Source organism: Microbacterium sp. 1.5R, assembly GCF_007667425.1.
Lineage (GTDB): Bacteria > Actinomycetota > Actinomycetes > Actinomycetales > Microbacteriaceae > Microbacterium.
On record NZ_VDRC01000002.1, the window covers coordinates 112,059 to 169,449 of the forward strand.

Genomic DNA, 57,391 nt, shown 5'->3' on the forward strand with positions numbered 1-57,391 from the left:
CTGGAACGCCTCATGACGACGCCCCTCGCCAAGGCCGACTTCATCCTCGGCTACGCGCTCGCGTTCGGGGTTCTTGCGGTGCTGCAGGCGGTGATCACGGTGTCGTTCGCCGTCGGTGTCTGCGGGCTCGAGGTGCAGGGCGAGCTGTGGCAGCTCGGCCTCGTGGCGGTCGTCGACGCCCTGCTCGGCACAGCGCTCGGATTGCTCGCGAGCGCGTTCGCGCAGACGGAGTTCCAGGCGGTGCAATTCATGCCCCTGCTCGTCTTCCCGCAGATCATCCTCGGCGGGCTGTTCATGCCGCGCGACCGCATGCCCGACGTTCTGCACGCGATCTCGGACTGGCTGCCCCTCAGCTACGCGATCGACACGATCAACGCGGTCGCCGCGGGCGATGGCGGATGGGACGTGTACCGTCCGCTGCTCGTCGTCGTCGCCTTCGGCGTCGGGGCGCTGGTGCTCGCGTCTCTCACCCTCCGTCGCCGCACCCGCTAGGGCTGGTCACCCCGCCTGTCCGGCGTTGCCCCGTCGCTGCTTCAGCCCGCTGCCCCGTTTCCCCGCCGCCCCTCGCGGGTCGTCGAGCGGAGCGAGACGACACGTCCTACCCGGACTCGCGCGCCGCGCGGTTCTTCGTCCAGCGGGTCGGCGCCGCGGCCCATGGGTCCTCCGGCCACGGATGCTTCGGATACCGGCCACGCATCTCGGCACGCACCTGCGCGTACGGGCCCGACCAGAAGGAGGCGAGGTCGTCGGTCACGGCGAGCGGACGACCGGCGGGGGAGAGCAGATGGAACAGCACCGGCACACGGCCGTCGACGAGTCGAGGGGTGTCGGCCCACCCGAAGCACTCCTGCAGCTTCACGGCCACCACGGGCCGGGCGGTGTCGTCGCCGACGGTGGGATAGTCGATCCGGACCCGCGATCCGCTCGGAACCTCCAACCTCTCCGGCGCGAGCTCGTCGAAACGGCTCGCCTCCGGCCAGGGCAGCAGGCGGCGTACGGCGGTGGCGAGGTCGATCCGGCCCACCGGGGTGCCGCCGGCCAGGGTGTCGAGCTCGGACGCGAGCCAGGTATCGAGAGACGCCAGCAGCCCGGCATCCGTCACATCCGGCCATGGCGCGCCGAGCTCCCGGCGCAGCAGAGCCAGTCGACGGCGCAGCGCGTCGGCCGCCTCCGACCAGGCGAACACCGCGAGGCCGTCGCGGCGGAGCGCCCGCCGCACGGCATCCCGTCCTTCCTCGATGGTCGGACGCACCGGCGCCGACGATCGCAGGATCGCCCCGATACGCCGCTCGCGTCGGGCCTGCACGCGACCGCCGACGAACTCCGCCTCGACGCGATCCGTCGCGAGGTGGCTCGCGGCGAGCTCGCGCTGCGTCTCGGTGAGGGCGGCCGCAGCATGGACGACCGCGCCGGATCCGGCTGATGCCCGCCCGCCCGCGCGGGCGACGTCGGCGACGGCGATCCACTCCGTCGACGCCAGCGCGCCGCGCACCCCGGCGCGGGTGCCGGAGGCGAGGAGGAACGTCGCGCCGTCGGCCGAGCGCTCGACACGCTGAGCGATGCGCTCGGGGAAGGCGAGCGCGATCACCAGCCCGATGCCGTCGAGGTCGGAGCGGATGCCGGGCGTCGGCGGTACCAGTCGTTCGAGACGATCCGCGTCGCGGCGCCAGCGACGGGCGTCCGGAGTGCGCCCACCCCGCAGGCCGATCAGCGCCTGGGCGACGTCGGTGTCGGCGGCGCGCAGGTCGCCGCCCAGCACGGCGACGACCTCGGCAGCGAGCCGAGCGCCGACCACCGGGCTGCCGTCGCGCAGGGCGCGGGCGAGACGCGGGTCGGTGGGGATGCGCGCCAGCGCCCGGCCCTCGGCGGTGGCGCGACCGTCGTCCTCGACGGCGCCGAGACCCTGCAGCACGGCGACCGCATCGGCGAGGTTGCCGGCGGGCGGCTGGTCGATCATCCGCAGACCCGCCCCGCCTGGTGCGCCCCAGCAGGCGAGCAGGAGGGCGGCGTCGGCGAGGTCGGCGACGGCGATCTCGGGGACGGAGCGGACCGGCGCCGCCGCGTACGTGCGTTCGTCGACGCAGCGGATCACCGTTCCTGGGCCCTGACGCGTGGCGCGACCCGCACGCTGCACGCACGACGAGCGGGGCGCGGCGGTCGTCACGAGGCCGGTCATGCCGCGAGCGGCGTCGCGCTGCGGGTGCCGCGCGAGACAGCTGTCGACGACGAGCCGCACACCCGGCACGGTGAGCGAGGATTCGGCGAGCGAGGTCGACACGATGATGCGCGGCGGTCGGTCGGGTGCGCGGCCGCGGACCACGGCATCCTGCTCTGCCGCGGGGACTCGGCCATGCAGTTCTCGCACGTCGAAACCGTCGGCGGCGGCGCTGATCCGACGTGCGATCTCGCTCACCTCTCGCGCCCCTGGCGCGAAGACGAGCACGTCGGCCGCGGGGTCATCGCGGCGGAGGTCGCGTGCGGCGAATGCGGCGGTCTGGGCGACGTGATCGAGGAAGGCCCGGGTGACGCCGCGCTCGTCGAGGCGCGGTGCGGCGCTCGGCGTCCATCGTTCGGTGAGCGGGAACGCCGGCACACGGTGGTCGACGATCGGAGCGGGCGCGCCGTCTGCACCGAGCACGGCGGCGAAGCGTTCGGCGTCGAGGGTGGCCGACATCGCCACGATCGAGAGGTCGTCGCGGAGTTCTCGCACCTCCGACAGGAGCCCGATCAGCAGGTCGGTCTCGAGGGCGCGCTCGTGCACCTCGTCGAGGATCACAGCGTCCACTCCGTCGAGCCCCGGGTCGTCGAGCATCCGTCGCAGGAGCACACCCGCGGTGACGAACTCGATCCGGGTCGAGGGGCCGACCACTCGCTCTCCTCGGACGGTGAACCCCACCCGGTCGCCCAGGGCCGAACCGTCGAGGTGGGCGAGCCGGCGGGCTGCCGCGCGGGCGGCGACACGGCGCGGCTGCGTGACGATGACGCGTCCGCGCGAGCGGGAGGCCGACAGCGGGGGCACGAGCGTCGTCTTGCCCGTTCCGGGAGGGGCGCTGACGACGACGGCCGCGCTCCGGTCGAGCGCAGCGGAGAGGTCGTCGACGGCCGCCGCGAACGAGAGTCCTGCGCCGATGGCGGCGAGGTCGAAGGCGGCGGTCACCCGTCCAGTCTGCCGCGTCGCGGTGCGGGCGGATCGCGCGGGCACCCCGCGCGCGACACGTCGGGGGCCGACACGCCACATGTCGGACGATTCCGGCGGACGAAGCCGTCATCTGTGTTCCCGGCCCCCGAAGCGTCGCACCGGCACCACACGACACAGCGGATGCCGCGACCTATCCGGCCGCGGCATCCGCTGTGCTCGTGCTGCTACTCCGCGGCGGAGGCCGGCGGAGCGGGCGGCGGAGGCGTGGTGGGCTTCGGCTCGCGCGTCGCGGCGGGCGCGGATGCCGCGGCCACCCCCTCGCCGATGCCGCGGCCGACCGCCTGGCCCTGGATGATCGACGCGAGGTCAAGCCCGGTGGCGGAGCTGACGCTGTCGAACACCGACTTCAACGCCTTGGCGCTGTCGGCGCCGACGAGGTCGGACGCACCGTCGCCGGAGCCGCCGATGATCGAGACGCTGCCGATCGTCGAGTAGCCCTTGGCGAACTCGGCCATGATCGACGGCAGGGTCTCGAGCACGCGCTGCGACAGGAACGCGTCCTGGTTCGAGGCGATGGCCTTCGCCTCGGCCTCGACCGCGGCGGCCCGCGCCTCACCCTCGGCGCGGATCGCGTCGGCCTCGGCGTTCGCTCGCAGACGGCGTGCCTCGGACTCGGCCTCGGCCTGGGCGCGCAGCGCGTCGGCCTCACCGGTCGCGCGGGCGATGGCGGCCGCGGCCTCACCGTTGGCCTTCGCCTGGTCGGCCTGCGCCTGCTGCTCGGCGATGCGGGTGCGGGCCTCAGCCTGCTTCACCTGCTCGATCGCCGCGGCCTCGGCCGAGCGCTCACGCGTGTACAGCTCGGCCTGGGCACGGGTCTCGGCCTCGTACCGCTGCGCGTCGGCGACGCGCTTGACGTCGGCGTCGAGCTGGGCCTGCCGGTTCTCGGCCTGCTGCTGCAGAACGGCCTGCTGGGCCTGCTCGCGGGCGAGGTTCTCGGCCTGCTCCGCCTCGGCGCGCGCACGGCCGATGCCGGCGTTGGCGTTCGCGGTGTTCGTGTCGAGAGCGGTCTGCTCGACCAGGTTGGCTTCCTGGTTGGCGATGTTCTTCTGGTTGATCGCACGATCGGCGTTCGTCTGCGAGATTTCCGCCGACTGACGCTTGGCCTGGATCTCGGGCGCACCCAGCGACTGGATGTAGCCGACCTTGTCGGTGATGCCCTTGATCTGGAACGAGTCGAGGATCAGACCCTGCTCGGCGAGCTCCTGCGACACGTCGGCCGCGATCTGGTCGGAGAACTTCTTGCGCTCGCGCATGAGCTCGACGACCGAGAGCGTCGCGACGATACCGCGGAGGGCGCCCTCGAGCTGTTCGGTGGTGAACTGCTCGATGGCCTTGTCCTGCGAGGCGAAACGCTCGGCGGCGCGGCGCACGAGGATGGGATCGGAGCCGATCTTGACGATCGCGACGCCGTCGACGTTGAGCGTCACGCTGTCGAGCGACTGTGCTTCAGCGTTCAGCGACACCTGACGCGAGCGCAGCGAGATGATCTCGTGGCGCTGCGTGATCGGGTTGACGAGCGACTTGCCGTTCACGATGACCGTGACGGGCGACTCGGACATCTCGTCGCGGGTCGTGCCGTCGGTGCCGATCACGGCGCGGGCGACCTTCTGCTTGCGCCCCGAGATGACGAGCGCCTCGTCGGCTCGGGCGACCTTGATCCAGCTGCGTGCGAACAGCAGCAGGATGAGCAGGACGACGATGACGGCGACGACTGCGATGCCGACGATGACGAGGATGCCGACGATTCCGGCGATCTCCATGGATGACCTCCCTGGTCCCCCCGAGGGGGTGGTCCGTGGTCGCGGCGCGATGTGCCGGGACTCGGTTCCACCCTGCCAGAGAACGGCTCGTGTCCGCGCGGGCAGAATTCCCCTGCGCCGGCCGGTTCGGGCGGCGAAGTCCGCGACGGGCGGAAGTTCGTGGCGTAGGAGTCCTCCCGGCGGGGAGAACTCCGCCCGACGGGGTGATCAACGCTGCGGGGTCGCGGGCGCCGGTTTGGGCGGCGAAGTCCGCGACGGGCGGAAGTTCGTGGCGCGGGAGTCCTCCCGACGGGGAGAACTCCGCCCGACGGGGTGACGGGTGAGGGTGCCGGGTGAGGGTGCCGGGTGACGGGTGGGGGTGAGAGTGAGGGTGGGATGCAGGGCCAGGGGGAGCGCCGGGATGCCGCGCGTCAGCGCCCGCGGAGTTTGTCCGCCAGGTCGCGCAGGGTGCGCAGCTCGGCATCCTCGAGCACCGACATGCGCGCGGCGATCGAGCGCCCGTGCACGGTGGCGACGCTGCGGAACGCTCTGGCCCCGGCATCCGTCGCCCTGATGAGTGCACCGCGACCGTCGTCGGGGTCGGGGCACTTCTCGACGAGCCCGCGGGTGACCATGCGGTCGACCAGGCGAGAGACGCTGGGCTGACTGATGAGCATGTTGGCGGTGACATCGCGCAGTCGTGCCGACATCTCGGGGGAGCGGGTGACCGTGAGCAGGACGTCGTACTCGGCCTGTCCGAGATCGGAGTGGTCGAAGTCGGTGTTCATCTCGGTGAACAGCTCGTGCTGCGCGCGGAACAGGCTCTCCCAGGCCTCGAGGGCGAGCTTGCGATCGGTCATGGAGAAAAGAGTACGGCACAGTAAAGGGCCGGTCGGAGAGGCTCCCGACCGGCCCTTGTCCCTTGCACCAAGAGTGTCCTGCAATCACATGCGGTGTATGCCACAGCAAACATTCACCGTGTGATCACTGTATAACGGCGAGATAACGAATGCAACGGTTTGGTCACAGAAATTCGAGATTCTGCAGCGGAGGTGGCCGCGGCTGCCGACCCTGCAGCGCTGACGCGTCCGCGGGTGCCCGAACTCGCCGGACCCTAAGCTGGCGGCATGCGTACCGAACGTGCTGTCTCCCTGCTCGTCGCGGTGCTCGTCGCCGGCGTGCTATCCGGCTGCACCGTGAGCGCCACTGCAAATCTCACCGTTCCCGCTTCCGATGTCGCCGCCTCCGCTGCCGATGCGCTCGAGGATGAGATCGGCATCCGCCCCGAGATGGACTGCGGCGACGGGCAGGTCGACCTCGTCGACGGCACCGTCGTCGACTGCGTTCTGACCGATCCGAACACGAGCTCCACCTTCGACGCCCCGGTCACCATCGACGGCGTGGACGGGACCAGGTACACGGTCTCGGTCGAAGTGGCCGACGCGCCGCGCGAGTGACCGGCGGCACGCGGCCTCCCTGCGCCCAGAGCCGAGGTCGCTGCCTCAGCGCGCCACGTCGCCCTCGGCGAGGAATCGGGCCTGCCTGAGCCACTGCTCGCCGAGGCCGCCCTCGTGCTCGTTGAACGGGTAGTCGACGATCTCCGCGGTGCCGTCCCAGCTGTTCCGAGCGGCGTACACCGTCGAGGGCGGGCAGACCGGGTCGAGCAGAGCGACGGAGAAGAGCGCCGGCGCGGTCGCGCGCTTCGCGAAGTTCACGCCGTCGAAGTACGAGAGGGTCGTGAAGACCTGCTCGACGTGGTCGCGGTGCACGGAGAGGTAGCGCACGATCTCCTGGTACGGGTCACGACCGGTCATGCCCACGGCGCGCTCGAAGTGGCAGAGGAACGGCACGTCGGGCATCACCGCGACGAGGCCCTCGGCGAGCCCCCCGACGGCGATCGCGATGCCGCCGCCCTGGCTCGTGCCCGTCACGGCCACGCGGGCCGGGTCGAGTCCGTCGATGCCGCGCACGGCGTCGACCGCGAGGACGCCGTCGGTGAAGACGCGGCGATAGTAGTACTCGGCCGGGTCGAGGATGCCCCTGGTCATGTAACCGGCCGCCGACGGGCCCGTGCCGTGCGGGTCGGGGGTGCTGCCGCCGGTTCCCCAGCCCGACCCCTGGCCGCGCGTGTCCATGAACAGGTGCGCGTAGCCGGAGGCGGCCCACGCGATGTGCTCGTGGGGGAGGCCCCGCCCGCCGTTGTAGCCGTTGTACTCGACGACGACCGGGAGGGGTTCCTGCGCTCCGGCGGGGTGGGTCAGCCAGGCCGAGATCGGATCCCCGTCATAGCCCGAGAATGTGACGTCGAAGACCTCGACCGTGCGCAGCGGCGACTCGACGCGGGTCAGGCGTGCAGGGGTCGCCTTCGCGCGGGACGCCGCGAGCGTCGTGCGCCAGAACTCGTCGAAGTCGGACGGTTCGGCGACGTCGGGGCGGTAGACGCGCAGCTGTTCGGGGTCGAGATCGAAGCGGGGCATGACAGCATCCTGGCAGAATCGCGCACCCGTCCCGGATCGCGACCTGCGGCATCCTCGTCAGGAGCGGGGCGGCCCGGAGGAATCGCGGACGATCAGCTCATGCGACGTGGTGACGGTGCGGGGCTCATCGCTCTCGGGGCGCAGGATGAGCGAGACGGCGTGCTGCCCCATCTCGAACATCGGGATGCGGGCGGTGGTGAGTGCGGGCGCGACATCGGCGGCGACCGCGATGTCGTCGAAGCCGGCGACCGAGAGATCGTCGGGCACGCGGATGCCGTGCTGGCGGAGTTCGCTGAGGATGCCGATGGCCATGGCGTCGTTCAGTCCGATGATCGCCGTGAGGTCGCGATCGAGCAGCTCACGCGCCCCGGCCATGCCGCCCTCGCGGGTGAACGCGTGGAAGACGATCGCCAGTTCCGCGCCGGTGTCGGAGAGCCCCTCGCGCAGACCGGCGATCCGGTCGGTCACGGTGTTGAGCTCCCGCGGTCCCGCGACGACGCCGATACGGCGGTGGCCGAGCTCGGCGAGGTGGCGTCCGATCGACACCCCGGCACCGTGGTTGTCTGGCAGCACCGCGTCGATGGGGAGGTGGTGGCGGCCGATCGCGGCTGCGCGCCCGCCCGCCTGGGCGAAGTCGGTGAGGGTCGCCGTCATCCTCTCCTCGTGTCCGGGGTCGGCGTACCCGGAACCGGCGATGATGATCGAGCCGACGCGCTGGCGCCTGAGTGACTGCACCTGAGCGAGCTCGCTCTCGGGGGTGCGGTCGGCCTGCGCGATCTGCACCGAGCGGTTCTCGAGCGTCGCGCTGCGGATGACGCCGCTCGCGATCTCGGAGAAGTACGGGTCGCCGATCTCGTGCACGAGCAGGCCGATGGTCGGCACGAGGCCGCCGGCGAGTCCGCGCGCGTGGAGGTCGGGTTCGTAGCCGAGCTCCTTCGCGATGCGGCGCACGTGCTCGGCGACCGCCTGCGAGATGCCCGAGCCCCCGGTCATCGCGCGGGACGCGCTGGCGAGCGACACCCCTGCGGCCTGGGCGACGTCGATCAGGCGTGGTGTGCCGGTGCTGCGCTTCATGGATACCTCCCCCAGGGAGCTAATCCGACGCGGCAGGCGTTGAGGGTTGCTCTCGACGTTTGTATCCCAGTATATTGACGGAAGCGCTTACGAAAGCGCTTTCGCTTACGATGACGTAGGAGACACGCGCATGACTGCACGCCGCAAGAGCCGCCGGATCGCCGGCGCGATCGGCACGGCCACGATCGCCGCACTGCTTGTTTCGGCCTGTTCCGGAGCCGGGGACCAGACGGGCGGTGAGGGCGGTGAGGATCCGATCGTCATCGGCATCTCCCTTCCCCTCACCGGCGACTTCTCGGAGCCGGGCAAGGGGGTGCAGCGCGGCTACGAAGCCTGGCGCGACATCGTCAACGAGAACGGCGGACTCCTCGGCCGCCCGGTCGAGCTGAAGATCCTCGACGACCAGTCCAACGCCGACCGCGTCGTCTCCGACTACGAGTCGCTCATCGCGCAGGACGGCGTCGACCTCGTCTTCGGTCCGTTCTCCACCCGCCTCGTCGTCCCCTCCGCGCGCGTCGCCCAGGAGTACGGCATGCTCTTCGTCGAGCCGGCCGGTGCCGCCGAGGAAGTCTTCGAGCAGGGCTTCGACAACCTCTTCTATGCGGCGCCCGCGATCGCGAACGACCACTACAACAACCTCGCCGACTACCTTCTCGCGCTGCCGGAGGACCAGCGGCCCGAGACGGCCGCGGTCGCCGCGATGGACGACCCCTTCGCACAGGGAACCGCCTACGGACTCCGCGACAAGCTCGAGGACGCCGGCGTCGAGATCCTCGTGAACGAGGTGTACCCGCCGAACACGACGGACTTCTCGACCATCGCCGCGAAGATCGCGCAGTCGGATGCCGACATCGTCATCGGCGGCACGCAGTACCAGGACGCCGTCAACCTCATCATCGCGCTCCAGCAGCTGAACTATCAGCCCGAGCTCGCGGCCTTCTCGACCGCCCCCACCAACCCCGAGTTCGCCGCGGCGATCGGCGGGGCGACCGAGGGCATCCTCGCGCCGACCGGATACTCGCCGAAGTCGCAGTTCCCCAGCAACGTCGAATTCGTCGAGAAGTACACCGAGATGCACGGCAACCCGCCGTCGGAGGACGAGGCGAACGCCTACACGACCGGCCAGGTCGTCGCCGCAGCCGTCGAAGCCGTCGGCTGCGCCGAGCAGGGCGACTGCCAGCAGGAGCTGATCGACTGGCTCCGCGGCAACGAGGTCGAGACCGTGGTCGGACCGCTCAGCTGGGACGAGACGGGCAAGCCCACCGGTGCGCACCTGATCCAGCAGTGGGTCGGCGGCGAGATCCTCATCGTCCTCCCGGAGGACGTCAAGGAGACCGAGTTCGTCTTCCCGAAGCCGACGTGGTGATCCGTAGATCGTGAGCGGATCCCTCCTCCTTCAAAGCCTCATCCTCGGCGTGCTGCTGGGCGGGCTCTACGCCCTCCTGGCCGCCGGGCTCACCCTCTACTTCGGCATCATGCGGGTGGTGATGATCGCGCACTCCGCGTTCCTCATCCTCGCCGCCTACCTCGCGTGGTGGTTCAACCGGGAGACCGGCGTCGACCCCCTCGTGTCGCTCGTGGTCACCGTGCCGCTGTTCTTCCTCACCGGCGTCGTGATGCAGCGGCTGCTGGTGTCGAGGCTCAAGCCGTTGACCCTCACGATGATGTCGGTGCTGCTCACCTTCGCGGTGGCGCTCATCATCGAAGGCGCCCTCGGGTTCTTCTTCACCGGTACGCAGCGGCGCATCCCGCTGCCGTACGCCAGTGCGAGCCTCGAGGTCTTCGGCGCCCAGGTGCCGGTGGTCAAGCTGATCGCGTTCGGGCTCGCTGCCGTCGCGCTCGCCGGACTGTTCGTGCTGCTGAAGTACACGAAGTTCGGACAGGCGCTGCGGGCGACGATCCAGCATCCTGAGGCCGCGCGTCTGGTCGGCATCAACACCGACCGCGTCGCCGGGTACGGATTCGGGCTCGGTCTCGCGACGGCAGCGATCGGCGGCACGGCGCTGTCGCTCGATGCCACGATCTACCCGTCGCTGCACTGGCACTGGATCGGTCCGCTCATGGCGATCATCGTCGTCGGCGGTCTCGGCAGCATCCCCGGTGCGGCGATCGCGGCGCTGGTGCTCGGCATCGCGCAGAGCCTGCTGCAGTTGCCGCTCGGGCCGACCTGGGCGCAGACCGTGTTCTACGTCGCGCTGTTCGCCACGCTCATGTTCCGCCCGCAGGGATTCTTCGGAGGTCGTCTTGCCCAGCGTTTCTAGCCGCGAACCGATCGCGACCGAGACGGTCGTCATCGCTCCACCAGCGCCCGTCCGCCGCCCGTCGGCGAAGTGGGTGCGCATCGTGCTCCTCGTCGTCGGCGCAGCGCTCGTGCTGTCGTTCCCGACGATCGCCCCCAACCCGTACATCCTGTCGGCGGGTGTCGTCATCCTGAACTACGCCGTGCTGTCGACGGGGTGGAACTTCATGGGCGGCTTCACCGGGTACATCTCGCTCGGGCATGCGGCGTACTTCGGCCTAGGCGCCTACGGCACCGGCCTGCTCATCAAGTACCTGGCGCTGCCGGGCTTCGTGGCGTGGATCCTCGCGACCGTGCTCGTGGCCGTCGTCGCCATCCCGATCGGCATCGCCGCCCTCCGGGTGCGCGGGGCGTCGTTCGTGATCGTCTCGATCGCCTTCGTCCTCATCATGCTGCTCGTCTTCCAGAGCTGGCGCGATGTCACCGGCGGTTCCGAAGGGCTCAACGTGCCCCGCCCGTTCCCCGGCATGCTGCGACCCGAGCACCACCGCGTGTTCTTCTACCTCTTCGTCGCCGTGCTCGCCTTCGCACTGCTCACCTGGTGGCTCATCGACCGGTCGAAGTTCGGCACGGCGCTGAAGTCGATCCGCGAAGACGAGGACAAGGCGCAGTCGCTCGGCGTCCCGACGACCCGGTACAAGCTCATCGCGTACATCCTGTCGGCGTTCTTCGTGGCGCTCGGTGGCGGTCTGTACGCGCTCTGGTTCGGCGACCTCGACCCGATCTTCCAGTTCTCGATCCTCATCGGCTCGTACATGGTGCTCATGGCGCTGCTCGGCGGCGTGCGGAACCTGTTCGGACCACTGCTCGGCGCGGTCGTCGTCGGCGTGGCGCTGGAGTACTTCAAGCTCGAGTTCGGCGACACGCAGTTCCACCTCATCGCCACCGGCATCCTGCTCGGCATCGTCGTGCTCTTCATGCCCGACGGGGTGATCCCCGCGGTCGGCGCGCTGTTCCGCAGGAAGTCAGACGAGGCCTCGATCCGCGAGGTCACCGCGGCGCAGCTGCTCGAGCAGAACGAGAAGCGGACAGCGGATGCCGCGAGCAAGGAGACGTCAGCATGAACGCCGCCACCACCACGCTCGAGAGCCTCAGCACGGCCTCGATGACGAAGAAGTTCGGCGGTGTCACCGCGGTCGACGCGGCCACCGTCAGCTTCAAGGAGGGCATGGTCAACGGCCTGATCGGTCCGAACGGATCCGGCAAGACGACGTTCTTCAACTGCGTGACCGGCATGATCAAGCCGGACTCCGGCGAGGTCAGCTACCGGGGCCAGTCGATCACCCGCAAGTCTCCCGACCGCATCGCGCGGGCCGGTATCGGCCGCAGCTTCCAGCTGTGCCGCGTCTTCCCGCGGATGACCGTGATGGAGAACCTGCTGGTCGCAGTGCGCAGCACCAGCATCCGCCAGCAGCTGCGGTCGGCGCATGATCCGGACGAGCTCGAACGGGCGCGCGGGTGGCTGCGGCGGGTCGGCATCGACCACCTCGAGCACGCCGAGGCGCGCAACCTCAGCTACGGCCAGCAGAAGCTCCTGGAGCTCGCCGGCGTGCTCATGGGCGAGCCGGACACGATCATGCTCGACGAGCCGGCCGGCGGCGTGAATCCGGCCCTCATCGGCCGCATCGCCACGCTCGTCCGCGAGCTCAACGACGAGGGCAAGACCTTCATCATCGTCGAGCACAACATGGAGATGGTCATGAGCCTGTGCGATCACGTCGTCGTGTTCGACCGTGGGCGGCCGATCGCCGAGGGCACCCCCGAGATCATCCAGCAAGATCCGCGCGTCCTGGAGGCCTACCTTGGAGTCTGAAGCGAAGAACCTGCTCGAACTGCGCGACATCGAGGCCGGCTACGGTCGTGCCGCACTGGTGCTCCGCGGTCTCACGGTCGAGGTGCCGCCGGGTTCCGTCGTGTGCCTCGTCGGACCCAACGGCGCGGGCAAGTCGACCGTGTTGAAGGTCGCCAGCGGCATGCTCAAGCCGCGGTCCGGCCGCATCTCGGTCGACGGCCGCGACATCACCGGCGACGGACCCCAGTCGATGCTGCGCAACGGCCTCGCGCACGTGCTGCAGGGGCACAGCGTGTTCCGCGAGATGACCGTCGGCGAGAACGTCATGCTCGGCGCGTTCACCCTGAAGGACCAGGCGGTCATCCAGGAGCGCGTCGAGTTCGTGCAGAACCTCTTCCCCATCGTGGGGGAGCGGTGGAAGCAGCTCGCCGGGCTCCTCTCCGGCGGCCAGCAGAAGCAGGTCGAGTTCGCGCGGTCGCTCATGGTGAGCCCCAAGGTCGTGCTGCTCGACGAGCCGTCGATGGGGCTCGACCCCAAGACGACCGAGAAGGTGTTCGAGCAGGTCGTGAGAATGCGCGACGCGGGCACCGCAGTGCTGCTCGTCGAGCAGAACGCCCGCCGCGCTCTCGAGACCGCCGACATCGGGTGCGTGCTCGACCTCGGACGCGTGCACATCTCCGGGCCGGCGTCCGAGCTGCTGGCCGACCCGACTCTGGCCGCGCTCTACCTCGGAGGCAAGCCAGCCGCCAACCACTAGTCCCTCACCCACCAGGCCCGTCGGCGATTCGTCCGCCCACCCGCCGCGATCGTCCACTCCGCTGCAGTGCCGCCCCGGAGCGAGGCAGCAGTCCCCTCGGCACGACACCACACGACGACGACGTTGAGAGGTCTCTGATGCAGGAACGAAGCATGCGGTCGACGAGCACGAGCGGGCGGACGGACGGTGCCCAGCCGTCCCGACGAACACGCAGACGGATGGCCGCAGGAGCGGTCGCGGCGATCATGGTGGGCGGACTGCTCGCAGCATCCCCCGCCGCAGCCGCCGAGCCGTTCACCGAGCTGATCGACTTCGAGGACTACCAGCGCACGGCGCTGAACGGTCAGGACGGGTGGGTCGCCTCCGCGGCCCCGCAGGTCGTGGCCGACCCCCTGAACGGCAACAACCAGGTGGTGGAATCCGTCGGCGGCGGGCAGCAGGCGTACCGGGAGATCCCCGCGATCGCCGAGGGAGACATCGGCACGCTGTTCTTCCGGTTCCTGCGCACGGGCAGCGTCGACACGTCGTTCGGGCTCACCGACGTCGATGCGCCGAACGACTACTCGAACAGCCGCGCCTACGTGAACAACCAGAACGACGATGTGCTGCGGGTCCGCGACGGCGGAGCGTTCCGATCGGCCGGCGTCTGGTCGCGCGACGCCTGGCAGTGCGTCTGGATCGTCGCGGACAACGCGAACGACAAGGTCGCCGTATACAGCCAGGGCGGCGCGTACGACGAGATCACCCGCCTGCCCGAGGGCACCGAGCAGCAGTTCGGATTCCGTCAGGCCGTCGACGGGTCGCTCGACCGCTTCTTCTGGAAGAACGGCGCGTCGAGCGCCGGCCGCCTGCTGCTCGACGACGTGGCCGTCGACACCACCGGCGAGAACCTCGCGATCGCCACCGGCAACGAGGGCGACTGCGCGCCGGGGGAGACGCCGGCGCAGCCGCTGCTCAACCCACTGCCCGACCCCGAGCTCGCCTCCCTCGGCATCGAGGTCACCGAGCTGGCGCAGCTGCCGGAGTCGCAGACGACGCCCGCCACCCAGGATCAGCGACTCGTGCGGCACAACCGCATCACGCACCTCGACGAGGTGCCGGACGGATCCGGGCGCCTGATGGTGCCGGACAACAACGCGATCCTGTACCTCGTCGACGGGGAATCGGGCGAGTATGTGCCGTACCTGAACGTGCGCGACCAGTTCGTGGACAACTTCCACAACAGCGCGGGTCTCGGCACCGGACTCGGCGCGGCGGAGTTCCACCCCGACTTCGCCGAGAACGGCCTGTTCTACACGGTGCACACCGAGGGCGGCACGGCGCTCACTGAAGACGCCCCCGACTTCCCTGCCTACGGCAACACGCAGTTCCACAGCGTCATCACCGAGTGGACGGCGACGGATCCGGCGGCCGAGACGTTCGAGGGCACGCACCGCGAGGTCATGCGCATCCCCTTCGGCGGACGCGTGCACACGGTGCAGCAGATCTCCTTCAACCCGACGGCAGAGCAGGGCACCGCCGAGCACGGCATCCTCTACATCCTCGTCGGAGACGGCGGCAACGGCGTCGGCAACGGCAACCCGCAGGATCTCGCGACCCCGCAGGGCAAGGTGCTGCGCATCGACCCGACCGGGTCCGACAGCGCCAACGGCGAGTACGGCGTGCCGACCGACAACCCCTTCGTCGGTCAGGCCGGCGCTCTTCCGGAGATCTACGCGCTGGGCCTGCGTGACCCGCACCGCATCAGCTGGGACCCCAAGGGCGACCACACCATGTACCTCGCGCACATCGGCGAATGGCAGGTCGAATCGATCTACGCGGTCGAGCCGGGCGACAACTTCGGCTGGTCGGTGCGCGAGGGATCGTTCCTCGCCGAGAACCGGCAGATCTTCCCGCTTCCGGCCGACGACGACCAGTACGGGTTCACGTACCCGGTCGCGGCCTACGACCACAACCGCGACCCGGGGCAGACGGGCGATGCCGGAGTGGCCGTGAACGGCGGGTTCGTGTATCGCGGCGACATCGCCGAGCTGCAGGGCCGCTACCTCTTCACCGACCTCGTGCGCGGATGGGTGCTCTCGACGCAGGCCGACGAGATGGTGCGCAACGACGGCGACATCGACGACCTCGCCACCATCGAGCAGCTGCGGGTCTTCGCGGACGGCGTCGAGACGACGTTCCAGGACCTCGTCGGCGACACCCGTGTCGACCTGCGGTTCGGGTCGGATGCCGATGGCGAGCTGTACCTGGTGTCGAAGGCCAACGGCAAGATCTGGAAGGTGACGGGTGCCCGCGACGTGGGGGCCCCGGCGTCGCCGTTCGTGCTCCCCGAGCTCGCGCCCAGCGTCGTGACCCACCACAACTTCGACCACCCCGGTGCCGGGAACGCGACCGTCGAGGTCGACCAGGGCCGTTCAGGAACCGACATCTCGCTCATCAACGGCGGAGTCGAGATGCGCGTGGCCGACAGCGCCTACCCCGGCGCGGGCAAGGCGCTGCAGACGCAGCAGATGAGTCCGCGCACCGCATCGAACGACGATTGGAAGGCCGGCGTCTACGACCCCGCCGGCGTCGATTCGCTCTCGGCGTTCGCCGGGGCCGAGCAGGCGGCCGTCATGGGGTGGTTCAAGCCGACCGGCGATCACCCGGCGCTGAATTCGAACACCGCGAACCCCGACGACGTCTACAACGCGATCGGACTCGCCGGAGTGCTCACCGGCACCTCCGACGGCCACGCCGTGCGGGCGCTGCTCGAGGTGATCACGGTCGACGGCGAGCTGAAGCTCGTCGCCCTCGGCCGCCGTCTCGACGGCGGCGGGTCATGGACGTTCGCGGCCGACCTGCCGTGGGACGAGATTCTGCAGAAGGGGCAGTGGGTGCACCTCGCCGCGACCTTCGACTTCGCCGCAGGCGAGATGAAGCTGTTCATGAACGGCGAGGAGTTGGCCGGCCGCTACACCGCAGCGAACCCGTGGGGTGAGGGAGCCACGTCCGACACCGTGCCTGCCGGCATCAAGATCGGCGGCAGCTTCCCGCAGAACACCCGTGAGGCGAACCCGTTCCACGGGCGCATGGACGACGTGATGCTGCTCGACACGGTGCCGACCGCCGCGCAGATCGCCGCGCAGTACGCGCTCTACGATGCGGCGCCGAGCCAGCCGCCGGCACCCGCGCCGTGCACTCCGGAGGGCGCCGTCATCACCGACGCGATGGATGCCGCGAACTGGGCGCCTCGGACCCCTGCGAAGTGGGAGTTCCCCGGCGACCAGATCATCCTCACCGAGCCCGGAACGGATCCCGGGGACGGCATCCGTCGACCGTTCGAGTACGCCGTGCTCACCGAGGGCGATGCGCTCGGCTCGTTCGACCTGACCGCCCAGGTGCGACTCGATGAGAAGGCGTCGGTCAACAACCGCGACGTCATCCTCGTCTTCGGCTGGCAGTCGGATACGGAGTACTACTACGCCCACCTGTCGAAGGACAACACGATCTACCCGCACAACGGCATCTTCAAGGTCGACGGGGCTGATCGTGAGCGCATCGACGACCAGTGGAACGGCACGATCGGCGCCCCGCCGGCGGTGACGGACGAGGAGTGGCACGATGTGCGACTCATCCGCTGCGCGGACACCGGACAGGTCGCCGTGTACGTCGACGGGCTGGCCTCGCCGCTGATGACCGCGACCGACACGACCTTCCCGACGGGGCGGGTGGGCTTCGGATCGTTCGACAACTTCGGTCGGCTGCGCGATCTGACGGTCACGACCGCCGCGGTCGCACCCGTCGACGAGGTCGCGCCCGAGGTCACGGTGAAGAGCGAGACGGGCGCGACCGTCGGGCGGGACGGGGTGTACAGCAAGGTCTCGTTCAAGCTCCACGACGAGGGCAGGATCGACCGACTGACGCTGAACGGCGTGGAGAAGGACCTCACGGACGACGTCTGGTCCGACCTCAACGGCGTCGTGCCGGGTGCTTTCGGGGCTGTGGAGGGCGCCAACACGCTGGTCGTGTCGGACGTCGCCGGGAACACCACGACCGTCGCCTTCACGCTCGACGTCACCCCTCCGACCGTCACGGTCAAGGGCGGAGCGACCGAGACGGTCGGCGCCGACGGGGTCTACAGCAAGGTCTCGTTCAAGCTCCACGACCCGGGCAGGATCGACCTCGCGGTCCTGAACGGCGTCGTCAAGGACCTCAGCGACAACCCCTGGTCAGACCTCAACAACGTCGTCATCGGATCGTTCGGAGCCGTCGCCGGAGAGAACACGCTCGTCGTGCGCGACGTCGCCGGCAACGCGACGACGATCCGGTTCACGCTGACGAGGTAGCGCGTCTCGTCTCGCTCCGCTCGCTCGACGACCCGTGGGACGCCCCGCGGGTCGTCGAGCGAGCGCTTGCCCCCCGTCGTCCCTCGCCGGCACCCCCGCCGGCACCCACCCCGCGGGAACTCAGCTCCGCGGGAACTCCACTCCCGTGAGCTTCTCCGACAGCGTCCAGATCCGTCGGGCGTCGTCGTCGCTCTGCAGCCGTGAGTACAGCGGCTGCTCGGCGGGAGCGCCGCCGAGGTGGCCGGGTCCGCTCGGGCCGTAGAAGGCACCGCCTCGGGCCTCGGGTGAGGCGGCGGCGTATAGCGCGGGCAGGGCGGCGGTCTCGGGTGTCCCCAGCAGGATGCCGCGCGCCGACAGCCAGCGGATGAGGCGCACCCCCGCGGTGTCGCGCTCCCGGCCGAGTTCCGGACGGGCGGCGAGCAGACTCGTCGGGGCCACACCGGGGTGCGCCACGTTGCTGCTGACGCCCCACCCGTGGGCGCGGCTGCGTCGGTCGAGCTCGAGGCCGAACAGCCCGAACGCGATCTTGGACTGGCTGTACGCCCGGGCGCCCTGGTACGACCGCTCCCAGTTCGGGTCATCCCAGTTGATCGCTCCCGAGTTCGCCGAGACGCTGAGCTGCGACGTCACCCGTGCCTCGCCCTCGCGAAGCTGCGGCAGCAGGTGCGCGACGAGGGCGAAATGGCCCAGGTGGTTCGTGCCGAACTGCAGCTCGAATCCGTCGGCCGTGGTCTGACGCTCCGGGGGCGTCATCACCCCGGCGTTGTTCACGAGCAGGTGGATCGGTGCCCCGTCGGCGCGCATCGCCGCGCCGAACGCGGCGACCGACTCCAGCGACGAGAGGTCGAGCGGCAGCGTGCGCACCTGTGCGTCGGCGGATTCGGCGCGGATCGCGCGCACCGCGGCATCCCCCTTCGCGGTGTTGCGCACGGGCAGGATCACCTCCGCGCCGGCTCGCGCCAGCCGCGAGGCGATGCGCAGTCCGATGCCGTCGCTGCCGCCGGTGATGACGGCGCGGCGGCCGGTCAGAGAAGGAAGGGTGATGTCGATGGTGCGTCGTGGCATGGTGTGCTCCTCGGTTGTCGTCGTCCACTCTCGCCGCGACCGCGCGCGGTATCCAGGACATGACGATCAGTGGATGCCGCCTCCGAGCCGTGTGAGGATCGATCAGACGACCAGGGGGATACATGCCGATCGACCGCGACGCTCTCGCCGAGTTCCTGCGCCACCGCCGCGAGGTGCTGCAGCCCGAGGACGTCGGCCTGCCTCGGGGGACCCGCCGCCGCACGGCGGGACTCCGTCGGGAGGAGGTCGCCGCGCTCAGCCATATGTCGCCCGACTACCTCGCGCGTCTCGAACGCGGGAGCGGTCCGCAGCCCTCCGAGCAGATGCTGTCGTCGATCGCGCAGGGTCTGCACCTGACGCTCGACGAACGCGACCACCTCTTCCGGCTGGCCGGCCATCGTCCTCCGCAGAGCGGGGCGGGCAGCGAGCACATCAGCCCCGGGATGCTGCGCATCCTCGACCGACTCGAAGACACCCCGGCCGAGATCGTCACCGAGCTGGGGGAGACGCTGCGGCAGACCCCGCTCGGCGTCGCGTTGACGGGAGACACGGCGGGCCTCGCCGGCCCTGAGCGCAGCCTCGGGTTCCGATGGTTCACCGATGCGCGCACCCGCGCGCTGTATCACCCGGACGACCACGACTTCCTCGTGCGGCTCTGGGCCTCGGGGCTCCGGGAACTCGTCTCGCTGCGCGGCCCGCAGTCGCGGGCGGCCGAGTACGCCCGGCTGTTGGCGGAGCGCAGCGCCGAGTTCCGGGCCGCGTGGGAACGCCAGGAGATCGGCATCCGGCCCCGCGACACGAAGCGCTTCGTGCACCCTGATCTCGGCGAGATCGAACTCGCCTGCCAGACTCTCGTCGACCCCGTGCAGTCGCACCTGCTGCTGGTGTACACGGCCGTTCCGGGCACGGAGAGCCACGAGAAGCTGCAGCTGCTGTCGACGCTCGCGCCGCGCACCGCGCGCTGAGGGGCCGCGCCTGGCGCCCTCCGGTCGCAGCTCGTGCCGCCGAGATCCGATCTCGACGGCACGAAGTGCGACGGGAACAGCCGCAGCGTGCGTCAGCGGACGGCGTAGATCGCTCCGCCGACGATGATCGACACCGCCGTGGTCCAGAGGATGATGGCGACGGCCTGCCAGATGAGCACCCGGCCCTTGCCGACGCCGGAGGCGGCGAGCATGGTCGCGGTGAAGTGCGTCGGCAGCAGCAGCGGGCCGAGCAGGCTCACCCCCGGCACGCCGTATCGCTCGAACGCGCGCTGGAACTTCGCGCGGCGGGCGGTGCTGCGGTCCGTCTCGGCATCCGCTTCGGCGAGCGAGCCGCCGCCTGCCGCGACGGCCTCGCGACTGCGGGCCCTGGTGACGATCGCCTTGCGCGCCCCGGCGCCGGCGATCACGAGGATCGCGACGCAGAGGAAGTTCCCCGCCATCGCGGCGATGGCGGCGACGACCGGGTGGATGCCGCCGATGATGCCGATCGCGGCGGCGCCCTCGCCCTCGATGAAGGGGATGGCGCCGGCGAGCGCGACGATCAGCGGCTGTACGAGTTCGGGGACCTGGGCGACGAGGTTCTGGAAGGTCTCGACGAGGTTCATGAGGAGCTCCTGGGGGTCGGGGAGGGCGGAGTCTCCGCCCTGATGACCCCAGTCCATCGCGTCGGAGGAGCCGGCGGCAGTGTCGCGCCGTCACCGGAATCCGGGCGGTTCGCACGCGGCATCCATGACAACTGTCACGGACCTAGGGTGGGAGGGGTGAGCAGCTCTTCCGCCCTCGCCTCTCCGCTCGGCGACCCGCCGCCCGGCGCGCGCGCTCTCGCCCGCGGCATCACCGCGACCTGGTGGTACACGGTCACCGCCGTCGTGTTCATCGAGGTCTTCCTCGTATTCGCGTGGGCGCTCCGGGTGCTCGCTACTCCCGTCGAGCCCGCGGCGATCGTCGTGGTCGGCATCGGCGGCATCGTCTGGCTGGCGTCGACGACCGTGCTGTTGTCGGCCTACCGGCACCGCGTCGAGAACGGCCCCGGCTTCCCGTGGGCGCGCATCGCCGTGCCGCTGCTCGTGGCCGTCGTCTACGGTGTCGCGGCCGGCCTCGCGGCGAACAGCTGGCTCTTCGGTGTGATGCCCGTCGCGCAGTCGGTGGTGCTGCTGAACTGGCAGCGCGGTGTGCGGGTGCGCGTCGTGGGGCTCGCCACTCTCGTGATGATCGGTGTCGCGTTCGTCGACGGCGCGCGCGGCGCGCTGGGCGGCGGCATCCCCGACTGGATTCCCACGCTCTACGCGATCGTCATCCCCGCGATGTCGGTGTCGTCGCTGTGGTGGTGGGACGTGCTGGTGACCCTCGACCGGGCGCGCGCGTCGGAGGCACGCCTCGCCGCCACCCAGGAGCGGCTGCGCATCGCGACCGACGTGCACGACCTGCAGGGCCACCACCTGCAGGTCATCGCGCTGCAGCTCGAGCTCGCCGAGCGGCTCATGCCTCGCGACCCGGACGCCGCGCTCGGTGAGCTCCGCGCCGCACGCGCCAGCGTCGACGACGCGAGGCAGGGCACGCGCGATCTCGCGACGCGGTTCCGGTCCGTCCCGCTCGGCGACGAGGTCGCCAACGCCCGCGATCTGCTCAGCGCTGCGGGGATCGCCGTCGAGGCGGAGATCGCTCCGGATGCCGGTGAGGCGCCGGCGTCCGCGCTCGGACCCGTGATCCGCGAGACGACGACCAACGTGCTCCGGCACGGAGCGGGTCGCCATGCGCGGCTGTCGTTCGCGCGCGCGGGCGAGGGGTGGCGGTACGAGGTCGTGAACGACGTCGATCCCGGTGCGCTGCGCGAGCACGCTGGATCGGGCCTCGACGGCATGAAGCGGCGCATCGCCGAGGTCGGCGGCACGCTGGAGGTGCGGGACGAGGGTGGCGAGTTCGCGGTCGTCGTCACCGTGCCCTCGCGCGACGACGCGGACCGAGGAGGGCCACGATGATCCGGGTGCTGCTCGCCGACGACGAGGGGATGATCCGCTCGGCGCTCGCCGCGCTGCTCCGTCTGGAGGGGGATATCGACGTGGTCGCCGAGTGCGAGGACGGCGAGCAGGCGGTCGCCGAGGCGCTGCGACTCACGCCGGATGTCTGCCTTCTCGATCTGGAGATGCCGGGGCTCGACGGGGTCGAGGTCGCCGAGCGGCTGAACAGGGCGATCGCCACTCGGTGCGTCGTGGTGACCCGTCACGCACGCCCGGGTGTGCTGCGACGGGCGCTCGCGTCCGGCGTATCCGGCTTCCTCCCCAAGTCGCGCGGCGCCGACGAGGTCGCCGACGTGATCCGCCGGGTGGCGGCGGGTGCGCGCTACGTCGACCCCGAGATCGCCGCCGACGCGCTCAGCGACGAGCGCTCGCCGCTCACCGACCGCGAGCTCGATGTGCTGCGCGCCGGCCGGCGGGGTGAGACGACGGGGCAGATCGCCCGCGCGCTGTCTCTCGCGCCGGGGACCGTGCGCAATCACATCTCCGCCGTGCTGGCGAAGCTGTCGGTCGCCACGCGGCAGCAGGCCGTGCTGCTGGCCGAGGAACGCGGGTGGATCTGACCCGATCGTCGCAACATCGCCGAAACGTCGTCCCGATAGCGTGAACGCAGGGACGAGGAAGAGGGACTGATGGGCGTGACGATCCACCGTGTCGAGTGGGAGGACGCGGATGCCGTGCTCCTGCGGGCCGCGCAGCGACGTGAGCTGGACGCACGGTACGGCAGCGACGACCACGAGCCCGGCATCATCCCCTCGGCGGACGACGTCCCGGTGTTCCTCGTCGCTCGCGACGCCGAGGGCCGGGCGGTCGTCTGCGGGGGGCTGCGCCCGCTCGACGACCCGGATCTCGGAGACGCGGTCGCCGAGATCAAGCGCATGTTCGCGACGCCCGAGGCGCGGGGGACCGGTGCGGCAGCGGCCCTGCTGCGCGCCCTGGAGGACGAGGCGCGCGGTCTCGGCATCCGTCGTCTCGTGCTCGAGACGGGTGACGCGCAGCCCGATGCGATCCGCTTCTACACGCGTGAGGGCTACACGCCCATCCCGCTCTACGGGCACTACGTCGGCAGCGACCTGTCGCTGTGCTTCGCGAAGGCCCTCACCGTCTGAGGCGCCTCAGAGCGGCGGTCCGACGATCGCCGCCGACTCCGGCCCGAGAGTGATCCGGTCGCCTTGCAGCCGCGAGTCCGCCGTCTCCAGCAGCACGGCGTCGCCCGGGCGGATCTCGAAGTCGACGTCCTCTCCGGTGAGGTTCACCAGCACGGCGACCAGCCCGCGGTCGATGCGGAATGCGCGCGCGTCCGGTGCCGCGTCCGCATGCTCGACCGCGGCGAGCGTATGCGTCATGTCGGGATCGGTGAGCTCGGGCCGCTCGCGCCGCAGAGCGATGAGGCGTCGGTGGAGCGACAGCAGACGGCCGTGCGCGGGGTCGTCGAGCTCGCCCCACTGCAGGTGCGAGCGTGCGAACGTCTCGGGGTCCTGCGGGTCCGGCACCTCTGCCGGGTCCCAGCCCATCTTCGCGAACTCGCCGATGCGCCCCTCTGCCGTCGCTCGTCCGAGCTCGGGCTCGGGGTGCGAGGTGAAGAACTGCCACGGCGTGGACGCGCCCCACTCCTCGCCCATGAACAGCATCGGCGTTCCGGGGGCGGTGAGCGTCAGCACGGCGGCGACGGCGAGCCGATCGGGCGACAGCGTGGCCGACAGGCGGTCGCCGGCGGCGCGGTTGCCGATCTGGTCGTGGTCCTGCGTGAAGGTCACGAGACGCCACGCTGGGACGGTCGCGGGGATGTGCGAGCCGTGCGTGCGCTCGCGGAACGAGGAGTACGTGCCGTCGTGGAAGAACCCGCTCTGCGACACTTTGACGAGCGCCTCGGGGTCGGCGAAGTCCTCGTAGTACCCGACCGTCTCCCCGGTCAGCGCCACGTGGGCTGAGTGATGCCAGTCGTCCGACCACTGGGCGGTCAGTCCGAAGCCGCCCGCTTCGCGAGGCAGGATCAGCGTCGGATCGTTCATGTCCGACTCCGCGATGAGAGTGAGGGGGCGTCCGAGGTGCGCGGAGAGCGCATCGACCCGCTCCGCGAGTTCCTGCAGCAGGTGCGTCGAGCTCGTGTCGTGCAGGGCGTGCACGGCATCCAGCCGCAGACCGTCGACGTGGAAGTCCCGCAGCCACATCAGCGCGTTCTCGATGATGTACTCGCGGACCTCGTGCTCGTCGAGGTTCACGGAGTCGCCCCAGGTGTTGCTCTGACCGTCGCGCAGGTACGGACCGAACTCGGGCAGGTAGTTGCCGCTGGGGCCGAGGTGGTTGTAGACGACGTCCTGGATCACGGCGAGGCCGCGGTCGTGGGCGGCCTCCACGAACCGCTGGTACGCGGCGGGGCCGCCGTACCCCTCATGCACGGCGTACCAGAGCACCCCGTCGTAGCCCCAGTTCCACTCGCCGTTGAAGGCGTTGACCGGCAGCAGCTCGATATGGGTGACCCCGAGGCCTGCGAGGTGGTCGAGACGGCCGATCAGCGCGTCGAGCGTGCCGTCCGGCGTGAACGTACCGACGTGCAGCTCGTAGATCACGCCGCCGGCGAGCTGACGGCCGGTCCACGCCTGGTCGTCCCACTCGAACAGCGACGTGTCGAAGACCGCCGACGGTCCGTGCACGCCTCCCGGCTGCCGCAGCGAACGCGGGTCGGGGCGCAGGTCGTCGCCGTCGCCGAGGATGAACCCGTAGCGCTCGCCCTCGGGAAGATCGACGGGCGCGACCCACCAGCCTTCGCGGCTCTCGTCTCGGCCGAGGTCGTGCTCGCCGATCACGGCGCCCCCAGGCGTGAGGCGCCGCAGACGCACGCGCTCGGCGAGGGGAGCCCAGACGCCGATCATCGCTCGTCCACCAGCAGTGCGACGGGATACGTGTCGAGCAGCTCGGCGAGACGCACGGGCCCCGGTCCGATGCGGCGACCGGTGAAGGCGTCGGTCGCTGGCAGGTCGTGTCGCAGCAGCACCGTGTCGCCCCACCCGCCGCGCCGTTCGAGTGCCACGGGCAGCCGGGTCGCGACCGCGAGCACCCCGCCGCGGTCCATCGCGACGACGTGATCGGACGCAGCGCCTGCGGCGACTCCCGCCCGATAGCGGTCGAACAGCTCGGGGTTGTCGCGGCGCAGCCGCAGAGTGCGCGAGGTGACGAGCATCTTCGCGAGCCCGGAGTCGTCGACCGGGGGCAGAGCGCCGCGCGACGCGTCGGCGTCGAGGCGGCGCAGCATGCTCGTCCGCTCCGCGAAGTCGACGGGGCGGCGGTTGTCGGGGTCGACGAGCGAGTGGTCCCAGAGCTCGGTGCCCTGGTAGACGTCCGGCACCCCCGGTGCCGCGAGCTGCAGCAGCTTGGCGGAGAGCGAGTTGCTGCGTCCGCGATCCACGATCTCGTCGACGAAGCCCTCGACGATGCGGCGGGCCGCGCCGTTCGCGGCCTCGGCGATCGCGACGACGCCCTTCTCGAACTCCTCGTCGGGGTGCTGCCAGGTGGTGCCCTCGGCCGCTTCCCTCGCGGCTTTCAGACCGTACTCCCGCAGCCGCTCGGTCGAGATCGGCCAGGCGCCGACGGCCGCCTGCCAGAGCAGGGCATCGAGCGGGCCGTGTCCGGTGGACGCGACCCCGCGCAGATCGGACAGCACCTCTGCCCACCGCTCTGGCACCTCGGCGAGCACCGACAGGCGGGCCCGGACGTCCTCCGACCGCTTGGTGTCATGCGTCGACAGCGTGGTCATCGAATGCGGCCACGAGGCCAGGCGGGCCTGCTGCGCGTCGTGGAACGCGTCGACCGAGAGCGACGCGATAGACGGATCGGCTCCCACCTCGGTCAGCGTGCCCAGCCGGGTGAACCGGTAGAACGCGGTGTCCTCGACACCCTTGGCCATGACCGCGCCGCTGACCTGCGGGAAGCGCTCCGACACTTCGAGCTCGGTATCGAAGAGCAACGGGGTCAGCTCGCCGATCGCCTCGGCGAGGTCGGGCCTGCGGGCTGCGGCGGCGTCGATGGCCTGCTGCAGGTGCTCACGCCCTGCGGGGAGGTACGAGCGGTAGACGGGGAACCCGGCGATGATCTCGGCGAGCGCGTACTTCGCCGCGACCACTCCGTGCGGCAGCGACCGCACGAGGCGGTGCACCTCGGACTGCAGGATCGTCTCGGCGACCACCCGCTTCGTCGCGACGGTGAGGTCGTGCCATGCCTCCAGCGGGGGCAGACCGGTCTCCTGACGCAGACGCGCGTCGAGATCGTCGAGCCGCCCGACGCCGTCGCCGTCGACCAGTACACGGTCGATCTCGGCCAACGCGTCGTATCCGGTCGTCCCATCGGTGCGCCACCACGACGGCAGCTCCTCGCCCGGCTCGAGGATCTTCTCGACCAGCGTGTAGGCGGCGCCGGTGGCATCCGCGAGGTCTTCCAGATATCCGGCCGGGTCGACGAGCCCGTCCGGGTGGTCGACACGCAGGCCGTCGGCGAGGCCCTCGGTGATCCATCGGACGATCTCGCGGTGCGACTCCTCGAACACGTCGGGCAGCTCGACACGGATGCCGGCCAGCTCGGGCACGGCGAAGAACCGGCGGTAGTTCAGCTCGGCGTTCTGGTCCTCCCAGAACCGCAGCTCGTAGTTCTGCGCGTCGAGCAGCGCGGACAGGTCGTCCGTGAGGGCGCCGGTGCCGGGGGCGAGCGGCAGCACGTGCTCGAAGTAGTGCAGGGTGCCGTCGGGGGCGTCGTCGGCCGCCGAGGTGTCGACGGTGATGTCGCCGGCGGCGACGACCTCCGACAGGGCGGAGCCGAGGATCGGCAGACGGACGCGGCCGTCGCCGAGACGACGGTCGACGTCGAAGGCGACGGCGTGGCGCGACGCGCGCCCGAGGCGCAGCACATCCCACCACCACGGATTGTCGCGGGGGCTGCCCACGCCGACGTGGTTCGGCACGATGTCGATCAGGATGCCGAGGCCCGCCGCGCGCGCCGCAGCGGCGAACCGGTCGAGACCCTCCCTGCCGCCGCGCGATTCGTCGACGTGCGAGTGGTCGACGACGTCGTAGCCGTGGTCGGATCCGGGTGTGGCGGCGAGCAGGGGGGAGAGGTAGGCCCATGACGCCCCGAGCGCCGAGATGTACTCGGTGGTCGCCGCGGCGTCGTCGAGCGTGAACCCCTCGCGGATCTGCAGGCGATACGTCGACAGCGGCCGCCGTGTCATCGAGGGAGCTCCGGGGTCGGAGCCGGGGCCGGAGCCTCGGCGCGTTCGGTCTGCATGCGCAGCGAAGCCTCGACCGAGTCGTCGGTCGGCGCCTCCTCCTCCGCGGATTCGCGCAGCACGAGCAGCGACGTCGCCTCCAGAGTGATCGACGACCCTGGTGCCAGGCGGGTCTCGCCCGCACGCTCGCCGAACGTGTCGACCACCACGTCCCACGCGCCGCCCAGACGGTCGTCGGGGAGCACGGCGTCGACGGCATCCGTCCCGCTGTGGAAGTAGACGAGGAAGTTCTGGTCCGACACCGGCTGACCGCGGCGATCCTTCTCGCGGATGCCCTGTCCGTTCAGGAAGACGCCGACCGCGAGGCCGAAGCCGTTGTCCCAGTCCTCCGGTTCCATCCGGCGTCCGTCCGGGCGCAGCCACACGACGTCGGGAGTGCGCTCGCCGTCTTCCGAGCGAACGGGTCGCCCGTCGAAGAAGCGGCTGCGACGGAACGTCGGGTGGTTCCGGCGCAGCCTCGACAGCGCCGCCGTGAACTCGATGAGCGGGTGGTCGGCCGACTCCCAGTCCACCCAGGTGATCTCGTTGTCCTGCGCGTAGCCGTTGTTGTTGCCGTGCTGGGTGCGACCGAGCTCGTCGCCGTGCGCGATCATCGGCACACCCTGCGACAGCAGCAGCGTCGCGAGGAAGTTGCGCTGCTGACGCGCGCGCAGCCGGTTGATGCCCTCGTCGTCCGTTGGGCCCTCGACCCCGTTGTTCGACGACCGGTTGTGCGATTCCCCGTCGTTGTTGTCCTCGCCGTTGGCCTCGTTGTGCTTCTCGTCGTAGGAGACGAGGTCGCGCAGCGTGAAGCCGTCGTGGGCGATGACGAAGTTGATCGATGCGACGGGACGCCTGCCCGAGTGCTCGTACAGGTCGGCCGAGCCCGTGAGGCGCGAGGCGAACTCGCCCAGCGCCTGCGGCTCCCCGCGCCAGAAGTCACGGACCGTGTCGCGGTACTTGCCGTTCCACTCCGTCCACTGGGGCGGGAAGTTGCCGACCTGGTATCCGCCGGGGCCGACGTCCCACGGCTCGGCGATCAGCTTGACCTGCGAGACCACCGGATCCTGCTGCACCAGCTCGAAGAAGGCGGCGAGGCGGTCGACGTCGTAGAACTCGCGGGCGAGGGTCGAGGCGAGGTCGAAGCGGAAGCCGTCGACGTGCATCTCGGTCACCCAGTAGCGCAGCGAGTCCATGATGAGCTGCAGCGCGTGCGGGTTGCCGGCGTTGAGGCTGTTCCCGGTGCCGGTGTAGTCGGTGTAGTAGCGGCGGTCCTCTTCGAGGCGGTAGTACGCCTCGTTGTCGATGCCCTTCATCGAGAGCATCGGACCCATGTGGTTGCCCTCGGCGGTGTGGTTGTAGACCACGTCGAGGATGACCTCGATACCGGCGGCGTGCAGCGCCCGTACCATGGCCTTGAACTCCTGCACCTGCTCGCCGTGCTGACCGCTCGACGCGTACTCGTTGTGCGGAGCGAAGAACCCGAGGGTGTTGTACCCCCAGTAGTTCGACAGCCCCTTCTCCTCGAGGATCGAGTCGTGCACGAACTGGTGCACGGGCATCAGCTCGATCGCGGTGATGCCGAGGTGCACGAGGTGGTCGATGACGGCGGGGTGCGCGATGCCGGCGTACGTCCCCCGGAGGTCCTCGGGGACGTCCGGATGCTGGATCGTGAGGCCCTTCACGTGGGCCTCGTAGATGACGGTCTGCGCGTACGGGGTCTTCGGCAGTCGGTCGCCCGCCCACTCGAAGAACGGGTTCACGACCACGCCCTTCACCATGGCCGCGGCCGAGTCCTCGTCGTTGCGCGAGTCGGACTCGCCGAAGTCGTACCCGAACAGCGACTGTCCCCAGTCGAGCCGCCCGGAGACGGCCTTGGCATACGGGTCGAGCAGGAGTTTGTTCGGGTTGAAGCGCTGGCCCTTCGTCGGGTCGTAGGCGCCGTGCACGCGGTACCCGTACAGGCGGCCGGGCTGGATCGAGGGGAGGTACCCGTGCCACACGAAGGCGTCGACCTCCTCCAGCTCGACGCGGTGCTCGGTGCCGTCCTCGTCGAACAGGCACAGCTCGACCTTCTCGGCTCCTTCGCTGAACAGCGCGAAGTTCGTGCCCTGTCCGTCGTACGTCGCCCCGAGGGGATACGGCGACCCGGGCCAAATCTCGAGGCTCACAGAGCGCGCCGAACAGACGATGCGCGGTGCAGGACGGTCTTCACCGCCTCGTGGAAGTCGTGCACCTGCGCCACCTCCTCCGCACGGGGGTAGGGAACCCCGACGTAGCAGACGAAGACCGGGGCCACGTGCTCGATGTAGCCGACGGCGCCGTCGTGGAAGACGGCGTAGCGGTCGATGTCGACCCGCTCGTAGAGGGGTTCGGGAGCAGGTGCCGGCTGCGGGGCGGAATCCCGCAGATCCGTACGTTGATCATGTGCGGTGGGGGTGTTCGCAGACATGAGTGCTCCCGATTCTTTTGTTGGTGAGACTCACGGTACGAGTTCGGAGAGAGATGGAACATCCCATTGCCTCGGGGCGGGACACGCGCTATACCGCGTACGGTCGCGAACTCCGCACCCGGTGAAACCACCGGCGGAGCACCTGCGACAATGGAGATCCCGTGCCGATTCCGATCTGAGGAGCCACCGTGCAGTTCATCTCCACCCGAGGCGGCATGCAGCCGCTGCCGTACTGCGAGACGCTGCTCGAAGGCCTCGCGCCCGATGGCGGTCTCGCCGTTCCCGAGACAATGCCGACGGTGGACGGAGAGACGCTGGAGCGTTGGCGAGCCCTCACCTACCCGCAGCTGGCCACCGAGGTGCTCGGCCTGTTCGCCACCGACATCCCGCGCGAAGACCTCGCGCGCATGACGGCCGCTGCGTACGCGCCGTTCCCCGAGGAGGTCGTGCCGCTCCGCGAGATCGACGGCGGCCTCACCCTCGTCGGGTTGTCGGAAGGGCCGACCCTGGCGTTCAAGGACCTCGCGATGCAGTTCCTCGGTCAGGTCGTCGAGTACGCGCTGGAGCGCAAGGGCGCCGTGTTGAACGTGCTCGGCGCGACCTCGGGCGACACCGGGTCGGCGGCGGAGCATGCGCTGCGGGGCAAGGAGCGCATCTCGGTCTTCATGCTCTCTCCGCAGGGCCGCATGAGCACCTTCCAGCGGGCGCAGATGTTCTCGCTCGACGACCACAACATCCACAACATCGCCGTGGACGGCGTCTTCGACGACTGCCAGAACCTCGTGAAGGTGCTCGCCGGCGACCTCGACTTCAAGCGCACGCAGCATCTCGGCGCCGTGAACTCGATCAACCTCGCGCGCATCACCGCACAGGTCGTCTACTACTTCTGGGCCTGGCTGCGGGCGACGGATGCCGGGGGCTGGACCGAGGTGTCGTTCACGGTGCCCTCCGGCAACTTCGGCAACATCCTCTCCGGATTCTTCGCGAAGGAGATGGGGCTGCCCATCCGTCGTCTCGTGCTCGCCGCGAACGAGAACAACGTGCTCGACGAGTTCTTCCGCACGGGCATCTACCGCCCCCGCAGCGCCGCGCAGACGCTGGCGACGTCGAGCCCGTCGATGGACATCTCGAAGGCCTCGAACCTCGAGCGGTTCATCTTCGAGCTCGTCGGTCGCGATGCGGCGCGCGTCGTGAGCGCCTGGAACGACCTCGACACGCAGGGTCATTTCGACTTCACCGCCGATCTCGCCCGGTTCGTCGACGAGTACGGGATCGTCAGCGGCACGTCGACGCACGACGACCGTCTCGCGACGATCCGTTCGGTGTACGAGGCGTCCGACGGCGTGATCGATCCCCATACGGCCGACGGGGTGAAGGTCGCGCGCGAGTACGTCGAGCCGGGTGTGCCCATGCTCGTGCTCGAGACGGCCAAGCCGCAGAAGTTCGCCGACACGATCCGCGAGGCCATCGGCATCGAGCTCGAGTACTCCGACGAGCTCCGCGAGATGCTCGCCGCTCCGCAGCACGTCACCGAGATGGCGGACGATCAGCAGGCTCTGCGCGCGTTCATCGCGGAGAACGCCCTGCACTGAGCGGCGCTCGCCGGCATCCGCGCCTCATGCACAAGGGGCGGTCAGACGGGCAGAGCCCTGACCCCCGCGGCCAGGACCTGCGGGACGGTGGGCACACCTTCTGCGCGGAACACCTGAACGCCCGCAGCGTCGCGGATGATGACCGTCGGTGTGGATGTGATGTCGAGGGCTTCGGCGGCATCCGGATCGCGGGCGACATCGATCTCGGTGATCGTCGCGCCAGGCAGGTAGCGGCTCGCCTCGGCCAATACCGACCGGGTCCTCGCGCATGCGCCGCAGAATGCGGATGTCACCAGGGTCAGTTCCACGTTCATCGTCCTCTCTCGAGGGTGACAACCGGGCGCGGACCGTCTCTGTTCCAGGCAGGGTCACGTTCGCGCGGAGGCGCGCGGGTGCAGCAAGCCGGATGCGGCGCCGAGAACGGCGCCGACGACGGTGTCGACGATCCGCTCTCCGGCGACCCCCAGCGAGCCGATGTCGCCCGTCGCAGCGCCCGTCAGCAGCAGCACGAGAGGGGTGATGAAGACGAGGGCCAGAGCGTAGTGGCGCACGACGACCAGCTCGATCGCGAACTGGAGGATGCCGAGCAGCAGTGCCAGCCAAAGCCCGCTGGGATGCAGCAACGTCAGCAGCGCGTACACCCCGGCGCCGACGACCGTCCCGAGCATCCGGTGGAGGCCGCGTTGCATGGCTGCGCGGCGGGCCGCAGCGATTCCGATGACGGCGACCGCCGAGCCGACGATCCAGTAGCTGCGGGTCGGATCGACGACGAGGCCGAGCAGTACGCCCAGCACGGCCACGATGGCGACGCGGAGCAGCAGCAGACGCGAGTCGAGGTCGAGCGATGGGCCGGGAAGCAGATCGCGCAGAGGACGCGCGGCGGCGGCGCGGGCGCGCGGGAGCAGCAGCGGCGTCATCGCGACCGCGTAGGAGAACGCGCACCCTGCGGTGAGGGCGAGGAGGTAGACGAGCGGCGCCACGGGAGAAGTCGCGGCGACGTGGGCCGACAGACCGAACACGAGCACGAAGAACAGCGGCCCCGGCGGGCCGAGCCGGAATCCGAACGACAGCGCGGCGCTGCCGACCGCGACCACCACGACGCCGACGCTCACGAGCCAGGCGCTGGCGGACAGGGCGACTCCGAGTGCCGCACTCGCGATGAGTCCGGCGGCGACGAACGGCAGCACCCGGGCCCGATCGACCGTCGGCGCCGAGCCGGCGAAGAGCACCGTGAACGCGCCGGATGCCGCGATGTAGCCGAGCGAGGGCTGGCCGAGCGCCGTCATGACGGCGATCGGCACCGCGATGCCCAGAGCGGCCTGTATCGCGAGGGGCCAACGCGGGCCGCGGGAGGGGGCGAAGGCGAACAGGCTCACCCTTCGATTCTCTCGCGTTCGGGGGAGTGCCTCCGCCGATACCATGGCCCTCGTGACAGATCCCCGCCCTGGAATCGCCGACCGCCTGTCGCGGATGATCCAGCTCCCCACGGTGTCGGCTGAGCTCGACGAGCGGGGGATGCAGCCCTTCGACGACTTCGTGGCCCTCATCGCCGAGCTCTATCCCCGCACCCATGAGGTTCTGACGCTCGAGCGGCACACGGACCTCGGTCTCCTGTTCCACTGGCGCGGCGCCGGCGGACGGGGAGAGGATCCGGTCGTGCTGATGGCTCACTACGACGTCGTCCCGGTCGACGAGACCGACGACTGGACCCACCCGCCCTTCGCCGGGGTCATCGCCGATGGGATCGTGTACGGACGCGGGGCACTCGACGACAAGGGGCCCCTCGTCGTCGTGCTCGACGCCGTCGAGAATCTGCTGGCCGACGGTTTCACTCCCGCGCGCGACGTGTACCTGTCGTTCGGCGGCAATGAAGAGACCTTCGGTCGCGCCGCGGAGGAGATCGCACTCGTGCTGCGCGACAGGGGGCTCGTTCCGTGGCTCGTCATCGACGAGGGCGGCGCCGTCGTCGAGGCGCCGCTGCCCTTCGTGCCGGGACGGGCGGCCATGATCGGCGTCGGCGAGAAGGGCGTCATGACGATCACCCTGTCGGCCCGCGGCGACGGCGGCCACGCCTCGGCGCCGCCCAGCCTGACGGCCGTGCGGCGCGTCGCCCGTGCGGTCGACCGCCTCGGGCCGAGCACGTTCCGCCCGCGCGTCTCGACCGCGGTCGCTCGGATGCTGACGCGATTCGCGGCCGAGACACCGGGCCCCGCCCGTCATCTGCTGCGGCTGCTCGGCGCCGCTCCCTGGCTCACCGGACGGGTCTTCGCAGCCCTCGGCGGCGAGGCCGCGGCCCTGGTGCGCACCACGGTCGCGCCGACCATGCAGTCCGGCGGAACCGCGGCCAACGTCCTCCCTTCGCAGGCGTCGGCGACCGTGAACCTGCGCATCGCGCTGGGGGAGACGACGCAGCAGGCCGTCTGGAGGGTGCGACGCCGCATCCGCGACCCGCTCGTCACGGTGAGAGTGGTCGACGCCAGTGAGCCCTCGCCGGAGTCGGCGGTCGGCAACGCGCAGTTCGCGCTGCTCGCCGAGGCCCTGTCGGTGTCGCACCCCGGCATCCCCGCCGTGCCGTACGTGATGATGGCCGCGACCGACTCGCGCCATCTCCATCGCTTCGCCCCGGCCGTCTACCGCTTCGCCCCGCTGGAGATGTCGAACGCGCAGCGCGCCTCCATCCACGGCGTCGACGAGCACGTCGAGATCGCGGCCCTCGAACGCGGCGAACGTTTCCATCGCGCGCTCCTCGAACGGCTAGTGTGATCTCACCCGTCCCCGGACGCCGCCGCGACCGGACCCGCCTTGTCACCGAGGAGTCGCGATGACGCGCACCCGCACCCTGGGCACGCTGGCCACCGTCGTCGGTTTCCTCGCCTTCGTCGAGTTCACCAGCGGGGTCCTGCAGGGCTACTACACGCCCATGCTCAGCGACATCGCGCGCCACCTCGGCATCCACGACGCCGACGTCAACTGGCTCGAGGGCACGCAGCTGATGCTGTCGGCACTCGTGGTTCCGGCGTTCGCGAAGCTCGGCGACATGGTCGGCCACAAGCGGATGCTCCTGATCTCGACCGCGCTGACCGCCGCCGCCGCGATGGTGCTGCCGTTCACCGATTCGTTCGCCGTGTTCCTCATCGGGTGGACGCTCATGGGCTTCTACGTCGTGTGGCTGCCTCTCGAGATCGCCCTGATCTGGTCGCGCTCCCGCCGGCTCGAGGGCCGTGCCTCGCTCACCGCGAAGGCCGCAGGACTCCTGGTCGCCGCGCTCGAGGCCGGAGCCATCATCGGCGCGCTCGCCGGCGGCGCGCTCATCGACGTGCTGCCGCTCACCGTCGTGCTGCTCATCCCGGCTCTGCTCATCGTGGTGTGCTTCTTCGTGATCCTGTTCGGGGTGACCGAATCGCCGGACCCGGTCGGCGGGGTCTTCGACACCGTCGGCGTGGTCCTCATCTCCCTGGCGCTCATCTGCTTCACCGGCGGACTCAGCCTGCTCCGACTGGAGGGCGGTCTCGTCAGCCCGCTGTCGTGGGGCGTCGTGCTGCTCGGCATCCTGCTCGTGATCCCGTTCGTGCTGTGGGAGCTCCGTTGCGACGACCCGCTGATCGACGTGCGCATGTTCCGGTCGCCGGCGCTCGGACCCGTCTTCCTCACCGCCGGACTCTTCGGCGTCAGCGTGCTGGGTGCACAGGCGCCGCTGTCGACGTTCGCGCGCACCGATCCCGGGGCGTACGGATACGGCCTCGGAACCACCGGGTTCGCCACGTCCCTGATCATCGGCATCTATCTCATCGGCATGATCGTCGGCGCCCTCCTGTTCCCGGTGATCGCACGATCGCTCACCCCGCGCATCACGCTCATGGGCGCCTCGGTGCTGGTCGGCGTCGGTTTCCTGCTGTTCCTGCCTTTCCATGACTCGTATCCGCAGGTCGTCACGAACATGGTCGTCGTCGGCCTCGGGTCGGGGGCGCTGGTGGCGGCGCTGCCGGCCGCGGCGGCGTCGGCTGCTCCGGCGACGCAGACGGGCGTGGCCACCGGGCTCACGAACTCCGTCAAGACCGTCGGCGGCGCGATCGCGTCCTGCGTGTTCGGCATCGCTCTGCTGGGCGGCGCAGCCGGTGCGGTGGAGGGCACGGCCGGATCGTTCGCTGGTTACGTGACGGTGTGGGTCGTGTGCGGCGTGACCGCCCTCGTCGCAGCGGCGCTGCTCACCTTCGTGCCGAAGACCGCATTCACCGACAGGACGGATGCCGAGGCCGCAGCCGCGCCGGTGATCTGACACACGAGGCGACCCCGACACGGGGGCGCGGCGGCGGACGCCCTGGGCATCAGACGATGTCCCCGTGTAGCGAGGTCACTCGCGGTCGAGACCGAAGATGCGCTTCACGAGCGCTTGTACGTCGCGGTCGAGCCCGTCGATGCGGACCCCCATGGCGTCGATGCGGCTGTTCATCGCGTCGAACTTGCTGTCGACCACCTCGAACCTGCTGTTCACCGCGTCGAACCTGCTGTTCACCGCGTCGAACCTGCTGTCGACCGCGTCGAAACGAGCGTTCATCTCGCCCCGGAGTCCGCCGATCTCGGCACGCAGGATCCGTACGAAGAGCGTCGACACGACGCCGATCATGCTGAACAGCAACGCGCTGACGACGCCGATCACCGTCCAGGTCTGCGCATCGTTCATGAACCCCATCCCCCGATCGTCGCACCGATCAGGCGAGTCTGACACGGGTCCGCGGCAACGGATTCCGGGATTCCGCGAACCGTGGAGAAGAGTCGGAAGGACCCGTCAGTGCAGAGAAGGACGCGGCGTCATCTCTCCTTCGGCGGGTTGTGCATGAACTCGATGCGGATGCCGTCGGCGTCCTCCAAGAAGGACGCGTAGTAGCGCGCGGAGTATCGGGGATACTCCTCGGGTTCGCGGACGACCGTCCACCCGGCATCCGTCGCGAGGTCATGCAGAGCGGGCGGGGGGCGGGGGTCGCCGGTGTCAGTGGGGCGCGTGGTATTCGGCCTCGCCGCGCTTCCAATAGCCCTTGACGACTGCCTTTCCGACGTCGACACCCCAGCGCTCCACCAGGCCGCGACCCGGCTTCACGACCGACTGCTCGGCGGCGACGAAGACGAACGGGTCGGCGCCGACGGCATCCGCCTCGGTCAGCCCGTCGAGGAAGGCGATCAGGGCTGAGCCGGGTGCGGCGTCTGCTCGGTGGAGCCATTCGACCTGGACCGGTGCGTCGATGTCGATCTCTCCTGCGGCCGAGACGGTCTCGATGACGATGCGAGCCGGAGTCGAGTCGGGGATGAGAGCGGAGAAACGACGAATCGCCGGGATCGCCGTCTCGTCCCCGACCAGCAACCAGGAATCGGGCTCTCCGTCGATCACCGCGGAGCCGCGCGGTCCGCCGACGCCGATCGACGAGCCAAGTGGCGCCCTTGCCGCCCACGGCGCGGCGACGCCGGAGTCGCCGTGCACGGCGAACTCGACGTCGAGCCAGCCGTCTCCCCACACGAGCGGCGTGTACTCGCGGCTCGGTGCGGCCCGCATCTCCTCGACGGATCCCACTGGTCCCGTGGGGAAGAACAGGCGCATGTGATCGTCGGACCCGAGGGAGGCGAAGCCGTCGAGATCGCTGCCGGTCAGTCGCAGACGCACGTAGCCGGGGGCCAGCCATTCGCGCGAGGAGAGGGTCACCGTCCGGAAACGCAGGTCGAGCCCGCGGCGTTCGATTGAGAAGCCGGATCGCGTGTCACCCATGAATCAAGGCTAACGGCCGGCGACGGTCACAGCTCTATGCCCTGATCCTCGTCGTTCACACCGGCGTTGTGGCCGCGCCGCGACTCGTAGCCGAGGAACCAGCCCAGCCAGACGATCGCGGCGATCAGGATGCCGAGCCACACGTTCTGGAACACGAGGCCGATCACGACACCGGCGACGAGCAGACCGACGGTGACGGAGACGCGGAGGGCGGTGCGTGACATGGACTCAGCCTAGGGCCGCGGCGGGGCGGCTACGCGGTCAGTGCCGACGATGGTCGGCCGGGGTGAGTCGGGGACCTCGGCGCGGCTCGCTGACGCCGCTGGCGTAGATGAGGCGGATCACGCGCTGCCGGTGGCCTGCCCACGGCGCGAGGAGCTCCAGCATCCCGTCGTCGTCGGTACGGTGCCCGGTGAGGGCGTGGCCGACCTCGTGGGCGAGGTGGTAGTCCCCGACGCTGACGGCGTCGGGGTCGCCCAGCGCTCGCAGACGGGTCTCGGCGGAGGTCCACACGCCGATGCCGGGGAGGCTGGTGAGTACGCGGTCGCGGCCGTCTCCGGTCGGCGCGCCGACGAAGGCGCGAGCGATCGAGTCGGCCCGCGCGGCCGCCGTGACGATCGTCTTCGACTGCGGCGGCTGGACGCCGGCGCGATGCCAGTCCCAGGACGGGATGCGCTGCCACTCGGATGCCGTGGGGGCGGCGTACATGGGGCGGGGCGCGGGACCAGGAGCGCGATGGCCGAACTTCGTCACCAGGAGACGCCAGGCGCGGAAAGCCTCGAGACCTGTCACCTTCTGCTCGAGGATCGCACAGGCGAGCGCGTCGAAGACCTCGCCGGTTCTGGCGAGGCGGATGCCGGGTGTGCGCCGCGCGACCTCGGCGACGAAGGGATGGGGGGAGGGGTCGAATCCGGAGGGATCGTCGTCGCTGCCGCAGAGCGCGGGCACGGTGTCGAGCGCCTCGCCGGCTCCGTCGCCCCAGGCGCTCGCCCTGATCTCGTCGCGGACGGCGCGGAGGGCCAGCGTGGCTGCCCCGCGCGAGGTGCGCACCGTGCGCCAGATGACGGCGCCGTCGAAGACCATGGTGGGATCGCCGGGGCCGCGACGGAGCATGCCGACCGTGCGTCGGAAGTCGACGTGGTGTCCGGGTCGATACACCGATTCCCGACGAGGGTGAGCGGCCGCCTCGGCGGCTGCGGCATCCTGCGTCAGGGTCATGCGCCCACCCTACGCGGCGGGCCTGACACTCGGATCAGAAGCGATCGGGCGACGGCGTTCCGTGGCCGTAGCGGATGACGACGTCGGCGTGACGGTCGAAGCGGTAGCCGATGCCGCGCACGGTGCGCACGATGTCCTCGTAGCGGCCGAGCTTCGCGCGAAGGCGGCGCACGTGCACGTCGATGGTGCGCTCGCCGGGGGTCTCGTCGTCCTGCGCCTGCCAGAGCGCGGAGACCAGCTCGCTGCGCTCGATCGTGCGACCCTCGCGGAGCACCAGGTACTGCAGCAGTTCGAACTCCTTGTAGGTGAAGGCGGCGGACTCGCCGTCGATCAGGACGCGCTTGCGGGAGATGTCGACGACCACCCCGCCTTCTTCGACCGTGGTCTCCTCCTCAGCCGCGGCCTTGGTGCGGGCGATCGCGCCGGGTTCGTGCAGCGCGAGGCGCACGACGTCGAGGTCGCGTCCGCCTGAGCCGTGCGGGGCCAGCGCCACAGTCGCGTGCGTCTCGGCCCCGGGAGCGAGCTCGGCGAGGGTGCGCCGCAGGGCGTCGACGAGGAGCGGGAGGCTCACCCCCGCTTCGGCGGCCTTGATCTCGTCGAGGCCGACGTACAGCGCGAAGCCACGGGGCGAGCGGACGGCGGGCAGATCGGCGGCGAGCGGTGCCGAGGCGACGGAGGCCGGGGCGGCAGCGGAGGAGGGACGCTCGAGAAGTGCGGTGTTCGACATGATGATGAAGTCCTCAGGACGTGAGCCGGACGGGCTCTGATGCGTTGCATGAATGACCGGGCGAGCCGGAGAAGCGAGCAAGGGTGGATGCTCGGAGACCCGGACCACGCAGATCGCGAGGGTCAGGTCAGACGGAGTGGCTGTTCGTTCAGCGACACATTCGGCAACACATGCCAACGCGACCGGGCATCATCATCCCGGCAGTCCCGTTCGCCTCCTGGGCGGACAAAGGGCTTGCGTTGGTAGTCATGGGAGGGATTATGTCCGAAGAAGTCCGCCTGTGTCAAAACGACCCTCGGCGGGGGTGGCGGGCGTAACGTGGAGCCGTGACCAGCTCGACACTCGCCTCCGGCTTCATCCTCACCGATGAGAAGGACGCCTCGCGGTACACGCTGACTCGCGACGGAAAGCTCGTGAGCGTGCTCGACTACCGCGACGACGGCCGGACCATCGCCCTCACGAGGGCCTTCACGATCCCGACTTTCCGCGGCCACGGCTATGCAGGGACCGTCGTGGAGGGGGCCGTCGCCGACATCGAGGCGCGCGGCGACCGCAAGGTCGATGCGGTGTGCTGGTACGTCGCCGACTGGTTCGCCGCGCACCCCGAGCACGCCACGCTCCTGCGGTCCCGATGACCATGTCGTCGTGTGACGCCGTGTTACACGCCGACGTCCTGCGAGGATGAGGGAATGAGACTCGCAGAGGCACTCACCGCCAGAGCCGACCTGCAGCGCCGTATCGAGCAGCTGCGGGCCCGCATCACCGCCAACGCGCGATACCAGGAGGGCGAGGAGCCGGCAGAGGATGCGTCGGCCCTGCTCGTCGAAGCCGAAGAGGCACTCGAAAGGCTGCGCGACCTGATCCGGCGCATCAATGCGACGAACGCCCGCCTCGACCTCGGCGCGGACGGCACCATGACCGATGCGCTCGCCGCACGCGACGTGCTGCGCCTGCGGCATTCGCTCCTCACGGATGCCGCTGCGGCGGCATCAGGGGCGTCCTCGCCGGGCTTCCGACAGATGCGCTCCGAGCTGCGCCAGCTCGCCGCGCTCCCCGTCGCGTCGCTGCGGACCCGGGCGGACGAGACCGCACGCGAGCTGAGGGAGCTGGACAACCGGATCCAGCAGGCCAATTGGACCAGCGATCTGGAGGAGTAGAGCGGAAGTCGGTAGTCACGACGGGGCGGGCACACCCCCAGCCGGAGGGGCAAGTCCGGCTCCTGTGGGGCGGAGGGCAGCCCGCGAATCGCATCGCGCAGCCCCGCACGTCGCACAGGTGATCGCGCACCGCGCACCACGCATCACCGCGTGCCGATCGTCGTGACGAGGGTGGGTCAGGGGACCTTCCGCACACTCCATCGCGCGCCGATCCTCGATCGGTCCGCGTCCTCGGCGGCACGCCTCGAAGCGAATGTCGGTGGGGGTTCGTAGCGTGTGAGTATGCGCATCCTGCACACCTCCGACTGGCACATCGGTCGCACGTTCCATGGCAACTCCACCATGGACGCCCTGGCCGATGTCCTGGGGGCACTCGCAGAGCAGGTGCGCCAGAACCAGGTCGATGTCGTCGTGATCGCCGGGGACGTCTTCGACTCTGCAACGCCCGCGGGTGGGGCGTACACGTTGCTCAGTGACGCGCTCGTCGCCCTCAGCGACACGGGCGCCAGGGTGATCGTCACCAGCGGGAATCATGACTCCGCCGCCCGTCTCGGGTTCCAGGCGCGGCTCCTGCGCGACGGCATCCACGTGCTCACCGACCCTCTCGCGATCGGAACGCCCATCACGGTCGAAGACGAACACGGGCCGGTGCAGTTCTTCGGCATCCCGTATCTCGAGCCGGCGATCGTGCGCCAGCATTGGCCGGAGGCCGAGCTGCGCACGCAGGCGCAGACCGTCGCTCATGCCATGGACCTGGTCCGCAGCGGCATGCAGGCGCATCCCGGCCGGTCGGTCGCGATCTCGCATTGCTTCTCCGCCGGCGTCGACGCCACGCTCGGGCTCGAGCGCGAAGTGCGTCAGGGAGGGCTCGACGTCGTCCCCCTGTCGGTCTTCGACGGCCCCGATTACGTGGCGCTCGGACACATCCACGGACGGCAGCAGATCAGCGAACGGGTGCGCTACTCGGGAGCGCCGCTGCACTACAGCTTCGGCGAGCAGAGCAAGCCCCGCGGGTCGTGGCTCGTCGACCTGGACGCACAGGGCCTCGCCGCGGTCGAATGGCTCGCTCTCCCCGTCCCCCGCCTGCTGGTCACCCTCACCGGGACGCTCGACGAGATCCTCTCCGAGGCCAACGTCGCCGCCCATGCCGAGCACTGGGTGTGCGCCGTCTACACCGACGCCGTCGCGCAGAGCGAGCCGATGCGCCGCCTGCGTGAGCGATTCCCGTTCTGCGCGATGGTGCAGCACCAGCCGTCGGAGGTCGGGGATCAGACCCCTCGCTCCTACGTCGACCGGCTGCGCGGTGCTGTGTCGGACATCGAGCGCATCGATGCGTTCCTCGAGCACGTCCGCTCAGGAAATGGCCCCACCGAACGCGAGCGCGCGCTGATCCGCGAGGTCCTCGACGACCGTGTGCGCGCCGACGCGCTGATCTGAGGCGGGGGTCCTGGTGCAGCTCCACCGGCTCGAGGTCGAAGGGTTCGGCCCCTTCCGTGAACGCCAGATCGTCGATTTCGACGCGTTCGCCGACGACGGCATCTTCCTGATCGAGGGACGCACGGGAGCGGGCAAGTCGAGCATTCTCGATGCCGTGTGTTTCGGTCTCTACGGGGGCGTCCCTCGATACGAGGGCGGCGAGAAGCGTCTGCGCAGCGACCACTGCGAGCCCGACGACGTGACCGAGGTCGTCGTCGAGTTCGGCACGCCGGCCGGGAGGTACCGGGTGCGCCGCTCGCCCGAGTACGAGCGGCCCAAGAAGCGGGGCGGAGGCATGACCGTGCAGGCGTCGTCCGTGCAGCTCGACGCCCTCATCGGGGGCGAGTGGATCGGCCTCGCCGCCAGGGAGCGGGAGGCCGCGTACGAGCTCGACGACATCCTGCAGCTGAGCCGAGAGCAGTTCCTGCAGGTCATCCTCCTCGCCCAGAACCGCTTCTCGGAGTTCCTGCTCGCCGGAAGTCGAGAGCGCCAGGCGCTGCTGCGCAGGCTGTTCGGCACCGAGCGCTTCGAAGACGTGCAGGCCAGGTTCGACGAGCGTCGTCGCGCGGCCGAACAGGAACTCGCGTCGGGGCTCGCTGTGGTCGGTGCGAGGCTGGACGAAGCCGAACGGCTCGTCCGGAGCGCGGGCCTCGGCAGCGACGACGACGCCGGAGCCGACCGGGGGGCGACCGGAGACGGCGAACTCGCAGCCGCTGCGGTGCTGACCACCCACGACCGCATCAGCCGACTCGAGCGAGCCAGATCGCGTGCCGATTACCGCGCCGAGCGTCGTGCAGCAGATCGCGACGACGCAGAGAGACGGTCGGCCGACGCCGATGCCGCGCTGAGCGCCGCGCGGGAGGAGCGCCGGGCGCAGGAAGAACGCGACCGCGCACGCGAGGCTCTCGACCGTCTCGACGAGGTCGAACCGCAGATCGCCGCCGCACGGGAAGAGCTGTCCAGGGCTCGAGAAGCGGAAAGCCTGCGTACGACGATCGTCGCCGCGACGCGCGCGGACGCGGCGCTCGCGCGAGCCGTCGAGGAGCAGACGAGGGCGGAGCGCGCATGGGATTCCCACGGCATCGACGCCGACGACATCGCTGCATGGGCATCCGAACGGACTCGCGAGACCGGCGCGTGGAGGCGCGCTGACGAGCTCGAGCGATCAGCGTCGACCCGGGAGGCCGAACTGCGCCGGGCTGCGGACGCCGTGACCGCGGCCGCTGCGCGCCTCGCCGCTGTCGACTCCGAAGGCCAGACGCTGCCGGCCCTGCTCGACGACACGACCCGCGAGCGCGACGATCTCCGCCGCATCGCGGACCGGGCGGATGACCTCGCCATCGCGCTGCAGAGCGCCACGGTGCGCGTGACCGCCGCGAACGACGTCGCACGCCTCGAGGAGGCGCACCTCGAGGCGGAAAGGGATCTGACCCGCGCCAGCTCCGTTCTGGCGACGAGGCAGACGGAGCTGGCGGGCTTGCGACAACGTCGTCTCGACGGATTCGCGGGTGAGCTGGCGAGTGCGCTCGTCGACGGCGAGGCGTGCCCGGTGTGCGGCGCCCACGAGCATCCGGCTCCGGCAGACCACACGGATCCCGTCTCCGCCGACGACGTCGTCGCCGCGGAGACGCGCCGCGACGAGGCCGTCGAGGACGAGCGAGCGGCTGCCGAGAGGGTGGCGGCGCTGCGGGTCGAACTCGCCGCCGCGACCGGTCGAGCGGATGGGAGAGATGTCCGCACGGCGACCGACGAGCTGACCAGCGCCACCGACGAGCATGCGCAGAGCCTCGCTGCCGCCGAACGGCTGACGGAGCTCGAACGACGCGCCACCGACCTGTCGGCGCGCATCGCCGCCCTGCAGAGCGATCGCGAGGAGGCAGCCGCCGCGCTCGCCGCCGCCCGGGAGTCGCACGCGGTCGTCGAGCAGCGGGAGGCTGACGCGGTCGCGACGGTGTCGGAGGCTCGCGCGACCTTCTCGTCGGTCGCCGAGAGGATCTCCGCCGCCGAACGCGAGGTCGCCGACGCGCGGCGGCTCGTCGAGGCCACCGATGAACGAGTGCGGCGGTCCGACGCCGCGACGTCAGCCGCCCAGGAACTGTCCGCGGCGCTCGAGGCGTCCACCTTCGGCGACGCGCCCGCCGCTGAGCTCGCGCTGCGCGCGCCCGCCGTGCAGGACGACCTCGAACACCGCATCTCCCAGCACACCGTCGAGCGCGAGAAGGAACGAGCCATTCTCTTCGACCTCGAACTGCGGACGCTCCCCGAAGACCCGATCGATCTCGGTCCGGTCGAGCTGCGCTCCGTCGATGCGCGGACGCAGTGGTCGACCGCAGTGGCCGAGGCCGAGCGCGCCGCCGCGGTCTCGGAGCAACTCACGGCGCTCATCGCATCGGCGATCGCCGCGCACGCGCAGAGCGCCGCGGGCGCCGCGGACTTCGAGGTGCTGCGAGGGCTCGCCGACGCCGTGGCCGGGCGCGGGGCCAACACCCGCAAGATGACGCTCGAGACGTTCGTGCTCGCCGCAGAGCTGGAGGAGATCGTCGAGGCCGCCAATCGACGGCTGACCGACATGTCCATGGGCAGGTACCAGCTGCGGCACTCCGATGCTCTCGCTGCCCGCGGCGCCACCTCTGGCCTCGGCATCGTCGTGTTCGACGCCTACACCGGCCAGACGCGCCCCGCGCAGTCGCTGTCCGGCGGAGAGACGTTCTTGAGCTCGCTCGCGCTCGCACTCGGGCTCGCCGAGGTCGTCACGGCGCGAGCCGGCGGCATCCGCCTCGACACACTCTTCATCGACGAGGGCTTCGGCTCTCTCGACGGCGACACGCTCGATGTCGCGATGCGCACTCTCGACGAGCTGCGACAGGGCGGCCGCACGGTCGGCGTCATCAGTCACGTAGAGGCGATGAAGGAGCAGATCCCCGCGCAGCTGTCGGTGCGGGCCACGCCGAACGGACCGAGCATCATCGAGATGCGCTGAACGTCAGACGCCGTACTCCTGGCGGACGGTCTCCCGGAGCATGATGCTGCAGCGGGCGATCGCCGCACGGAAGTCGACCAGTGCGCCTTCCTCTGCGCGGTCCGAGATCGCCCGGAACGCGCGGATCGGCACCGCGAACTGCTGCGCGACCCAGATGTACGCGTACGTCTCCATGTCGACGAGTCCGGCGCCGGAGGGGCGGATGACCGCCGTGATCCCCGCATCGCCGACGAAGCTGTCTCCCGTCGCGATCAGCACGCCCTCGCGGCCCGTCGACACGCGTGCGGGCAGGGACACGTGCTGCCCGGCGACGCCCTCGAGGTCGAAGACATCGTGCTGCAGCGCGCTGCCGATCTCGTGCACCACGGCGTCCAGCTCGGGATCGATACCCCCCGCTGTGCCGACGACGACGACCTCGTCGTAGTCCTTCGAGGACAGCGCGCGGGTCAACGCGTAGGTCGCCTGCATCTTGCCCTCGCCTGTGACGAGCTGGTCGAAGCCCTCCAAGTCGTCGGGGAATGCGTCGAGTTCGGATGCCATCGCGGCGACGAGAAGTCTCACTCGACCATTCTCCCATCGCTCGTCGACTGCCCGTCCCGCCTGCGCGCCCAGGACGTCATTCCGATGTAACACTGGGGGAGGATACTGATGACGACCAGACCGGAGGACCGCCATGACCCTGCAGCAGCAGATCGCGGAAGCGCTCGGCGTGAAGCCCGAGATCGACCCGGAAGCAGAAGTGGAACGCCGCGTGGGGTTCCTCGTCGACTACCTGCGAACGACGGGAGCCAAAGGGTTCGTCCTCGGCATCTCCGGAGGCCAGGACTCGACGCTGGCCGGTCGGCTCGCCCAGCTGGCGGTCGAGCGGGTGCGCGCCGAGGGCGGTGAGGCGAAGTTCCTCGCCGTGCGCCTGCCGTATCGCGTGCAGCACGACGCGGAGGACGCGGCGGCAGCGTTGGCGTTCATCGAACCCGACTCGTCGGTCGAGGTGAACATCCAGAACGGCGTCGACGGAGTCGAGGAGGACATCGAGTTCGCCGTCACGAGTGACATCACCGACTTCAACAGGGGCAACATCAAGGCGCGTCTGCGCATGGTGACCCAGTACGCCCTCGCCGGACACGACGGCCTGCTCGTGATCGGCACCGACCACGCCGCCGAGGCTGTCACCGGCTTCTACACGAAGTTCGGCGACGGCGCGGCAGACATCCTCCCGCTGTCCGGGCTCTCGAAGAGGCAGGGGCGGTCGCTGCTGCTGCACCTCGACGCGCCGGAACGACTCGCGTACAAGGTGCCGACCGCCGACCTGCTCGACGGACAGCCCGGTCGCGCCGATGAAGATGAGCTCGGGCTCACCTACGAGCAGATCGACGCATTCCTCGAGGGCGAACAGGTCGATCCCGAGGTCGCCGGCCGCCTCGAATCGCGGTATCTCGCCACGCAGCACAAGCGGCACCTGCCTGTGACGCCCGACGACACCTGGTGGCGCTGACCGCTCAACCCTCATCGAGAGCCCGTGTCGGATGCCGCGACTAGTGTCGAAGCATCCGAGGGAACGGGAGAAACGTGCGGATCGACACCCTGGCGCAACGCGTCATCTGGAGCGCCAGTGATCTCAAGGCGGCCGCCGAATGCGAGTTCGCCTGGTGCCGAGCGATCGATGCGAAGCTCGGGCGAGTACCCGCTGTCGATGAGCCGGAAGACGCCACTCTCGCCCGCGCCGCTCGCCTCGGAGACGTACACGAGCAGAACGTGCTCGAGCGGTACATCGCTGAGCTCGGCGAGGAGCGCGTCCACAGGGTCGAGAAAGTGTCGTCGATCGATGCGGATGCGCTCGCCGCAGCGGTCGACGAGACCATCGTCGCCCTCGATTCCGACGCCGTCGTCGTCTTCCAGGCGGCGTTCTCGACCGACGAGTTCGTCGGATTCGCCGACTTCCTGAAGCGCGACGACGACGGGCGTTGGCGGGTACAGGATTCCAAGCTCGCGCGCACCGCGCGGGTCACGGCGCTCATGCAGCTGGCGGCATACGTCGACCAACTCGACCGACTGGGCGTTCCCCGCTCCGATGAGGTCGACCTGATCCTCGGCGACGGCACCCTCAGCACGCATCGCGTCGACGATCTGCTGCCCCTGTTCCAGGTGCGCCGTGCCCGCCTGCGCGCGTTGATCGCCGATCGCCGCATCGACGATGCGAGTCCCGATGCGGCGCTCGCATGGGGAGACGACCGGGGCGAGCTGGAGATCGTCGCCTGCGGGCGGTGCGCGACGTGCGAGGAGCAGGTGATCGCCCACTGCGATCTCCTGATGGTCGCGCGGATGCGCCCCGTGCAGCGCGCCCGTCTCCGCGCGGCCGGGATCGAGACGGTCGACGCCCTGGCCGACGCGACGATCGCCCCGGTGGGCATGAACACCGACTCGTTCGAGACGTTGCGGGCGCAGGCGCGGGTGCAGCTGCGGGCGGATGCCGAGGGTGCGGCCACCTACGACGTGCACTACGCCGCCGCGATCCACACGCTTCCGGTGCCCAGCCTCGGAGACATCTTCTTCGACTTCGAGGGCGATCCGCTCTATACGGAGCCCGGGGCGGACGGCCAGGCGCAGTGGGGACTCGACTATCTCTTCGGGTGGGTGGACAACCACGATCAGTATTCGGCGTTGTGGGCGCACGACTTCGCCGCGGAGAAACGGGCCTTCGAGCAATTCCTCGACTTCGTGACGCTGCGCCGGACCACCCATCCCGGCATGCACATCTACCATTACGCCCCATATGAGACGTCGCACCTGATCGCGATGGCGGCGCGGTACGGCGTGCGTGAGGCCGAGGTCGACAGGCTGCTGCGCGAGGGCGTGTTCGTCGATCTCTACCCACTGGTGCTGCGGACCGTCCGCGTCGGATCACGCTCGTATTCGATCAAGAAGCTCGAGCCTCTCTACATGGGCGACGACGTTCGCACGAGCGATGTGCAGAAGGGCGACGACTCGATCGTGCAGTACGTCGCGGCCCGTGAGCTCGCGGCAGCGGGGGAGCAGGCCGATGCGGATGCGGTTCTCGCCGACCTCGCCGACTACAACCGCTACGACTGCGTCTCCACCAGGCGCCTCCGCGACTGGCTGATCGAGATCGCGCGCCGCGAGGGCGTGAATCCGGCGCCGCCCGACGAAGCGGACGAGGTGATCTACGAGCCCTCCCCGCGGTCCGTCGCGCTGCTCGCCGACGCGGAGCGCGCCGCCGCCGCGGGGGCCGACGGTCAGGTCCACCGAATCGCCGCCGCCGCGATCGACTTCTTCCCCCGCGAGGCGAAGAGCTTCTGGGTCTCGCACTTCCAACGGCTGCGGGAACCCGTCACCATGTGGGAGGGAACGCGCGATGTCGTTCGTGTGGATCGCCTTGCCTCCCGGGTCGTCCGCGAGTGGAGCGTCGGTGAGGGGCGCCGTGTGATGTCGCGCGACATCGAGATCCGCGGGGAGGTGTCTCCCGGCACGACCCTCGGTGAGGGCGGGCAGCCGTTCGCGCTGTACGAAGTCCCGGCACCGTTCGATCTCGAGGTGCCGTCGCGCGCGGTTCACGTGCCTCACACCGTGACGATCATCGGCGTGCTCGACGACGGCTATCGCGTCACCGAGACGGCGATCCAGGGGCAGACATGGGATGAGCTGCCCCTCGCACTGACACCAGCCGCTCCGCCGCGGGTCGTGTCTCTGCAGGGTGCGATCGACGAGTGGGCGGATGCCGTGCACGCCGCCGCTCCCGAGTACCCCCACGACGCCGCCACCGATATTCTCCGTCGCATCCCGCCGCGGACACGGTCGGGGCAGCCGCTCCCCGCCCAGGGCGAAGACACCGTCGACGCGATCGTCCGGGCCGTCCTCGACCTCGACGCCAGCTACCTCGCCGTGCAGGGCCCGCCGGGCACGGGTAAGACGTATACGGGGTCGCAGGTCATCGCGCGGCTCGTGAACGAGCACGGATACCGCGTCGGCGTCGTGGCCCAGTCGCACTCGATCATCGAGAACCTGCTCGAGCGCGTCGTCGCCGACGGAGTGCCCCCAGGGCAGGTGGGGAAGGCACCGAAGGATCCGTCGATCGAGGCGGGATACACCGTCATACCCAAATCAGGCATGGCGTCGTTCCTCGGCGAGAACAAGGACCGCGGGGTCGTCGTCGGCGGCACGGCTTGGGATTTCAGCAACACGACGAGGGTCGACCGTCACGGTCTCGACCTCCTCGTCGTCGACGAGGCCGGGCAGTTCTCGCTGGCGTCCACCATCGCGGTGGCGGCCGGCGCGAAGAGTCTGCTCCTCCTGGGTGACCCTCAGCAGCTGCCGCAGGTCAGCCAGGGGGCGCATCCCGAGCCGGTCGACACCTCGGCCCTCGGCTGGGTCATGGACGGTGACGAGGTCGTCCGGCCGGAGTTCGGGTACTTCCTCGAACGCTCATGGCGCATGCATCCCTTCGTCGCGGCCCCCGTGTCGCGTCTCGCCTACGCAGGACGCCTGGCGTCGGCGCCGGGAACCGAGAGGCGTGGAATCCAGGGCATCGATCCCGGGCTCCATGTGATCCCGCTGCGTCACCGCGGCAACGCCACGCAGTCGTCCGAGGAAGCCGACCAGGTGGTTGCTCTCGTTCGCGACCTGCTCGGCCGCAGCGTCACCGACCACATGACGACGGCGACCGCGCCGGCCCGCCCCCTGGCCCAGAACGACATCATCGTCGTCACGCCGTACAACGCTCAGCGGCAGCTCGTGCACGACGCTCTCGCCACCGCGGGCTTCGCGGACGTGCCCGTCGGCACGGTCGACAATTTCCAGGGCAAAGAAGCGGTCGTCTCGATCACGTCGCTCGCAGCGTCGAGCGGCAAGGATGCGCCTCGCGGACCGGAGTTCCTGCTCATGCAGAACCGTCTGAACGTCGCCATCTCTCGAGCGCAGGTCGCCGCCTACCTGATTCACTCCCCGGCGCTTCTCGACGACCTCCCTCGCACGCCCGAGGGTGTCGCCCGGTTGAGTGCCTTCGCACGACTCGTCGGGGCGGCGGCATGACCGGCGCCGCCCCGCGCGAGTCTGCACGCGAGGTGGAGCCGGCGGTCAGCGCGGCTTCCGGCGCCCGACCTCCGGTGACGGACGCGGTTCCAGAGGCCCACACCACCGAGGAGATCCTGCGAGCGTCGGCAGCGTGGGCGTGGTTCCCGCGCGACAGCGAACAGGAGAGGACTCATCTGCAGCTCGTGCGCTACCCGGCGAGATTCGGCGGCGGGGTGCGCGGGTCGCAGGTCGATTCGCGTTCCGATCCGGCGGACGTGCTCGTCCATGCGCTGGAGCGGACGAGGGCATGGGGCGAGACCGTGTTCACGTTCTGGACCAATGCGTCGGATTCGCCTGACATCGAAGACGAGCTCCGGCAGAGAGGCGCCGAGCACATCGACACGGTCGCCGTCTTCGCCCGCGCGATCAGCCGTCCGGCCATCGAGGTGCCTGCCGGAGTGACCGCCGAGATCGTGCGTACCCTGCGGCAGGTGCGCGAGGTCGACAGCGTGAACGTGCCGGTCTGGGAGCAGGCGCCGCTCGACGACGACGGACTGCGCATCGAGCTCGCAGAGGTCAAGGATGCGCTCGACGCCGGCTCCGGACTCCGCGTCGTCGCTCGCATCGATGGCGAAGCAGTCAGCACCGGGGGCTGCACGATCGTCGATGGATTCGCACGCCTCTGGGGCGCGGCGACGTTGGAACACGCACGCGGGCGGGGCGCGTACAGGGCCGTGCTCGCTGAACGACTGCGGGCGAGCGCAGAACGCGGCGCGACGACGGCGCTGGTGAAGGGCCGCCTCGCGACGTCGGCGCCGATCCTTGAACGAGCCGGCTTCGTGCCCCACGGCGAGGAACGCGGGTACCGGATCTCCGTGTGATCACGCCGATGAGACTCCGACGTACGGACGTGAGTCCCGCCCGCGAGGCGCGAACTCCTCAGTGAGACGCGTCTCGCCCGGAGGCGCGGAGTCTCGGAATCCCTAGGGCGACGAGTCCCGCCCCGGATCGAGACTCGGCTCAGACCGTGCCGTACAGACGATCCCCTGCGTCGCCGAGCCCCGGCACGATGTAGCCCTTCTCGTTCAGCCGCTCGTCGAGGGCGCCGAGCACGAGCGTGACGTCGCGGTCACCGGCCATCTCCTCGATCGCCGCTACGCCTTCGGGGGTGCCCAGCAGGCAGATCGCCGTGACGTCCTTGGCGCCCCTGTCGAACAGGAACTGGATCGCTGCGGCGAGCGATCCACCGGTGGCGAGCATCGGGTCGATCGCGAAGCACTGGCGGTCGCTGAGGTCTTCGGGGAGGCGCTCGGCGTAGGTCGTCGGTTCGAACGTCTGCTCGTCGCGAACCATACCGAGGAAGCCGACCTCGGCGGTCGGCAGCAGCTTGACGAGGCCTTCGAGCATGCCGAGTCCGGCTCGCAGGATGGGGACGACGATCGGTCGGGGTTCGGAGATCTTCACGCCCATGGTCGTGGTGACGGGTGTCGTGATCTCGATCGGGCTGACCTTGACGCTGCGGGTCGCCTCGTAGGCGAGGAGGGTGACGAGCTCCTCGGTGAGCTGACGGAACACCGGCGACGGGGTGCGATGGTCGCGCAGCACCGAGAGCTTGTGGGTGACGAGAGGGTGGTCGGCGACGTGGACACGCATGGATACAGGCTAATGCGCCGCGGGCTCGCGCACGACATCGGACCCCCTAGGCTCGACGCATGAACGAGGCCGATTCCGCAGCGATGCAGCGCGCACTCGAGCTCGCCGTGGACGCGGCAGCCGCCGACGAGATCCCTGTGGGCGCGGTGGTGCTGGACCCGAGCGGGGCGATCATCGCCGAGGGACGCAACACCCGGGAAGCGACGCACGACCCGACCGGGCACGCCGAGATCGAGGCGCTGCGGCGCGCTGCGGCATCCGTCGGTTCCTGGAATCTGCAGGGGCACACGCTGGTGGTCACCCTCGAGCCCTGCGTGATGTGCGCGGGCGCGATCCTGCAGGCGCGGATCGCACGCGTGGTGTTCGGCGCCTGGGACGACAAGGCGGGTGCGGCCGGCTCGATGTACGACGTGCTCCGCGACCGTCGGCTGCCGTACCGGGCCGAGGTCGTCGCCGGGGTCGACGCGGATGCCGCGACCGCGCTGCTGCGGGAGTTCTTCGAGCAGCGCCGCTGATCGCGGTCGTCCGGTCGCCGATCAGCCGCGCACAGTCAGTCGCCCAGCCGCCCAGCCGCCCAGCCGCCCAGCCGCCCAGCCGCCCGACCGCACAGTCGGCGGCTCGGCCGTTCAGTCCGAGGACTTCAGCACGAAGACGTCGGTCGAGGGTTCGGGGTCGAGTGACGGGCGGTACACGTCGGGCTCGATGTAGATGACGCGTGCGATCGGCACGGCCTCCCGGATGCGGGCTTCGATCGCGTCGATGTCGTCGGCCGCTTCTCGCAGAGGCTTGTCGGCGCTGAGGGCGATCTTGGCCGCCACCATCAGCTCGTCCGGTCCCAGGTAGAGGGTCTTCATGTGGATGATCTTCTCGATCTCGTCGCCCGCGTTGATCGCGTCGACGATCCGGTCGTGATCGGCGACCGTGGCGCCCTCGCCGATGAGCAGGCTCTTCGTCTCCACGCCGAGCACGATGGCGATGAGCACGAGCAGGGTGCCGATCATGAGCGTGCCCAGTGCGTCGAAGACCGGGTTGCCGGTGATGACCGTGAGACCGACGCCGAGCAGTGCGAAAGCCAGACCGGTCAGCGCGCCGACGTCCTCGAGCAGCACCACCGGAAGTTCGGGGGCCTTCGCCCGACGGACGAACGACACCCACGACTGTCCCTTCTCCCGCACCAGGTTGCTCTCCTTGACGGCGGTGCGGAGCGAGAACGATTCGAGCCCGATCGCGATCAGCAGCACGACGATCGGCAGCCACCACCATGTCTGGTCGAGCTCGTGCGGGTGCGTGAGCTTCTCGACGCCCTCGTAGATCGCGAACAGGCCACCGACCGAGAACAGGATGATCGACACGACGAACGCGTACACGTAGCGCTCGCGCCCGTACCCGAACGGGTGGGCGCGGTCGGCCTCGCGCTTCGCCTTGCGGCCGCCGAGCATCAGGAGCAGCTGGTTGCCGGAATCGGCGACGGAGTGGATCGCCTCGGCGAGCATTGACGCCGAGCCCGAGAGCGCCCACGCGAGGAACTTGGCCAGGGCGATGCCCAGGTTCGCCAGGAACGCCGCGATGATCGCCTTGCTGCCGCCGGAAGCACTCATGGTCCGAGTCTAGAACCGCCCTCGAGAGGATGCCGGGTGCGCCCGCCGTAGGATGACGGCATGGCTGACTCTCTTCCCTCGCTCGCATTCGTCGGTGCCGGATCGATGGGGGGAGCGATCCTCCGCGGGGTGGTCGCCTCCGGCATCCGCGTCGACGGTGGGATCACCGCCACGAACCGCACCGCTGAGAAGGCCGCCGCGCTCGCCGATCTCGAGGGCGTCACGAGCATCGCCCTGTCCGAGCAGCCCGAGGGCAACGCCGCCGCGGTCTCGAATGCGCGCATCGTGCTCGTAGGCGTCAAGCCCGCAATGGTGCCCGACCTCCTGCGCGACATCCGGCCCTCGCTCGCCGGCGACGCGATCGTCGTGAGCCTCGCTGCGGGCGTGACCCTCGCGACGTTCGCCGAGGGCCTGGGCGCCGACGCCCGTGTCATCCGATCGATGCCGAACACTCCGGCCACCGTCGGCAAGGCGGTCACCGGTCTCGCCGCCGGCAGCGGGGCATCCGACGATGACCTCGCACTCGTCCGTCGCCTGTTCGAGACCGTCGGTGCCGTGGTCGAGGTGCCGGAGACGCAGATTGACGCGCTGTCGACCATCTCGGGCTCGGGTCCTGCCTACGTCTTCCTGCTCATCGAAGAGCTCACGAAGGCCGCCGAGGGCATGGGCTTCGACCGGGCCGACGCGCGACTCATGGCCGAGCAGACGTTCATCGGCGCGACCGCGCTGCTCGACGCCTCGGGGGAGGAGCCCGCGGAGTTGCGCCGTCGCGTCACGAGCCCGAAGGGCACGACGGAGCGCGCGGTCGCCGTGCTGCAGGACGCACACCTCGACCGCACGTTCGCCGAGGCCGCAGCCGCCGCGCTCGCGCGCGCGAAGGAGCTCGCCGCGGGCTCGTGACCTCGCGCCGCAGAGCGACGGGCTCGTGAGAGCTCGGGGTCAGCGGTCGAGCGCCGCGAACCGCTCGATGTCGCTGTTGGTGCCGGACACGATGATGAGGTCGTGGTTCGTGACGATGGTGTTCGCCTCGGCGTAGCGGAACGGCTTGCCGGGGCTCTTCACGCCGACGACCGTCACCTTGTACTTGCTCCGCACGCCCGATTCGTTGAGGCCGACCCCGCGGATGAACTTCGGCGGGTACATCTTCGCGAGCACGAAGTCGTCGTCGAAGCGGATGAAATCCAGCATCCGACCCGAGACGAGGTGCGCGACGCGCTCGCCGGCCTCGCGCTCGGGATAGATCACGTGGTTGGCGCCGACGCGGGCGAGGATCTTGCCGTGCGACTGCGACACGGCCTTCGCCCAGATCTGCGGCACCTTGAGGTCGACGAGGTTCGCGGTGATGAGCACCGACGCCTCGATCGACGATCCGACGGCCACGACCGCGACCTGGAAGTCCTGGGCGCCGATCTGGCGGAGCGCGTCGATGTTCTTGGCGTCGGCTTGCACGGTGTGCGTGACCCGGTCGGACCACTTCTGCACGAGCTCGAGATTGTCGTCGATGGCGAGCACCTCGCGGTCGAGGCGGTCGAGCTCGCCCGCGCAGGCGGCACCGAACCGGCCGAGACCGATGACGAGGACGGGAGCGTCGCCCCGGAGGACTTCAACCAACGATCGGCCTTTCCACGGGCAGTGAGTAGTACTGCGTTCGCGATGTCGCGGCGACGGCCGCGGCGAGTGTCACTGTACCAACGCGCCCCATGAAGATGGTGGCCGCGAGCACATAGGCGCCGGCATCGGGCAGCTCGGCGGTGAGTCCCGACGAGAGCCCGACCGTGGCGAAGGCGGAGATCACGTCGAAGAGGACGTGACTGATGTCGGCCTTGGTGATCTGCGCGATCACGATCGTCGACAGCGCCACGATCGTCGCGCCCCAGGCGACGACGCTGAGAGCGACGCGCTGCACGTCGCTCGGGATGCGGCGTCCGAACGCCTCGACCGACTGGCGGCCCTTGGCCTCCGACCACACGGCGATGGCGAGCACGGCGAGGGTCGTCACCTTGATGCCGCCGGCGGTGGATGCCGAGCCGCCGCCGACGAACATGAGCATGCTCGCGGCGAGCAGCGAGGAGCCGTTCATGTCGTCGATCTCGATCACGCTGAACCCGCCTGATCGCGTCATCGCCGACAGGAAGAACGCCTGGAACGTCGTGTCCGCGGCATCCATCGATCCGAAGGTCTTCGGGTTGTTGTATTCGAGCACGAGGAAGACGGCGGCGCCGAGCACGAAGAGCAGCACGGTCGTCACGAGGGTGAGCTTGGTGTGCAACGACCACTTCTGCACGTGCCAGACGTGCTTGGCGAGCGTGTAGATGACGGGGAAGCCGATGCTGCCGAGGAACACGCCGACCATGAGCAGCGACAGCACGAGGTAGTCGTCGGCGAACACCGCCACGCCGCCCGCGTTGGGGGCGAAGCCGGTGTTCGTGAACGCCATGGCGGAGAAGTACGGAGCCTCCCACAGGGCGGCGATGGGGTCGACGCCGGCCATCACGAGCGCCGGGTAGAGCAGCACGGCGAGCGCGCCCTCGATGATGAGGGCGGACACGGCGACGGTCGTCAGCAGCTGGCCGACCTCGCCGAGACGAACGGTCTGGCTCTCGTTGACCACGCCGCCGTGCGCGCGCAGTGGATTGGTGTCGCCGGCGGCGAGCAGCTTGGCTCGGAGTCCGAGACGCTTCGAGATCAGCATGCCCATCAGCGAGGCCAGCGTCAGCACACCGAGCGCGCCGATGTTGACGCCGATGAAGATCAGCACGTGCCCGAACGGCGACCAATGGGTCGCCATGTCGACCGTCGCCAGGCCGGTCACGCAGATCGTGGAGACCGCGGTGAACAGGGCGTCGGCGAGCGGGGTGACCGTGCGCGACGCCGAGGCGATCGGCAGCGACAGCAGCACGGTGAAGACCAGGATGAGCAGGGCGAAGATCACGATCGCGAAGCGCGAGGGCGACGACGTGATGATGTGCTTGCCCCACGACGCGGCGGTCTTGAGTCGAAGGCCGGGGGACGACGCCGACACGATGCCCGACATCGCGTCCCCCTTCGTCTCTCTGCCGCAACGGCGGCGCCACGGCGGCGGTCGCCGAGCCTTCGTCATGGTACTCCGTGCCGGGGACGACTACCCTGATCTCATGACCGACATCTTCGACGTGATCGCAGACGGCACGAGGCGAGACATCCTCCAGCTCCTCCTGCGTCGCACCGCTGAGGGGGATGCCGGAACGAGCGTGAGCCAGATCGTCGCCGACCTCGGCATCAGCCAGCCCACGGTGTCGAAGCACCTCAAGGTGCTGCGGGAGGCGGAGCTCGTGAGCGTGAGGGAAGACGGTCAGCGCCGTTTCTACAGCCTCGCGGTGGAACCGCTCGAGGTCGTGGACGACTGGCTGGTGCCGTTCCTCGTCGACGCCTACGGCGACGACGCGCCCGACATCGACTACCCGGGCCAGCCGCTCCCCGATGGGGCGGCGCATGCGGCCGAGGTCGTCGGTCGTGCCGCGGCGTCCGCGAAGCACGTCGTGACTGCGGCGCTGAAGCGCTTCGGCACCTGACCGCCGGACGCAGGCTGTCCGCCGGACGCAGGCTGTCCGCCGGACGCAGGCTGTCCGCCGGACGCAGGCCGCCCCCGGCGACAGGGGGGGGGCATGTCGTCGGGGGCGGAGCCGCGGGCCCCATACCCGCGTGGGCCGGAAAGGTGCCTGTCCGAGCCGTGCGACCAGAGTGGCAGGCGGGGCTGGATGGTTCCGGGGCGGCCGCTATGTCTCCGCTGAACCCACGGCCGGCGCCCCACTGGTGCCGATGCGAGCGGGGCGGGACGCCCGGAGACATGAGGGGCCCGGTGGGTGCGCCATGATGAGGGCATGACGCGACCTGCCGAATACCGGGCTCATTTCGACTTCTCCCTGTCGTTCGCGAACGGAGGGGGAATGACCGGCGAGGGCTTCCGCCTCGACGTTCCCTCTGCCGGTGTCGGCCACGATGAGGTCGCCGCGTTGCTCACTCGCCACCTCGGGCTCGCGCTGGTGCAGGACGTCGAGCTCCGCGGGCTCACGGTCGTCGAAGAGCCGCATCGTGGGTCGCGGGGTGCGGAGCCGGCAGCGCCGTTGGCGCAGCGAGTCATCGATCTCAGCCACACGATCGACGCGGGGATGGTGACCTACCCCGGGTTGCCCGTACCCGTCATCACCCCGCACCTCACTCGCGAGGATTCGCGCGGCAAGTACGCCGAGGGCACCGAGTTCGCGATGGACATCATCACAATGATCGGCAACACCGGGACGTACCTGGACGCTCCCTTCCACCGGTACGCGGACGGTGGCGATCTCGCTGCTCTCGACCTCGAGACTCTCGTCGACCTGCGGGCGGAGGTCTTCCATCTGCACGACGCCTGGACGTCGGAGCGGCGCGGGATCGGGGCGGTCACGATGGGCGACCGCGAGCTCGCGGGGTCGGCCGTGCTGCTCGATACCGGGTGGAGCCGTCATTTCGGGACTCCTGCTTACGGGCGAGGTGCTCCGTTCCTCACGGAGGACGGCGCGCGGTATCTCGTGGATGCGGGCGTCGCGCTCGTCGGCATCGACTCGCTCAACATCGACGACACGGAGAGCGGGGGGCACCGGCCAGCGCACAGCATCCTTCTCGCGGCGGGCGTCCACGTCGTCGAGCACCTGACGAACCTGGCTGCGGTGCCGGCGCGTGGTGCGCGGTTCACGGCCGCGCCGCCGGCCGTCCGACGCTTCGGGACGTTCCCGGTGCGGGCCTTCGCACTCGTCG

At 70.0% G+C, this 57,391-nt stretch carries 49 protein-coding genes (2 of these 49 only partly in view); 26 read left to right on the forward strand and 23 right to left on the reverse strand.

Going from position 1 to position 57,391, the window contains the following annotated elements:
- A protein-coding gene (locus FSY98_RS11480; RefSeq protein ID WP_144876818.1) for an ABC transporter permease crosses the window boundary here: on the forward strand, positions 1-492 show its 3' portion. It extends 243 nt beyond the left edge of the window; 492 of the gene's 735 nt are visible here — the last part of the coding sequence; the start codon falls outside the window, past its left edge; its stop codon occupies positions 490-492.
- Between the two features lie 106 nt (positions 493-598).
- Here the strand turns inward: FSY98_RS11480 and hrpB are convergent, their stop codons facing one another.
- From hrpB to FSY98_RS11495, 3 genes are all read right to left on the reverse strand, one after another.
- Entirely contained in the window at positions 599-3,157 is a 2,559-nt protein-coding gene (gene hrpB / locus FSY98_RS11485; RefSeq protein WP_260857381.1) for an ATP-dependent helicase HrpB, read from the reverse strand.
- 206 nt (positions 3,158-3,363) lie between these two features.
- Complete coding sequence (locus FSY98_RS11490; protein WP_144876819.1) at positions 3,364-4,959, reverse strand: SPFH domain-containing protein; 1,596 nt, start codon at positions 4,957-4,959, stop codon at positions 3,364-3,366.
- A 410-nt stretch (positions 4,960-5,369) separates the two neighbouring features.
- Positions 5,370-5,798, reverse strand: a complete 429-nt coding sequence (locus tag FSY98_RS11495; RefSeq protein ID WP_144876820.1) for a MarR family winged helix-turn-helix transcriptional regulator — start codon at positions 5,796-5,798, stop codon at positions 5,370-5,372.
- A 267-nt stretch (positions 5,799-6,065) separates the two neighbouring features.
- Here FSY98_RS11495 and FSY98_RS11500 point away from each other — a divergent pair, with 267 nt between their 5' ends.
- Positions 6,066-6,395, forward strand: coding sequence for a DUF4333 domain-containing protein (locus FSY98_RS11500; protein ID WP_144876821.1), 330 nt, complete (start codon positions 6,066-6,068; stop codon positions 6,393-6,395).
- Positions 6,396-6,440: 45 nt separating this feature from the next.
- On the opposite strand, the gene FSY98_RS11505 is transcribed toward FSY98_RS11500, so the two are convergent.
- The gene (locus FSY98_RS11505; protein ID WP_144876822.1) at positions 6,441-7,415 is read right to left on the reverse strand and encodes an acetylxylan esterase; all 975 of its coding nucleotides are present in this window, start codon (positions 7,413-7,415) and stop codon (positions 6,441-6,443) included.
- 57 nt (positions 7,416-7,472) lie between these two features.
- The gene (locus tag FSY98_RS11510) at positions 7,473-8,489 is read right to left on the reverse strand and encodes a LacI family DNA-binding transcriptional regulator (protein ID WP_144876823.1); all 1,017 of its coding nucleotides are present in this window, start codon (positions 8,487-8,489) and stop codon (positions 7,473-7,475) included.
- 130 nt (positions 8,490-8,619) lie between these two features.
- Between FSY98_RS11510 and FSY98_RS11515 the strand changes: the two genes are divergently transcribed.
- From FSY98_RS11515 to FSY98_RS11540, 6 genes are all read left to right on the forward strand, one after another.
- Entirely contained in the window at positions 8,620-9,855 is a 1,236-nt protein-coding gene (locus FSY98_RS11515; RefSeq protein ID WP_144876824.1) for an amino acid ABC transporter substrate-binding protein, read from the forward strand.
- Between the two features lie 10 nt (positions 9,856-9,865).
- The gene (locus tag FSY98_RS11520) at positions 9,866-10,750 is read left to right on the forward strand and encodes a branched-chain amino acid ABC transporter permease (protein ID WP_144876825.1); all 885 of its coding nucleotides are present in this window, start codon (positions 9,866-9,868) and stop codon (positions 10,748-10,750) included.
- Positions 10,734-11,852, forward strand: coding sequence for a branched-chain amino acid ABC transporter permease (locus FSY98_RS11525; protein ID WP_260857382.1), 1,119 nt, complete (start codon positions 10,734-10,736; stop codon positions 11,850-11,852). Before FSY98_RS11520 ends, FSY98_RS11525 begins: the two co-directional genes overlap by 17 nt.
- Entirely contained in the window at positions 11,849-12,601 is a 753-nt protein-coding gene (locus tag FSY98_RS11530; RefSeq protein WP_144876826.1) for an ABC transporter ATP-binding protein, read from the forward strand. Before FSY98_RS11525 ends, FSY98_RS11530 begins: the two co-directional genes overlap by 4 nt.
- Positions 12,591-13,337: an ABC transporter ATP-binding protein gene (locus tag FSY98_RS11535; RefSeq protein WP_144876827.1), complete on the forward strand. Its 747-nt coding sequence runs from the start codon at positions 12,591-12,593 to the stop codon at positions 13,335-13,337. The genes FSY98_RS11530 and FSY98_RS11535 overlap by 11 nt, the downstream gene beginning before the upstream one ends.
- Before the next feature lie 218 nt (positions 13,338-13,555).
- Positions 13,556-17,665 (forward strand): PQQ-dependent sugar dehydrogenase, encoded by a 4,110-nt coding sequence (locus FSY98_RS11540; RefSeq protein ID WP_260857383.1) that lies wholly within the window; start codon positions 13,556-13,558, stop codon positions 17,663-17,665.
- Between the two features lie 120 nt (positions 17,666-17,785).
- Here FSY98_RS11540 and FSY98_RS11545 read toward each other — a convergent pair whose 3' ends face one another.
- Positions 17,786-18,730: an SDR family oxidoreductase gene (locus tag FSY98_RS11545; RefSeq protein WP_144876829.1), complete on the reverse strand. Its 945-nt coding sequence runs from the start codon at positions 18,728-18,730 to the stop codon at positions 17,786-17,788.
- A 122-nt stretch (positions 18,731-18,852) separates the two neighbouring features.
- Here FSY98_RS11545 and FSY98_RS11550 point away from each other — a divergent pair, with 122 nt between their 5' ends.
- The gene (locus FSY98_RS11550; RefSeq protein WP_144876830.1) at positions 18,853-19,695 is read left to right on the forward strand and encodes a helix-turn-helix transcriptional regulator; all 843 of its coding nucleotides are present in this window, start codon (positions 18,853-18,855) and stop codon (positions 19,693-19,695) included.
- A 92-nt stretch (positions 19,696-19,787) separates the two neighbouring features.
- Here FSY98_RS11550 and FSY98_RS11555 read toward each other — a convergent pair whose 3' ends face one another.
- Entirely contained in the window at positions 19,788-20,321 is a 534-nt protein-coding gene (locus tag FSY98_RS11555; protein ID WP_144876831.1) for a small multidrug efflux protein, read from the reverse strand.
- Positions 20,322-20,477: 156 nt separating this feature from the next.
- Between FSY98_RS11555 and FSY98_RS11560 the strand changes: the two genes are divergently transcribed.
- From FSY98_RS11560 to FSY98_RS11570, 3 genes are all read left to right on the forward strand, one after another.
- A complete protein-coding gene (locus FSY98_RS11560) occupies positions 20,478-21,695 on the forward strand; it encodes a sensor histidine kinase (RefSeq protein ID WP_260857384.1) in 1,218 nt (405 codons plus the stop codon).
- Positions 21,692-22,294: a response regulator transcription factor gene (locus tag FSY98_RS11565; protein WP_144876833.1), complete on the forward strand. Its 603-nt coding sequence runs from the start codon at positions 21,692-21,694 to the stop codon at positions 22,292-22,294. Before FSY98_RS11560 ends, FSY98_RS11565 begins: the two co-directional genes overlap by 4 nt.
- Positions 22,295-22,363: 69 nt before the next feature.
- A complete protein-coding gene (locus FSY98_RS11570) occupies positions 22,364-22,840 on the forward strand; it encodes a GNAT family N-acetyltransferase (protein ID WP_144876834.1) in 477 nt (158 codons plus the stop codon).
- A gap of 6 nt (positions 22,841-22,846) precedes the next feature.
- On the opposite strand, the gene treZ is transcribed toward FSY98_RS11570, so the two are convergent.
- From treZ to FSY98_RS11590, 4 genes are read right to left on the reverse strand one after another with little or no spacing between them, the layout of a single operon-like run.
- Positions 22,847-24,604, reverse strand: coding sequence for a malto-oligosyltrehalose trehalohydrolase (gene treZ / locus FSY98_RS11575; RefSeq protein WP_144876835.1), 1,758 nt, complete (start codon positions 24,602-24,604; stop codon positions 22,847-22,849).
- Entirely contained in the window at positions 24,601-26,949 is a 2,349-nt protein-coding gene (gene treY / locus FSY98_RS11580) for a malto-oligosyltrehalose synthase (RefSeq protein ID WP_144876836.1), read from the reverse strand. The genes treZ and treY overlap by 4 nt, the downstream gene beginning before the upstream one ends.
- Positions 26,946-29,156 (reverse strand): glycogen debranching protein GlgX, encoded by a 2,211-nt coding sequence (gene glgX, locus FSY98_RS11585; protein WP_144876837.1) that lies wholly within the window; start codon positions 29,154-29,156, stop codon positions 26,946-26,948. Before glgX ends, treY begins: the two co-directional genes overlap by 4 nt.
- Positions 29,153-29,437, reverse strand: coding sequence for a hypothetical protein (locus FSY98_RS11590; protein ID WP_144876838.1), 285 nt, complete (start codon positions 29,435-29,437; stop codon positions 29,153-29,155). The genes glgX and FSY98_RS11590 overlap by 4 nt, the downstream gene beginning before the upstream one ends.
- Positions 29,438-29,625: 188 nt before the next feature.
- Between FSY98_RS11590 and thrC the strand changes: the two genes are divergently transcribed.
- The gene (gene thrC / locus FSY98_RS11595; protein ID WP_144876839.1) at positions 29,626-31,029 is read left to right on the forward strand and encodes a threonine synthase; all 1,404 of its coding nucleotides are present in this window, start codon (positions 29,626-29,628) and stop codon (positions 31,027-31,029) included.
- A gap of 41 nt (positions 31,030-31,070) precedes the next feature.
- Here the strand turns inward: thrC and FSY98_RS11600 are convergent, their stop codons facing one another.
- Both FSY98_RS11600 and FSY98_RS11605 read right to left on the reverse strand, forming a co-directional pair.
- Positions 31,071-31,343: a thioredoxin family protein gene (locus FSY98_RS11600; RefSeq protein WP_144876840.1), complete on the reverse strand. Its 273-nt coding sequence runs from the start codon at positions 31,341-31,343 to the stop codon at positions 31,071-31,073.
- A 54-nt stretch (positions 31,344-31,397) separates the two neighbouring features.
- Positions 31,398-32,405, reverse strand: coding sequence for an FUSC family protein (locus tag FSY98_RS11605; protein WP_186307660.1), 1,008 nt, complete (start codon positions 32,403-32,405; stop codon positions 31,398-31,400).
- A 43-nt stretch (positions 32,406-32,448) separates the two neighbouring features.
- Between FSY98_RS11605 and FSY98_RS11610 the strand changes: the two genes are divergently transcribed.
- Together FSY98_RS11610 and FSY98_RS11615 are read left to right on the forward strand one after the other, a co-directional pair.
- Positions 32,449-33,792 carry a M20/M25/M40 family metallo-hydrolase gene (locus FSY98_RS11610; RefSeq protein WP_144876842.1) on the forward strand — a complete coding sequence of 448 codons (1,344 nt, stop codon included), beginning with the start codon at positions 32,449-32,451 and terminating at the stop codon, positions 33,790-33,792.
- A 58-nt stretch (positions 33,793-33,850) separates the two neighbouring features.
- Positions 33,851-35,305, forward strand: a complete 1,455-nt coding sequence (locus FSY98_RS11615) for an MFS transporter (RefSeq protein ID WP_144876843.1) — start codon at positions 33,851-33,853, stop codon at positions 35,303-35,305.
- A gap of 75 nt (positions 35,306-35,380) precedes the next feature.
- Here the strand turns inward: FSY98_RS11615 and FSY98_RS11620 are convergent, their stop codons facing one another.
- The 5 genes from FSY98_RS11620 to FSY98_RS11645 all read right to left on the reverse strand — a co-directional run bounded on the left by FSY98_RS11620 (position 35,381) and on the right by FSY98_RS11645 (position 38,729).
- Positions 35,381-35,710 (reverse strand): hypothetical protein, encoded by a 330-nt coding sequence (locus tag FSY98_RS11620; RefSeq protein ID WP_260857385.1) that lies wholly within the window; start codon positions 35,708-35,710, stop codon positions 35,381-35,383.
- Positions 35,711-36,016: 306 nt separating this feature from the next.
- Positions 36,017-36,784: a siderophore-interacting protein gene (locus tag FSY98_RS11630; RefSeq protein WP_144876846.1), complete on the reverse strand. Its 768-nt coding sequence runs from the start codon at positions 36,782-36,784 to the stop codon at positions 36,017-36,019.
- A gap of 26 nt (positions 36,785-36,810) precedes the next feature.
- Complete coding sequence (locus FSY98_RS11635; RefSeq protein ID WP_144876847.1) at positions 36,811-37,008, reverse strand: hypothetical protein; 198 nt, start codon at positions 37,006-37,008, stop codon at positions 36,811-36,813.
- Between the two features lie 37 nt (positions 37,009-37,045).
- Entirely contained in the window at positions 37,046-38,002 is a 957-nt protein-coding gene (locus FSY98_RS11640; RefSeq protein ID WP_144876848.1) for a DNA-3-methyladenine glycosylase, read from the reverse strand.
- A 34-nt stretch (positions 38,003-38,036) separates the two neighbouring features.
- Positions 38,037-38,729, reverse strand: a complete 693-nt coding sequence (locus FSY98_RS11645) for a winged helix-turn-helix domain-containing protein (RefSeq protein ID WP_144876849.1) — start codon at positions 38,727-38,729, stop codon at positions 38,037-38,039.
- A gap of 326 nt (positions 38,730-39,055) precedes the next feature.
- Here FSY98_RS11645 and FSY98_RS11650 point away from each other — a divergent pair, with 326 nt between their 5' ends.
- From FSY98_RS11650 to FSY98_RS11665, 4 genes are all read left to right on the forward strand, one after another.
- Positions 39,056-39,364, forward strand: coding sequence for a GNAT family N-acetyltransferase (locus FSY98_RS11650; protein WP_186307661.1), 309 nt, complete (start codon positions 39,056-39,058; stop codon positions 39,362-39,364).
- A 54-nt stretch (positions 39,365-39,418) separates the two neighbouring features.
- Positions 39,419-39,886, forward strand: a complete 468-nt coding sequence (locus FSY98_RS11655) for a DIP1984 family protein (RefSeq protein WP_144876850.1) — start codon at positions 39,419-39,421, stop codon at positions 39,884-39,886.
- Between the two features lie 282 nt (positions 39,887-40,168).
- A complete protein-coding gene (locus tag FSY98_RS11660) occupies positions 40,169-41,323 on the forward strand; it encodes an exonuclease SbcCD subunit D (protein WP_144876851.1) in 1,155 nt (384 codons plus the stop codon).
- A gap of 13 nt (positions 41,324-41,336) precedes the next feature.
- Positions 41,337-44,342 carry an AAA family ATPase gene (locus FSY98_RS11665; RefSeq protein ID WP_144876852.1) on the forward strand — a complete coding sequence of 1,002 codons (3,006 nt, stop codon included), beginning with the start codon at positions 41,337-41,339 and terminating at the stop codon, positions 44,340-44,342.
- Between the two features lie 3 nt (positions 44,343-44,345).
- On the opposite strand, the gene FSY98_RS11670 is transcribed toward FSY98_RS11665, so the two are convergent.
- A complete protein-coding gene (locus FSY98_RS11670) occupies positions 44,346-44,903 on the reverse strand; it encodes a nucleoside phosphorylase (protein WP_144876853.1) in 558 nt (185 codons plus the stop codon).
- 112 nt (positions 44,904-45,015) lie between these two features.
- Here FSY98_RS11670 and nadE point away from each other — a divergent pair, with 112 nt between their 5' ends.
- From nadE to FSY98_RS11685, 3 genes are all read left to right on the forward strand, one after another.
- Entirely contained in the window at positions 45,016-45,834 is an 819-nt protein-coding gene (nadE, locus tag FSY98_RS11675; protein ID WP_144876854.1) for an ammonia-dependent NAD(+) synthetase, read from the forward strand.
- A 74-nt stretch (positions 45,835-45,908) separates the two neighbouring features.
- Entirely contained in the window at positions 45,909-49,385 is a 3,477-nt protein-coding gene (locus FSY98_RS11680) for a bifunctional RecB family nuclease/DEAD/DEAH box helicase (protein ID WP_144876855.1), read from the forward strand.
- A complete protein-coding gene (locus FSY98_RS11685; protein ID WP_260857386.1) occupies positions 49,382-50,248 on the forward strand; it encodes a GNAT family N-acetyltransferase in 867 nt (288 codons plus the stop codon). The genes FSY98_RS11680 and FSY98_RS11685 overlap by 4 nt, the downstream gene beginning before the upstream one ends.
- 139 nt (positions 50,249-50,387) lie before the next feature.
- Here FSY98_RS11685 and upp read toward each other — a convergent pair whose 3' ends face one another.
- Positions 50,388-51,020 carry a uracil phosphoribosyltransferase gene (gene upp / locus FSY98_RS11690; protein ID WP_144876856.1) on the reverse strand — a complete coding sequence of 211 codons (633 nt, stop codon included), beginning with the start codon at positions 51,018-51,020 and terminating at the stop codon, positions 50,388-50,390.
- A 59-nt stretch (positions 51,021-51,079) separates the two neighbouring features.
- On the opposite strand from upp, the gene tadA reads away from it, so the two are divergent.
- Positions 51,080-51,535 carry a tRNA adenosine(34) deaminase TadA gene (gene tadA, locus FSY98_RS11695; protein ID WP_144876857.1) on the forward strand — a complete coding sequence of 152 codons (456 nt, stop codon included), beginning with the start codon at positions 51,080-51,082 and terminating at the stop codon, positions 51,533-51,535.
- Between the two features lie 111 nt (positions 51,536-51,646).
- Here the strand turns inward: tadA and FSY98_RS11700 are convergent, their stop codons facing one another.
- Entirely contained in the window at positions 51,647-52,618 is a 972-nt protein-coding gene (locus FSY98_RS11700) for a cation diffusion facilitator family transporter (protein ID WP_144876858.1), read from the reverse strand.
- 60 nt (positions 52,619-52,678) lie between these two features.
- On the opposite strand from FSY98_RS11700, the gene proC reads away from it, so the two are divergent.
- Positions 52,679-53,518, forward strand: coding sequence for a pyrroline-5-carboxylate reductase (gene proC / locus FSY98_RS11705; protein WP_144876859.1), 840 nt, complete (start codon positions 52,679-52,681; stop codon positions 53,516-53,518).
- Between the two features lie 39 nt (positions 53,519-53,557).
- Here proC and FSY98_RS11710 read toward each other — a convergent pair whose 3' ends face one another.
- Positions 53,558-54,229 (reverse strand): TrkA family potassium uptake protein, encoded by a 672-nt coding sequence (locus tag FSY98_RS11710; RefSeq protein WP_047520565.1) that lies wholly within the window; start codon positions 54,227-54,229, stop codon positions 53,558-53,560.
- Complete coding sequence (locus FSY98_RS11715; RefSeq protein ID WP_144876860.1) at positions 54,222-55,652, reverse strand: TrkH family potassium uptake protein; 1,431 nt, start codon at positions 55,650-55,652, stop codon at positions 54,222-54,224. Before FSY98_RS11715 ends, FSY98_RS11710 begins: the two co-directional genes overlap by 8 nt.
- 100 nt (positions 55,653-55,752) lie before the next feature.
- On the opposite strand from FSY98_RS11715, the gene FSY98_RS11720 reads away from it, so the two are divergent.
- Positions 55,753-56,169 (forward strand): helix-turn-helix transcriptional regulator, encoded by a 417-nt coding sequence (locus FSY98_RS11720; RefSeq protein WP_144876861.1) that lies wholly within the window; start codon positions 55,753-55,755, stop codon positions 56,167-56,169.
- 309 nt (positions 56,170-56,478) lie between these two features.
- Positions 56,479-57,391, forward strand: partial view of a cyclase family protein gene (locus FSY98_RS11725; protein ID WP_144876862.1) — the 5' portion only. It continues 14 nt past the right edge of the window; 913 of the gene's 927 nt are visible here — the first part of the coding sequence; it begins with the start codon at positions 56,479-56,481; its stop codon lies beyond the right edge, outside the window.

Coding starts and splice junctions, on each gene's coding strand:
- FSY98_RS11630 (WP_144876846.1), bottom strand. CDS start 36,784: ATGGGTGACACGCGATCCGGCTTCTCAATCGAACGCCGCGGGCTCGAC.
- treZ (WP_144876835.1), bottom strand. CDS start 24,604: ATGATCGGCGTCTGGGCTCCCCTCGCCGAGCGCGTGCGTCTGCGGCGC.
- FSY98_RS11515 (WP_144876824.1), top strand. CDS start 8,620: ATGACTGCACGCCGCAAGAGCCGCCGGATCGCCGGCGCGATCGGCACG.
- FSY98_RS11495 (WP_144876820.1), bottom strand. CDS start 5,798: ATGACCGATCGCAAGCTCGCCCTCGAGGCCTGGGAGAGCCTGTTCCGC.
- FSY98_RS11530 (WP_144876826.1), top strand. CDS start 11,849: ATGAACGCCGCCACCACCACGCTCGAGAGCCTCAGCACGGCCTCGATG.
- FSY98_RS11720 (WP_144876861.1), top strand. CDS start 55,753: ATGACCGACATCTTCGACGTGATCGCAGACGGCACGAGGCGAGACATC.
- FSY98_RS11500 (WP_144876821.1), top strand. CDS start 6,066: ATGCGTACCGAACGTGCTGTCTCCCTGCTCGTCGCGGTGCTCGTCGCC.
- FSY98_RS11635 (WP_144876847.1), bottom strand. CDS start 37,008: ATGTCACGCACCGCCCTCCGCGTCTCCGTCACCGTCGGTCTGCTCGTC.
- FSY98_RS11620 (WP_260857385.1), bottom strand. CDS start 35,710: ATGAACGATGCGCAGACCTGGACGGTGATCGGCGTCGTCAGCGCGTTG.
- FSY98_RS11645 (WP_144876849.1), bottom strand. CDS start 38,729: ATGTCGAACACCGCACTTCTCGAGCGTCCCTCCTCCGCTGCCGCCCCG.
- FSY98_RS11715 (WP_144876860.1), bottom strand. CDS start 55,652: ATGTCGGGCATCGTGTCGGCGTCGTCCCCCGGCCTTCGACTCAAGACC.
- FSY98_RS11545 (WP_144876829.1), bottom strand. CDS start 18,730: ATGCCACGACGCACCATCGACATCACCCTTCCTTCTCTGACCGGCCGC.
- FSY98_RS11555 (WP_144876831.1), bottom strand. CDS start 20,321: ATGAACCTCGTCGAGACCTTCCAGAACCTCGTCGCCCAGGTCCCCGAA.
- FSY98_RS11700 (WP_144876858.1), bottom strand. CDS start 52,618: ATGAGTGCTTCCGGCGGCAGCAAGGCGATCATCGCGGCGTTCCTGGCG.
- FSY98_RS11615 (WP_144876843.1), top strand. CDS start 33,851: ATGACGCGCACCCGCACCCTGGGCACGCTGGCCACCGTCGTCGGTTTC.
- FSY98_RS11590 (WP_144876838.1), bottom strand. CDS start 29,437: ATGTCTGCGAACACCCCCACCGCACATGATCAACGTACGGATCTGCGG.
- tadA (WP_144876857.1), top strand. CDS start 51,080: ATGAACGAGGCCGATTCCGCAGCGATGCAGCGCGCACTCGAGCTCGCC.
- nadE (WP_144876854.1), top strand. CDS start 45,016: ATGACCCTGCAGCAGCAGATCGCGGAAGCGCTCGGCGTGAAGCCCGAG.
- FSY98_RS11640 (WP_144876848.1), bottom strand. CDS start 38,002: ATGACCCTGACGCAGGATGCCGCAGCCGCCGAGGCGGCCGCTCACCCT.
- FSY98_RS11660 (WP_144876851.1), top strand. CDS start 40,169: ATGCGCATCCTGCACACCTCCGACTGGCACATCGGTCGCACGTTCCAT.
- treY (WP_144876836.1), bottom strand. CDS start 26,949: ATGACACGGCGGCCGCTGTCGACGTATCGCCTGCAGATCCGCGAGGGG.
- proC (WP_144876859.1), top strand. CDS start 52,679: ATGGCTGACTCTCTTCCCTCGCTCGCATTCGTCGGTGCCGGATCGATG.
- FSY98_RS11565 (WP_144876833.1), top strand. CDS start 21,692: ATGATCCGGGTGCTGCTCGCCGACGACGAGGGGATGATCCGCTCGGCG.
- upp (WP_144876856.1), bottom strand. CDS start 51,020: ATGCGTGTCCACGTCGCCGACCACCCTCTCGTCACCCACAAGCTCTCG.
- FSY98_RS11610 (WP_144876842.1), top strand. CDS start 32,449: ATGGCCCTCGTGACAGATCCCCGCCCTGGAATCGCCGACCGCCTGTCG.
- FSY98_RS11550 (WP_144876830.1), top strand. CDS start 18,853: ATGCCGATCGACCGCGACGCTCTCGCCGAGTTCCTGCGCCACCGCCGC.
- FSY98_RS11685 (WP_260857386.1), top strand. CDS start 49,382: ATGACCGGCGCCGCCCCGCGCGAGTCTGCACGCGAGGTGGAGCCGGCG.
- FSY98_RS11510 (WP_144876823.1), bottom strand. CDS start 8,489: ATGAAGCGCAGCACCGGCACACCACGCCTGATCGACGTCGCCCAGGCC.
- FSY98_RS11490 (WP_144876819.1), bottom strand. CDS start 4,959: ATGGAGATCGCCGGAATCGTCGGCATCCTCGTCATCGTCGGCATCGCA.
- FSY98_RS11505 (WP_144876822.1), bottom strand. CDS start 7,415: ATGCCCCGCTTCGATCTCGACCCCGAACAGCTGCGCGTCTACCGCCCC.
- FSY98_RS11600 (WP_144876840.1), bottom strand. CDS start 31,343: ATGAACGTGGAACTGACCCTGGTGACATCCGCATTCTGCGGCGCATGC.
- FSY98_RS11540 (WP_260857383.1), top strand. CDS start 13,556: ATGGCCGCAGGAGCGGTCGCGGCGATCATGGTGGGCGGACTGCTCGCA.
- FSY98_RS11570 (WP_144876834.1), top strand. CDS start 22,364: ATGGGCGTGACGATCCACCGTGTCGAGTGGGAGGACGCGGATGCCGTG.
- FSY98_RS11655 (WP_144876850.1), top strand. CDS start 39,419: ATGAGACTCGCAGAGGCACTCACCGCCAGAGCCGACCTGCAGCGCCGT.